Source organism: Paenibacillus sp. WLX2291 (genome assembly GCF_046603665.1).
GTDB lineage: Bacteria > Bacillota > Bacilli > Paenibacillales > Paenibacillaceae > Saccharibacillus.
Map to the genome: position 1 here is coordinate 5,113,529 of NZ_CP176755.1, position 57,671 is coordinate 5,171,199.

General features: G+C 48.3%; 50 protein-coding genes (2 of these 50 running past the window's edge). 15 read left to right on the top strand and 35 right to left on the bottom strand.

All coding sequences use genetic code 11. The features are described 5' to 3' along the window. The 3 genes from ACDE64_RS21870 to ACDE64_RS21880 all read right to left on the bottom strand — a co-directional run. Positions 1–124: the 5' portion of an MATE family efflux transporter gene (locus ACDE64_RS21870; protein WP_411348292.1), read on the bottom strand. 1,292 nt of this gene lie to the left of the window's left edge; only the first 124 of its 1,416 coding nucleotides appear in the window; the start codon lies at positions 122–124; its stop codon lies beyond the left edge, outside the window. Between the two features lie 606 nt (positions 125–730). After that, the gene (locus ACDE64_RS21875; RefSeq protein ID WP_411344177.1) at positions 731–1,603 is read right to left on the bottom strand and encodes a hypothetical protein; all 873 of its coding nucleotides are present in this window, start codon (positions 1,601–1,603) and stop codon (positions 731–733) included. Between the two features lie 286 nt (positions 1,604–1,889). Further along, positions 1,890–2,135 carry a hypothetical protein gene (locus ACDE64_RS21880; RefSeq protein WP_411344178.1) on the bottom strand — a complete coding sequence of 82 codons (246 nt, stop codon included), beginning with the start codon at positions 2,133–2,135 and terminating at the stop codon, positions 1,890–1,892. Positions 2,136–2,529: 394 nt separating this feature from the next. Here ACDE64_RS21880 and ACDE64_RS21885 point away from each other — a divergent pair, with 394 nt between their 5' ends. Further along, positions 2,530–4,347, top strand: a complete 1,818-nt coding sequence (locus tag ACDE64_RS21885; protein WP_411344179.1) for an APC family permease — start codon at positions 2,530–2,532, stop codon at positions 4,345–4,347. A gap of 149 nt (positions 4,348–4,496) precedes the next feature. Beyond that, the gene (locus tag ACDE64_RS21890; RefSeq protein WP_411348293.1) at positions 4,497–5,093 is read left to right on the top strand and encodes a hypothetical protein; all 597 of its coding nucleotides are present in this window, start codon (positions 4,497–4,499) and stop codon (positions 5,091–5,093) included. A gap of 574 nt (positions 5,094–5,667) precedes the next feature. Here the strand turns inward: ACDE64_RS21890 and ACDE64_RS21895 are convergent. Then, positions 5,668–6,669 carry a DMT family transporter gene (locus ACDE64_RS21895; protein ID WP_411348294.1) on the bottom strand — a complete coding sequence of 334 codons (1,002 nt, stop codon included), beginning with the start codon at positions 6,667–6,669 and terminating at the stop codon, positions 5,668–5,670. Between the two features lie 248 nt (positions 6,670–6,917). On the opposite strand from ACDE64_RS21895, the gene ACDE64_RS21900 reads away from it, so the two are divergent. After that, complete coding sequence (locus ACDE64_RS21900) at positions 6,918–8,369, top strand: PLP-dependent aminotransferase family protein (RefSeq protein ID WP_411348295.1); 1,452 nt, start codon at positions 6,918–6,920, stop codon at positions 8,367–8,369. A 266-nt stretch (positions 8,370–8,635) separates the two neighbouring features. On the opposite strand, the gene ACDE64_RS21905 is transcribed toward ACDE64_RS21900, so the two are convergent. Continuing rightward, positions 8,636–9,439: a hypothetical protein gene (locus ACDE64_RS21905; protein WP_411348296.1), complete on the bottom strand. Its 804-nt coding sequence runs from the start codon at positions 9,437–9,439 to the stop codon at positions 8,636–8,638. A gap of 322 nt (positions 9,440–9,761) precedes the next feature. Here ACDE64_RS21905 and ACDE64_RS21910 point away from each other — a divergent pair, with 322 nt between their 5' ends. Beyond that, positions 9,762–10,196: a GNAT family N-acetyltransferase gene (locus ACDE64_RS21910; RefSeq protein WP_411348297.1), complete on the top strand. Its 435-nt coding sequence runs from the start codon at positions 9,762–9,764 to the stop codon at positions 10,194–10,196. A 96-nt stretch (positions 10,197–10,292) separates the two neighbouring features. On the opposite strand, the gene ACDE64_RS21915 is transcribed toward ACDE64_RS21910, so the two are convergent. Further along, complete coding sequence (locus ACDE64_RS21915) at positions 10,293–10,862, bottom strand: hypothetical protein (RefSeq protein WP_411348298.1); 570 nt, start codon at positions 10,860–10,862, stop codon at positions 10,293–10,295. A gap of 297 nt (positions 10,863–11,159) precedes the next feature. On the opposite strand from ACDE64_RS21915, the gene ACDE64_RS21920 reads away from it, so the two are divergent. Beyond that, positions 11,160–12,527, top strand: coding sequence for a DUF2252 domain-containing protein (locus ACDE64_RS21920; RefSeq protein ID WP_411348299.1), 1,368 nt, complete (start codon positions 11,160–11,162; stop codon positions 12,525–12,527). A 307-nt stretch (positions 12,528–12,834) separates the two neighbouring features. On the opposite strand, the gene ACDE64_RS21925 is transcribed toward ACDE64_RS21920, so the two are convergent. From ACDE64_RS21925 to ACDE64_RS21940, 4 genes are all read right to left on the bottom strand, one after another. Continuing rightward, positions 12,835–14,211, bottom strand: a complete 1,377-nt coding sequence (locus ACDE64_RS21925; RefSeq protein ID WP_411348300.1) for an amidohydrolase family protein — start codon at positions 14,209–14,211, stop codon at positions 12,835–12,837. A gap of 317 nt (positions 14,212–14,528) precedes the next feature. After that, positions 14,529–15,356: a carbohydrate ABC transporter permease gene (locus tag ACDE64_RS21930; protein ID WP_411344189.1), complete on the bottom strand. Its 828-nt coding sequence runs from the start codon at positions 15,354–15,356 to the stop codon at positions 14,529–14,531. Then, positions 15,356–16,222 carry a carbohydrate ABC transporter permease gene (locus tag ACDE64_RS21935; protein WP_411348301.1) on the bottom strand — a complete coding sequence of 289 codons (867 nt, stop codon included), beginning with the start codon at positions 16,220–16,222 and terminating at the stop codon, positions 15,356–15,358. Before ACDE64_RS21935 ends, ACDE64_RS21930 begins: the two co-directional genes overlap by 1 nt. 492 nt (positions 16,223–16,714) lie before the next feature. Beyond that, positions 16,715–17,950, bottom strand: a complete 1,236-nt coding sequence (locus tag ACDE64_RS21940) for an ABC transporter substrate-binding protein (RefSeq protein WP_411348302.1) — start codon at positions 17,948–17,950, stop codon at positions 16,715–16,717. 419 nt (positions 17,951–18,369) lie between these two features. Here ACDE64_RS21940 and ACDE64_RS21945 point away from each other — a divergent pair, with 419 nt between their 5' ends. After that, the gene (locus ACDE64_RS21945; protein WP_411348303.1) at positions 18,370–18,672 is read left to right on the top strand and encodes a hypothetical protein; all 303 of its coding nucleotides are present in this window, start codon (positions 18,370–18,372) and stop codon (positions 18,670–18,672) included. Between the two features lie 179 nt (positions 18,673–18,851). Next, positions 18,852–19,124, top strand: a complete 273-nt coding sequence (locus ACDE64_RS21950) for a YesK family protein (protein ID WP_411348304.1) — start codon at positions 18,852–18,854, stop codon at positions 19,122–19,124. A gap of 264 nt (positions 19,125–19,388) precedes the next feature. Here the strand turns inward: ACDE64_RS21950 and ACDE64_RS21955 are convergent, their stop codons facing one another. Continuing rightward, the gene (locus ACDE64_RS21955) at positions 19,389–21,041 is read right to left on the bottom strand and encodes a diguanylate cyclase domain-containing protein (RefSeq protein WP_411348305.1); all 1,653 of its coding nucleotides are present in this window, start codon (positions 21,039–21,041) and stop codon (positions 19,389–19,391) included. 225 nt (positions 21,042–21,266) lie between these two features. On the opposite strand from ACDE64_RS21955, the gene ACDE64_RS21960 reads away from it, so the two are divergent. After that, positions 21,267–21,515 (top strand): hypothetical protein, encoded by a 249-nt coding sequence (locus tag ACDE64_RS21960; RefSeq protein ID WP_411348306.1) that lies wholly within the window; start codon positions 21,267–21,269, stop codon positions 21,513–21,515. After that, the gene (locus tag ACDE64_RS21965) at positions 21,512–22,009 is read left to right on the top strand and encodes a PIN domain-containing protein (protein WP_411348307.1); all 498 of its coding nucleotides are present in this window, start codon (positions 21,512–21,514) and stop codon (positions 22,007–22,009) included. Before ACDE64_RS21960 ends, ACDE64_RS21965 begins: the two co-directional genes overlap by 4 nt. A 70-nt stretch (positions 22,010–22,079) precedes the next feature. Here ACDE64_RS21965 and ACDE64_RS21970 read toward each other — a convergent pair whose 3' ends face one another. From ACDE64_RS21970 to ACDE64_RS22010, 9 genes are all read right to left on the bottom strand, one after another. After that, positions 22,080–23,048 (bottom strand): nucleoside hydrolase, encoded by a 969-nt coding sequence (locus ACDE64_RS21970; RefSeq protein WP_411348308.1) that lies wholly within the window; start codon positions 23,046–23,048, stop codon positions 22,080–22,082. Between the two features lie 202 nt (positions 23,049–23,250). Beyond that, complete coding sequence (locus tag ACDE64_RS21975) at positions 23,251–23,706, bottom strand: metallophosphoesterase family protein (protein WP_411348309.1); 456 nt, start codon at positions 23,704–23,706, stop codon at positions 23,251–23,253. Between the two features lie 18 nt (positions 23,707–23,724). After that, positions 23,725–24,084 (bottom strand): metallophosphoesterase family protein, encoded by a 360-nt coding sequence (locus tag ACDE64_RS21980; RefSeq protein ID WP_411348310.1) that lies wholly within the window; start codon positions 24,082–24,084, stop codon positions 23,725–23,727. Between the two features lie 10 nt (positions 24,085–24,094). Continuing rightward, the gene (locus ACDE64_RS21985; RefSeq protein ID WP_411348311.1) at positions 24,095–25,093 is read right to left on the bottom strand and encodes a glycosyltransferase; all 999 of its coding nucleotides are present in this window, start codon (positions 25,091–25,093) and stop codon (positions 24,095–24,097) included. 211 nt (positions 25,094–25,304) lie between these two features. Further along, positions 25,305–25,841, bottom strand: coding sequence for a GNAT family N-acetyltransferase (locus ACDE64_RS21990; protein WP_411348312.1), 537 nt, complete (start codon positions 25,839–25,841; stop codon positions 25,305–25,307). Between the two features lie 237 nt (positions 25,842–26,078). Continuing rightward, a complete protein-coding gene (locus ACDE64_RS21995; RefSeq protein ID WP_411348313.1) occupies positions 26,079–28,073 on the bottom strand; it encodes an ABC transporter substrate-binding protein in 1,995 nt (664 codons plus the stop codon). A 23-nt stretch (positions 28,074–28,096) separates the two neighbouring features. Beyond that, positions 28,097–29,293: a phosphotransferase family protein gene (locus ACDE64_RS22000; RefSeq protein ID WP_411348314.1), complete on the bottom strand. Its 1,197-nt coding sequence runs from the start codon at positions 29,291–29,293 to the stop codon at positions 28,097–28,099. 489 nt (positions 29,294–29,782) lie between these two features. Further along, complete coding sequence (locus ACDE64_RS22005) at positions 29,783–30,631, bottom strand: aldo/keto reductase (protein ID WP_411344203.1); 849 nt, start codon at positions 30,629–30,631, stop codon at positions 29,783–29,785. Between the two features lie 226 nt (positions 30,632–30,857). Continuing rightward, positions 30,858–31,373 (bottom strand): DUF2179 domain-containing protein, encoded by a 516-nt coding sequence (locus tag ACDE64_RS22010; RefSeq protein WP_367063596.1) that lies wholly within the window; start codon positions 31,371–31,373, stop codon positions 30,858–30,860. A 223-nt stretch (positions 31,374–31,596) separates the two neighbouring features. Between ACDE64_RS22010 and ACDE64_RS22015 the strand changes: the two genes are divergently transcribed. Both ACDE64_RS22015 and ACDE64_RS22020 read left to right on the top strand, forming a co-directional pair. Next, the gene (locus tag ACDE64_RS22015) at positions 31,597–31,938 is read left to right on the top strand and encodes a sigma-70 family RNA polymerase sigma factor (protein ID WP_411348315.1); all 342 of its coding nucleotides are present in this window, start codon (positions 31,597–31,599) and stop codon (positions 31,936–31,938) included. Then, complete coding sequence (locus tag ACDE64_RS22020; RefSeq protein WP_411344205.1) at positions 31,935–32,117, top strand: hypothetical protein; 183 nt, start codon at positions 31,935–31,937, stop codon at positions 32,115–32,117. The genes ACDE64_RS22015 and ACDE64_RS22020 overlap by 4 nt, the downstream gene beginning before the upstream one ends. A gap of 189 nt (positions 32,118–32,306) precedes the next feature. Here the strand turns inward: ACDE64_RS22020 and ACDE64_RS22025 are convergent, their stop codons facing one another. The 7 genes from ACDE64_RS22025 to ACDE64_RS22055 all read right to left on the bottom strand — a co-directional run bounded on the left by ACDE64_RS22025 (position 32,307) and on the right by ACDE64_RS22055 (position 42,182). Continuing rightward, complete coding sequence (locus tag ACDE64_RS22025) at positions 32,307–32,732, bottom strand: MaoC family dehydratase (RefSeq protein WP_411348316.1); 426 nt, start codon at positions 32,730–32,732, stop codon at positions 32,307–32,309. 213 nt (positions 32,733–32,945) lie between these two features. Then, positions 32,946–34,619, bottom strand: a complete 1,674-nt coding sequence (locus tag ACDE64_RS22030) for an FAD-dependent oxidoreductase (RefSeq protein WP_411348317.1) — start codon at positions 34,617–34,619, stop codon at positions 32,946–32,948. Positions 34,620–34,679: 60 nt separating this feature from the next. Next, a complete protein-coding gene (locus tag ACDE64_RS22035; RefSeq protein WP_411348318.1) occupies positions 34,680–36,437 on the bottom strand; it encodes a DUF4127 family protein in 1,758 nt (585 codons plus the stop codon). 233 nt (positions 36,438–36,670) lie between these two features. Then, positions 36,671–38,656: a hypothetical protein gene (locus ACDE64_RS22040; RefSeq protein ID WP_411348319.1), complete on the bottom strand. Its 1,986-nt coding sequence runs from the start codon at positions 38,654–38,656 to the stop codon at positions 36,671–36,673. Between the two features lie 326 nt (positions 38,657–38,982). Beyond that, on the bottom strand, positions 38,983–39,801 hold the full coding sequence (locus ACDE64_RS22045; protein ID WP_411350368.1) for a carbohydrate ABC transporter permease: 819 nt from the start codon (positions 39,799–39,801) through the stop codon (positions 38,983–38,985). Between the two features lie 59 nt (positions 39,802–39,860). After that, positions 39,861–40,745, bottom strand: coding sequence for a carbohydrate ABC transporter permease (locus tag ACDE64_RS22050; protein ID WP_411348320.1), 885 nt, complete (start codon positions 40,743–40,745; stop codon positions 39,861–39,863). A 156-nt stretch (positions 40,746–40,901) separates the two neighbouring features. Then, entirely contained in the window at positions 40,902–42,182 is a 1,281-nt protein-coding gene (locus ACDE64_RS22055) for an ABC transporter substrate-binding protein (protein ID WP_411350369.1), read from the bottom strand. A gap of 207 nt (positions 42,183–42,389) precedes the next feature. On the opposite strand from ACDE64_RS22055, the gene ACDE64_RS22060 reads away from it, so the two are divergent. The 3 genes from ACDE64_RS22060 to ACDE64_RS22070 all read left to right on the top strand — a co-directional run bounded on the left by ACDE64_RS22060 (position 42,390) and on the right by ACDE64_RS22070 (position 44,213). Beyond that, complete coding sequence (locus tag ACDE64_RS22060; RefSeq protein WP_411348321.1) at positions 42,390–42,878, top strand: hypothetical protein; 489 nt, start codon at positions 42,390–42,392, stop codon at positions 42,876–42,878. Between the two features lie 58 nt (positions 42,879–42,936). Then, positions 42,937–43,794: an HNH endonuclease gene (locus ACDE64_RS22065; protein ID WP_411348322.1), complete on the top strand. Its 858-nt coding sequence runs from the start codon at positions 42,937–42,939 to the stop codon at positions 43,792–43,794. Between the two features lie 188 nt (positions 43,795–43,982). Continuing rightward, positions 43,983–44,213: a hypothetical protein gene (locus ACDE64_RS22070; RefSeq protein ID WP_411348323.1), complete on the top strand. Its 231-nt coding sequence runs from the start codon at positions 43,983–43,985 to the stop codon at positions 44,211–44,213. Positions 44,214–44,462: 249 nt separating this feature from the next. Here the strand turns inward: ACDE64_RS22070 and ACDE64_RS22075 are convergent, their stop codons facing one another. Then, on the bottom strand, positions 44,463–46,376 hold the full coding sequence (locus ACDE64_RS22075) for a TPM domain-containing protein (RefSeq protein ID WP_411348324.1): 1,914 nt from the start codon (positions 46,374–46,376) through the stop codon (positions 44,463–44,465). Positions 46,377–46,632: 256 nt separating this feature from the next. Between ACDE64_RS22075 and ACDE64_RS22080 the strand changes: the two genes are divergently transcribed. Further along, positions 46,633–47,301 (top strand): MOSC domain-containing protein, encoded by a 669-nt coding sequence (locus tag ACDE64_RS22080; protein ID WP_411348325.1) that lies wholly within the window; start codon positions 46,633–46,635, stop codon positions 47,299–47,301. A gap of 363 nt (positions 47,302–47,664) precedes the next feature. Here the strand turns inward: ACDE64_RS22080 and ACDE64_RS22085 are convergent, their stop codons facing one another. From ACDE64_RS22085 to ACDE64_RS22115, 7 genes are all read right to left on the bottom strand, one after another. Then, on the bottom strand, positions 47,665–49,458 hold the full coding sequence (locus ACDE64_RS22085; RefSeq protein ID WP_411348326.1) for a hypothetical protein: 1,794 nt from the start codon (positions 49,456–49,458) through the stop codon (positions 47,665–47,667). Between the two features lie 3 nt (positions 49,459–49,461). After that, complete coding sequence (locus ACDE64_RS22090; RefSeq protein ID WP_411348327.1) at positions 49,462–50,433, bottom strand: sugar phosphate isomerase/epimerase family protein; 972 nt, start codon at positions 50,431–50,433, stop codon at positions 49,462–49,464. Between the two features lie 98 nt (positions 50,434–50,531). Beyond that, a complete protein-coding gene (locus ACDE64_RS22095) occupies positions 50,532–51,452 on the bottom strand; it encodes a carbohydrate ABC transporter permease (protein ID WP_411344217.1) in 921 nt (306 codons plus the stop codon). Next, positions 51,452–52,303, bottom strand: coding sequence for an ABC transporter permease (locus ACDE64_RS22100; RefSeq protein ID WP_411346884.1), 852 nt, complete (start codon positions 52,301–52,303; stop codon positions 51,452–51,454). Before ACDE64_RS22100 ends, ACDE64_RS22095 begins: the two co-directional genes overlap by 1 nt. Before the next feature lie 284 nt (positions 52,304–52,587). Further along, positions 52,588–54,204: an extracellular solute-binding protein gene (locus ACDE64_RS22105; RefSeq protein ID WP_411348328.1), complete on the bottom strand. Its 1,617-nt coding sequence runs from the start codon at positions 54,202–54,204 to the stop codon at positions 52,588–52,590. Between the two features lie 423 nt (positions 54,205–54,627). Then, positions 54,628–56,205 carry an extracellular solute-binding protein gene (locus ACDE64_RS22110; protein ID WP_411350370.1) on the bottom strand — a complete coding sequence of 526 codons (1,578 nt, stop codon included), beginning with the start codon at positions 56,203–56,205 and terminating at the stop codon, positions 54,628–54,630. A 507-nt stretch (positions 56,206–56,712) separates the two neighbouring features. Beyond that, positions 56,713–57,671 carry the final stretch of a helix-turn-helix domain-containing protein gene (locus tag ACDE64_RS22115; RefSeq protein ID WP_411348329.1) on the bottom strand. It continues 1,327 nt past the right edge of the window, so the window shows 959 of its 2,286 coding nt (coding positions 1,328–2,286); the start codon falls outside the window, past its right edge; the stop codon is at positions 56,713–56,715.

A 57,671-nucleotide genomic window follows, 5' to 3' on the forward strand; every position in this document is an offset into this window, starting at 1 on the left:
TGTCGACAATCCCCATTAACATAAATAAGAATACTTCGAGGAAAATCGGCCATGTCAGTTTGAACAGATTGAATTGTTTGTCTGCGATGGGAGCTGCGTTTTGTGTAGGGTTCATAGCGCTCATGATGTCACCTTCCTTTTGCTTGTTTCTTGTAATTTGGATATTTCGTATGGCAGTCTACGCTGCAAAAAACCTTCATGTCAAAATTACCGTTTTGCGTGAAGGTTGATAGGCTTTTCCGACGGGCATCTCGTAAAACTCAATGTATCTTAGCACATCCATTTTCACATTGCACTACTAAAATTGAAATTTTCTGAAAAATTTACAGGCTTTTTGATTCATGCTTTTTGTGTAAGGGTATATAGATGGTTTATGTGAAAAAATACGCATGATATCGACGATTTTCAGCGTTTTCATAAGTGATTCAGATAGCAAAAAAGACATCGTATATTCTCCTGCTAGCACAGGGAATACGATGCCTTTTGTATTGGATAAAGCCTGATATGCACGTATTTGTTAACATAATTTCGTGAAAATGGTGTGGGAACATGTCATTTCTCTTCTTTTATGAAACAAAATGATCGTCGCTCTCCATCGTTTCTTCTATAAGATGGATTTTATGATTATTCCAGTTGTCGAAATGCGTTCGAATTTTTCATGATTGAAAATGATTCATGGTTTACATAATGGCATTACAACTCATTCAGCGACGGTATCTCTTCGTCATTGTTATTGCTCGGCAAGTGTTACAGAGACGCTGTTGTATCCAGGACGCAGCGACATCGGGTTGCCCTGAATCGATACGCCAAATTCGTCGCTAACTGTGCCGACGATGCTAATGCCGGAGGTGTCGATCTGTACCGCGCCAAAATTCATATTGTAACTGGTAAAGTAACTCACGTACGCGTTGCCGACCGTTTGCAGATCTGCCTGTGTGCTATATACGAGCAGCAATTGCTTTTTGCCGCCTACTGCTTGTTGAACAAGTTTGATTTTGGTCGCATCGGATGGGAAAGGGAAATCGGTGGACAGGTAGGGGCTTTGGATCGTGCCTGTTGTCATGCCAATATTGTAGGTAACTGGAGCGGGGTTGTCATTCAGACTGTCAATTGGACCGGGTGGCACATTGACTGGCGCACTGACGCCAACAGACAGAGTGTCATCATTGTTGGTGCTAGTCGATGGGCTGGAACTGCTCGTTCCGGCGGACGCTGTACTAGGTGTCGTGGATGAATTGCTCGATGCGGACGGTGAGGTGGTCGTCTTGGATGAGACGGCTTTCTGTTCGGTATACGTATCCGAATCGGCAGTTGCGGAACCGATCAGAACTTTATTATTTACAGCATCATATAATACGGATGTGTTCAACGATTCGCCAATGGAACGAATCGGCAGATAGGTAGTGCCTTCAAATGTAATGGGCGCTAATGTTTTTCCGTTGGTATCGACTGGTGTATACGCTTTGCCTTTGACGAATACCTGAATACCGTGATTTTTAAACGCCTGAATGCTCTCCAGTTTCGCACCGGCATATACGCCGACCGAGCCAGACAGCAATATACCTGCCAGCGTCATAGGAACCAGCCATTTTGCTTTTTTCATAAGTTGTCCTCCTGTTGGCTTCATGATTCGCCGTCAACGGTAGGGATAGAGTGCGTCTCTGTCGGCAATTCAAATAGATTCATAGTGATATTAATATCGGCTATGTGCACCCAAAGAATTATATGTTATCAATGGATTATATTGGCATAATAAAAAAGAATAAAAGTCGATTCAGTCACGGAATCACCGTGCTGCCGACTTTTATTTGAGCGGGGTTCATCTAACAGGCATCCAAACCTGTTTGATTTACGTTTTATTAGATAAGGGCATCATCATCTGCTGCTATTCAATCGTCTTCTCTATTGTGCCGATACCGCTCTGCCTGATCATGAATATGCCGATCATATCCATTTCGGTGCATCCAAACCCCATTATTAATGCTTGCCAGCTGACCAAGCCCAAACGCAATTGCCAGAATCAAAAAGATCAGCCCATAAGCATACATGAAATATCCAAAATAAAAGCAAGCTACAATGCCTGCCAGAACGATCAGCAATACACCTAACAAGATGCGGATCATGATTTTTCTCATCGTTGTTCTCCTCTGCTTGATCCTACTTTATTCGTTACCAAAAAGCGGTGCATATCCAGATACGAGTCTGCTTCTGAATCGCTGTTCACTGCGTCGCAAGCACCTGTTTTTATTTTAACAAAATTGCGCAAAATTTAGCATGACTTTTTGCGTGCGAGGAGTATAATGATATACGCTCGTGAACTGCGTTGATTTTGCCAAATGGGTGTATATAAAAGTTAACGTATGCCATCGTCATTCGCATCCTATAAAATACGGTGCTTTACCGTGGCATTTCTGCAATATTTTTGCCGCTTTTTTATACGTTCATATTGACGCACACTTGTATTATCAGTATGTTGTTAATGGCATCCAAAATCGTATTTAAATTTACACAATGAAGGGGTACACAACGATGTTAGGCAAGTTAAAGCGTATCTTAATCGGAAGACCTATGAAATCTGCAGAACTTGAAGCTGAAAAACTGGGCAAGCTGAAAGCACTCGCAATCCTGTCTTCCGATGCGCTATCTTCGGTCGCATACGGAACCGAACAGATTTTGCTCGTATTGATGGTAGCGGGTGTAACCGCACTCTGGTATTCAGTTCCCATCTCCATCGCAGTCTTGGGATTGCTCGTCATTCTCGTCATCTCCTATCGCCAGACCATCTTCGCCTATCCAACCGGCGGTGGTGCGTATATCGTCGCCAAGGATAATCTCGGACAAGTGCCTAGTCTGATCGCGGGCGGTTCACTGCTCGTCGACTATGTACTGACCGTAGCGGTAAGTTCGTCCGCAGGTACGGATGCAATCACGTCCGCATTTCCTGCGCTGCATGATCATCGGGTGTTGATAGCGTTGATCATGATCGTATTCTTAACCCTGATGAACCTGCGTGGGGTGACCGAATCGGCATCCGTGCTGGCGATTCCGATCTACCTGTTCGTTATCTCGATCTTCTTCCTGATTATTAGCGGTATCTTCAAATATATGACCGGGGGCATCGTAGCTGCCACACCGGAATTGACGACAACCGTATCCAATGTCAGTCTATTCCTTTTATTGAAGGCATTCAGTTCCGGTTGTTCGGCGCTGACAGGGGTTGAAGCGGTATCCAATGCGATTCCGAACTTCCGCCAGCCTGCGGAACGTAATGCTGCTGCTACGCTCGTTATGATGGGCGTCATTCTCGGTAGTATGTTTATCGGGATCAGCTTACTTGCCTACTGGTACGGCATTAGCCCGCGTGCCACTGAAACGGTCATCTCGCAAATTGCGCGTATGACGTTCGGCAGTGGTGTCATCTACTTTATTATTCAGGGGGTTACTGCCCTCATCCTGTTCCTCGCAGCGAATACAGCTTACTCAGCATTTCCGCTGCTGGCATTTATGCTTGCCAAGGATAAATACATGCCGCATATGTTCATGGTGCGCGGCGACCGTCTCGGCTTCTCGAACGGTATTATTTTCCTGAGTTTGGCTTCGGCAGTACTCGTTGTCGTCTTCCGCGGGGAAACAGACAGTCTGATTCCACTGTATGCGGTCGGCGTATTCATTCCGTTTACCTTGTCCCAGCTCGGGATGATGATTCGCTGGATCAAGCACAAACCGGCACACTGGGTACTGAAGCTGATCATCAATACGATTGGTATGCTGACCACGTTGTCGATCACGTTGATCTTCATTTTCACCAAGTTCGCGCAAGTATGGATTATCTTCATCTTCTTGCCAATCGTCGTCTATCTGTTCTACAAAATCTATGTCCATTATCGCAATACAGCAGAACAGCTGCGGATCGATCTGGATAACGATAAACCACAAGCAAAAGGCAATACGATCATCATTCCAGTCGCAGGCATTACGCAGGTCGTAAAAAATACGATCAGCTATGCGCAGACCCTGTCCCCGAATGTGGTCGCGGTGTATGTCGGCTTTGACGAAGAAGCGATTGAGAAGATGGAACGCAAATGGGAGCAATGGAATCCAGGCGTGCGTCTGATCGTGCTTCGTTCCCGCTATCGCAGTATTCTCGGTCCATTGCGCCGATTCATCGACACGGTAGAATGGAAACAAGGTGAAAAGGATCATATTACGATCCTCATTCCGCAATTCGTCACCAAGCACTGGTGGGAAAGTATTCTGCATAACCAGACCAGTCTGCTGATGCGTGCGTATCTGATCAACTACAAAGACGTTGTCGTTGCGACCGTACCATTCCATCTGAAAAACTAGCTACCAAACGATTCAAGCCGCATTCCGATGATTCCAACGGAGTGCGGCTTTTTCATATGGCATCTTTTTACAAATTTTGTAGGATGATTGATCACATTAATGTTAAAATGGGTACAGATATTACGAACGATGTTCCAACTGGAGGGGTAATGATGAATAAGAAACGAACGACCGCACTCTCTGCTGTAGCTGCACTCGGTATCATCATGTCGGTTCCGGCATATGCTTCGGCTTCATCCGATCTTACAGTCCCGGCGGTGGGCGAAGCGACCGTAGCTACACCAACTGCACCCAAAGCGCCAACGACGCCGACTACACCATCCGTTTCATCCGGTTCCAGCACATCCAGTTCCGGGTCAAGCAACAGTTCGAGTTCGTCTAGCAGCAGCCAGACGCTAAGCCAGCGCTTGGTCAATGTTGCTGGCTTCAGCACAGCCAAACAGTTCACTGGTTATTACATCAACCTGCAACGCGCGGTAGCGAACGGTAATCGCGATGCCGTCGCCAAGCGTGTATCGTTTCCACTGACTGTGAATACAAGTAACGGAGCTCGCCGCAGCATTTTGAACGAAAAGCAATTTCTGAATGAATATACATCCATTATGACGACCAGCGTCCGTCAGACACTCGCGAAGCAAAATGTAAATGATGTGCTAGTGAATGCAAGAGGCGTAAGCATCGGCAACGGCACATTGTGGATTAGCCCGATCAATGACCGTCCCGGCATTTATGCAGTTAATCAGTAAGATGGACGAAGATCTAATGAATCTGATCAAAGAAAGAGCAGACCGCGAGATGGTCTGCTCTTTCTTTGATCTATTCACTTTTTCTTTTTACGCATATTGCCATCTATGACGGTGTAGACACACAAACAATCCTGCTATGATCCTTATCATTTTGCAACATCACCTGCTGCTCATCGTTGACCGTAAATGTCGCCATACGCTACCTCCTGTTTGCCAAATATATTCATTTCTGTATCGTCCACTGCATGATTATAAAATGTTACTGTCATTGTAAAGATCATATAGCGGTAAAACAAACCCCTGTACTGTAATGAACCATAGCGAACTATAATGATTGATAGTCATTCTTTAAAAGAGTAATCCTTTGAGATAGTAGTCCTCTGAGATACTACTTTCTCTAATCAACCATTTCTGCTTCCATACAAGCAATACAATATAAAAGGGACACTCTACAACCTAGTATGGTTGCAAAGCATCCCTTTACATATACTCTCTATACAAAACCGTTCTACATATTTCTACGAAGTTCTACATCTTAAATTCTATCTACTGTATGCATTCTATCTACTGACAATCAATCCGCTGTTCGACCGCCTACACTCAACTTCTGATGTCGTGTCTGCATTGCTGCTTGTTGATCTGGCGCTTGCGATTGTAGTGGCTCCTGCTTCAATTGCTTTTGCCGGAATAAAGATTGCAATGACTCGAAGTTAGTCAGAATCACTCCGAACAATACGACTACCGCTCCTGCTGCAACGAGCCAGCTCAGTGGTTCTCCATAGAACAGCCAGCCGAAGATCAACGCCAGCACGGGCGAGATGTACAACCATGTTGATGGGAATACGGGATTGGTGCGGGACACGAGCCAATAAAACAAAGTATGACCACCCATTGAACCGACAATGATCAGATAGATCAGCGAACCGATGGCAGATGGCGACAACATCGCTTGCAGATGAATATCGTTGTGCTCGGTAATCAGTGATAACACCAGCAGCATCCAGCCACCGTGCATGAGCTGGGCAGCATTTTGTGAAATAGGTGAGATGTGCTTCATATCCGAACTAGCCTTTTTGGAATACACGGCGCCGCTGGCGTACCCAATTTCACCAACAATGACAACCGCACAGGCGATCATCCACAGCATATGTACACTGCCAGACAATCCGGGCAACATCAGCAGACCGACACCTGCCAATCCGATCACTGCGCCGACAAAAGCTAGCGCTGGTACTTTCACTTTCAATACAACCGCACGAATCAACAGCACCATCGCCGGACCTGTTGCCGACAATAGCGCACCTACACCGGACGTAACATACTGTTCTGCCCAGTACAGCGCCGCAAACGTCACAAAGGTCATACTACCACCAATCAGCAGCGTCTCCTTACGCCAAAATACCGAAAAGCTGGCTTTGCCGCGCAGCCGCATAATGATCATCAGAATCAATCCCGCCAAGAAAAAGCGTACCCCTGCGCTCCAAAATGGTGGCAAGCCTGCGTCCACTCCCACCTTGATCGCCAGAAACGTTGTGCTGAAGATCAAGCACATAATCGCATAACCGAGCATAATCATCTGTCATTCCTCCTCTTTGTTCTGTTATTGTAAAGGAGACACAATAGAACAGATGGAAGAAGACAGAACAGATTTTGTTCTGCGCAATCGTAATACGTATTATGATGGATGGAACCGTAACCTAGGGTAATTCTAACTATTTTATATCGTAACCTTTGGCTTGATACCGTAACCTTTGGCAAGGAGTAGTTCACTCGCACAACGATTTGTAATTGTCACAAGATCCACCGGAAAGGAAGTCGAAAAGCATGAAATCTTCGCAAACACATTCCCAATCAGGCAGCAATGCTGGCAACCTATCCCTTTCATCCGATACGCGTCACTCGTTTCGTCAGATTAGTGCATACATTGAAGCACGAATCGGACGCGGCGATTGGCAGGCGCATGAACGACTACCATCTGTACGCCAATTATCACAGGACAGCGGAATGCACCGATTGACTGTGTTCAAAGCCTACCAGCAGTTAAAAGATCAGGGCACGATCTATGCACGCAACAAATCCGGTTATTATGTCGCCCCACCTGCCGTCCAGAATATGACCAATGAAAATGAACTGGAACCGGCGCTATTTGAAGGCAATATGGGCGAATTGCATCGACTTCCAGCACGATACCAGTTTTCGCAAGCATTGATCGATCCCAATCTGCTGCCGAATCATTATTTTGCTGAATATACGAAAAAGGTGTTCGATCTATATCCGAAGCTGCTCGGCATGTATGCTCATGTGCAGGGCGATCTGGAGCTGCGACAGTTGCTGGCACGTTATTTTAGCCGCAATTCGCGCTTTCATATCGATCCATCCGAGCTACTCATTACGAGCGGCGCACAGCAGGCAATTCATCTGATCGCTGAAGCATGGATTCGTCCTGGGGACTATGTGCTCATTGAGTCACCGACATATGCAACAGCACTGGATGTGTTTCGGCAAAAGGGCGCACGACTGCTGACGATTGATATTGACCATAATGGCTACCAGATGGAGCAGATTGAACAGATGATGCAGCGCTACAAACCGCGCCTCTTTTATGTGAATCCGACCTTTCATAACCCGACTGGCTTGTGCATTCCTGCCGAACAGCGCAAGCAGGTTGTCGATCTGGCAGCGCAGCATCAATGCCTGCTAATCGAAGACGATACATGTAGCGATATTTATTTTGACCAGCAGCCACCGCCACCGATGTTTGCTTACGATACAGAAGGCTATACGATCCATATTCGCAGCTTTAGCAAATACATCTCGCCTGGTCTGCGCATTGCCTGTATTGCGGCACGGCAGCCTTGGTTTAAGACATTGCTTTCTGCCAAATCGCTCGTTGACGGTGGCACACCGCTGCTGAATCAGAAAGTGTTTCTGCATTATTTTATGTCCGACCGATTGCATCGTCATCTCGATACGCTGCGGGTTGCTCTCCATATTCGCAAAGAGATCATGCAGCAGGAATTGCAGCAGACGGGTTGGGAATATAACGAGCCACAAGGCGGACTGAGCCTGTGGGTCAAATTGCCAGATCATCTATCTGTACCACGTCTGCTTATCCGCTGTCTGGAGCGCCAGATCACCTTTGTACCGGGTGCTCTATTCGAACATAATGACGAGCGTTCACAGCAGCATATTCGGCTTAGTTTCTCCTTTGCCAGCGAGCAGCATATCCGTGATGGCATCCGCGAATTGGTAGAAATCGCCCGTGAATTAACTTAACAGATATATCGTATTTGTCTATAAAACGGTACAGCAAAAAAGCAGATGACTGTTCATTTTTTCGAAAAACAGGTCTCTGCGCTGTACTTTTTTAGTTTTAACATTCCACAAAATACGTTCTGATTCTCATCCAAAGTACAACGATTTTCATCTTGAAAACACGTATGGTTCCCGATTCTTTACCCGGTGCATATTGTTATTGCCCGGGTAATATTGCGTTCATAATTACTTCCTCTCTGCCGTTTCTTGTTGTGAGTTCGAGATCATTATTGTTGTTCCAGTTTAAGGCTGGCTGGTGCCAGTTGGAGCGTTCCGTTCTCGTATTGGTAATTGGCGTGTAACTCGCCAATATAAGTCATCATGCCAACCTGTAGCGAGTAAATTGCAGACAGAGTATTGCCGTTCACTTCATATTGCTGTACCGCACCACCTGTCACGGGTGGTGTATTCTGCTGCGTATCCGGTTGTTCTGCCAACTGGCTGAGCGGAATGGAGCTGGTTTTGCCGTTTAACGTAAGCGTCAGATTGCTGCCTTGCACTGCCGAATGAAATTGATTGCCAATCGCTTCATTCAACGATTGAACCGGAATGCTGTCACCATTCTGGCGGAATACTTGCACGCTGTTCAACTCGACTCCGGTGCCATAGCCGGAAGTCAGATAAATGATAAATTCCTTCTGTCCATCTCCGTCCAGATCAGCAGTCGTGATCTGTGGAGCATACGTTGGATTCTGCACCTGTGTGCCAGACAGGCTGCATTGAAAGACTGGTGTACGCAGGGTCAATTGTCCATACGATCCCTGCTCGTCAGCGACACCGTCAATCTGTACACCGAGATCGCTGTTTGAGACGACGATTTCACGATTGCCGCTCTCTTCATCTCCGACCAGCTCGTCACGGTTACTTGCAGATTCACTAACAGACACCACATTGGTTACAACCGCTTGATTCGCTGTACTGGCTTGGTTCTGACACGATTGCAGGCGAGCTGCCGATACCGTTTCAATACATACTGCACTCAAAATCAAAGCCAAAAACAGCCATTTTTTCATATTCTTTTTTATATTCAAAGGATTGCCTCCTGAAGGATTACACTGATAATATTAAAAGTTAAGGCTCCGCTTCGGAAAATCAGACAGTGCGGAGCAGCCTGTCTGACTGGATTATTCGGTTTCTACTTCTATGCTAAGGCTTATTAACCATAATTACCAGAAAAAATTGAAATTTTCCGAACAACAATTCAAATTTGGATTTCAATATAACAATATCGAACAAATGATCCCGATTTTGAGTGCTTCCTCCATCCTTTTCGTCTGTTATACGATGCGGATAGACACAATGTAGCTTGGGCAACATACATACGACAGTAGTGTATAGAAAGGGGACGATCTAATGATCACCATTCGTGAAATGAACATTACCGATTACGAAGCTATGATTCAGCTCTGGAATCACACCGAAGGTATGGCGCTGAGTGAAGCCGATTCTCGTGACAGTATTCAGCGCTATCTGGAACGTAATTCTGGTTGCTGTTACATAGCTGTCCATACCGATTCAGATGGGACAAAATCTGAACTGGTTGGCACCCTGCTTGCCGGGCATGATGGCAGACGAGCCTATCTGTATCATATGGCGGTAAATCCGACTTACCGCGGTCAGGGCATTGCTCGCCGAATGCTGGATGCCAGTACAACAGCACTTGCTGCGCAAGGCATCGACAAAGCGCATCTATTCGTAATGGACAGCAACAGCAGCGGGCAGCAATTCTGGCGTGCTAGCGGCTGGGAGAAGCGCGGGACGTTCGGTGTATTTTCCAAGGATCTATAAATAACGATAAAAAGTGAACTTAAAAAGCCTTCTCGGCAGCATGACCGAAAAGGCTTTGACTTGTATATACTTGCTTCCACATTATGTCTAAGCAAATCAAGCAGGTTCATTGAAATGCTTCAAAATGTGCTTACCAAAACCTAATATTACAGCAGTAAATAATACCCAATACAGTATACCAGCGATAATCAAGTATTCGTAGAAAACAGTTAGACTTATATTTACGCCATCAGTTATTCCAAACATAATTAGCCATAGGATCAACAGTACAGGTAAAACCATGATAGTGAGAAACATTTCCCAACCTTTACGAAAATACGTTTTGAATGAACCCAAGCTATAAATCAAACCATATAGCAATACAATAATAGTAATCATTACAAGTTCTGATCCCCAATGTCCCATTCCAATTCCGCCTATAGCAAAAGTGACAAGAAATAACACATAATATGTAGCAATACACACTACGTTTTGCTTCACTGACTGATCATCTTGATAACCAATCCAATGAATACCACGAACTACCAAGCTAGCATATAATACACACAAAAGCGGCAACGAGAATAACGTTCCTGCTCCTACGGGTAATCCATCATACACTCCTGCCAGTAGCAACCCCAGCACTACTACACTTGCACTAATCTTCCATGAAGGTTTCCAGTTCATCGTTATGCCTCCCGTTCCTTTTGTTCTTGCTGTTTATGTACTGCTGATCTGCCCTTTTACCTTCTTACATCACAATCTACTTCTCTAGACTTCTTACCAACAGTCCCGTGTAGCAATAGGATTTATTATATCCACATTATACCTTTTATCCCTGTCAGCGCCAAATTCGCAGACGCTAACAACGTATTGTATAATCACCGTCAACATGTGATCAGGCGGAAAATTGCACTTTTCCCGGTATATCATTTACGCTATCATTAATGCTAACTGAAGGGTTGCGGAAGGGAGCGGTTCAGGATGAACAATCGCATGACGGAAAATGTAATCGTTACGCGTAACAAACTGCGCCGGGATACGCTGATCTCGGTGCTAGACGAATTTGATGGCAAGATGATGCAGCTGGATGCTGACAAACGGGCGGAAAAGTATCGCAAAATGTCGCAATCGGCATTTTCGTTTTTTCGCGGTAGCGCGTATTTGTTCTATTTTGACGCGACCCGGCATTATTTTCCGTATCATACACCAGTAGATCGACCGACGTGGATTCAGGGGGATTTGCATTTTGAGAATTTTGGTGCGTTTCGCAATGAGTCCGGCGATATCGTGTATGATGTGAATGATTTTGACGAAGGGTATGTAGGCTCGTATCTGTACGATGTGCTGCGCATGTCGGTCAGCATTGCGCTTGTTGCCCGTCAGCTCGGATATGATCAGGCGCAGCAGCTAGACGTGCTGGAGCATTATGCCCGCTGTTATTATAAGCAGATTCATCGTTTTGCACACAAAAAGGATGATCCCGGCAAATTCGTTATGGATGAGAAACATGCTAGCGGACCAGTGCGCAAACTATTACGCAAGCTGGAAAAGCGCCGTCAGGGTCATTTTCTGGAAAAGGTGACAGCGGTCATGCAAAGCGACCGTGTCTTTTTGGAAAATAGTGAGCTGGTCGTACCATCTGCTCACGAACAACAGCTATTGGAGCAGGCATGGAGTGGGTACCAGCAGACGCTGTTATGCTGTGAGGACGATGTGAATCATTACAATATCAAGGATATCGCTATCAAGCATGGCTCTGGCACCGCATCCATTGGGTTGGATCGCTATTATGTGCTGATCGAGGGCGGCACAGCGCAGCAAGGCAACGATGATCTGGTGTTGGAAGTGAAGGAAGTACGCGCCCCGGTTCCAGCGTATTTTCTACCATATAGTGAATCGTTCTGGCAGACATTTGTCCAGCAGGGCAAGCGTGTGACAACGACACAACAAGCGATGCATCATCATGCGGATGCGTATCTTGGCTATATGACACTGGATGGGCGCGACTTCTACGTGCGTGAACGTTCTCCTTACAAAAAGCGACTCAAGCTGGAGCATATTACCGATACCGACTGCATGAACAAAATCCTGTCCGTCATGGGTAGCCTGACCGCCAAAATGCACGCCCGTGCCGATTCCGATCTCAGCAGCGGCATTCTGGATTACCATAGCGAGCGCGAAATTGCCAAAGCGATGGGCAACAAGCCGGACGGCTTTGTGCAGCATATCTCGCGCTGGGCATACGGCTATGCCGATCAGGTAGAAAAGGATTATGCACTATTCTGCGACTGGTCATCTTCGTTTCAAGCATCGACCGCAGCTTCTGATTCCGCACCGATTGAGCAGTAATCCGGCGGAACGTTCAAGCTCTGCATAGTCAATGATGTAGGGTCAGCTGTATAGGTACCAACTGCATTCGTGTGACCCACTACGTTCGTGTATACCAACGAACTTCGTAATCTACCAAACAACGCAAGCCCCGACTGTTCACACAGTTCTATTCAAAGGGCTTGCGTTGTTTGGTATTGATGCGTGGACTGAACTGTTGATGGCAAATGGTACGCGCTGTATAGGTTGCGTTCTACTGTGTACAGAAATGCTTACTATGTTATATACAGAGAGCGAGGCACAGCTACCCACATCTTACTTTCCTATATTATGAATACAGCACCCGATCTGCATCGCTTAATGTATACTGGGATGCCAAATAATCGCGACTTTCCTGTGCCAGACGGCGAATGCGCTCCATATCTACACCGACTAGCTTGCCGTGGCGTTTGACCGGACGACCTGCTACGAATACGGTATCTACATTGGACGCATTGGCGAATTGTACTACCGCGCCAACTGGATCAATGACCGGGAACAGATTCAGCTCATCTGTACGCAGCATGATCAGATCGGCGGCATGTCCCGGCTTCAAACGTCCGATGCGGTCATCCAGTCGTAGTGCGCGTGCACCAGCTGTTGTGGCAAATTCCAATGCCTGTCCAGCAAGCACATTCAGCTCGCCCGGCATTTGCCCCTCTGCTAGAATCTGTTCATTCACTCGTGCCCGTTCCGCCTGCAACGCAAATTTCATCTGGGCGAACAGATCGCCTGCGGTCGATGTCACGACATCTACACCAAGTGATGGAATCCCACCCTGCTCCAAGAAAAATCCTGTCGCCGGATAGCCATGTCCCATCATCATCTCCACTTCTGGTGTAACAGATAGCGAAGCACCAGCATCGGCGAGCATTTTGTATTCGTCGGTCGCCATTTTGTTGCCATGTACCATATTCAGATCGCTTCCTAGCAACCCGGCTTCATACAAGCGTGTCACCGAACGATCCTGTGCTCCCCAGTTCCCAAAGCCAATATGCATCGAACAAATGGCATTCAGCTCGCGCGCGATGCCGATCTCCTTCACCGTTGTATCCCAATGGCTGAATTCTGGACCACGAATCGCCAGTCCCATCGTCAGCAGCTGATCATCCGAAGCAAAATACTGCTTTTTCACCCGATATACATCATCCGAGATGACTAGCTTGCTGTCGCGGTTCCAATATTCTGTCTCACCATTCACTCCCACCGCAAATACTGCCCGAATACCGGACTCCTGTAAGCCGCGGATCAAAGCATCGGTATGTTCCGGTGAATAGGGCATACTCCAATCCAGCAATGTCGTCACCCCTGAGTGAAGCGCTTCCAATGAACCGAGCAGATTGGCAATGTAACTGTCCTGCGGACGCAGCTTACTACCCAATCCGCCATAGTACAGATTTTGCAAATATACTGGCAGTGACCAGTTCGTTCCTGCTGTGCGCACTAGCGACTCCCACACATGCCGATGCGTATCAACCAAACCCGGCAAAATAATCATGCCGGAAGCGTCAATGATTTCGTACCCGCCCGCATGCAGCTGAATATCCGGCGCAATCTGCTCAATGCGATTGCCACGAATCACGACATCTGCCCGCTTCAGCGAACCAAGTGAAGATTCCAGCGTCAACACGGTACCATTTTTCAACATATAACCTTCATTGTGCATGGAAAAGACCTCCTTGATCAATTGGATAATATAGATAATATGGATAAATAAGGTATACACTCTTATCATATCTTATACTAATTATAGTTACAATATAAAAGTTAGTATTATAACTTGCGAATTTGCGGATTGACTGGATTACTTCCACTTTGAAGTCCATATTTCATCATAAAAAAACCTGCTATCGCAACAGCGGCGATAGCAGGTTTACATATATACTGACATTCACATTGTGGTTATACATTCACACGATAATCGAAGAATCGCATTCGTTTGATCAACGTACGATACGATTGATGGTACCAACGCGTTTATTTTTATTTTACCGAACCGCGTGTGACGCCGCTAATGATCCATTTCTGAGCAAACAGGTAGATGATGATCATTGGCAACATCGCCAGCAGATAAGAAGCGAATGCCAGATTGTAGTCTGTGTTAAACTGCCCCTGGAAAATGTATTGTACGAGCGGTAGCGTATACATATTCTGGTCGCTAATGATGATGAGCGGTAGCAGAAAGTCATTGTACGTAGACAGACAAACCAGGATCCCTACCGTTGCATTGATCGGCGCCATCAATGGGAAAATGATCCGCCAAAATGTGCCCCACGTACTCGCACCATCCACTGTCGCCGCTTCTTCCAGTGCAACCGGAATCGAGCGTATATAGCCGACATACACAAACACGTTAAAGGCGAGCGCATACACGGTATGCAAAATCGTCAGCCCAACCAGATTGGTCATATGCAGCGCCGCAGTCAATTTGACAATCGGCAGCATAATGATTGGAAACGGAATAAACATTGCGCTGACAAAGTAGAAATACAATCCTTTGAAAAACTTGCTGCGCTCCATATTCCGTCCAATCGCATATGCGACCATGGAGTTCGTTAGCAGCGTCAGCAGTACAGTTGCCGTAGTGACCATCACACTGTTGCGGAACGCTTGAAAGAAATTCGTGACCTTGATCGCACTGGCAAAGTTGTCAAACCGCCATTGTGTCGGCAAACCGAACAGCGACTGTGCCATCTGCTGCGGGTCTTTTAACGCAATGGTCACCGCCATATACAGCGGAAACAGGATGATCAGCGTACCGAGTGCGACCAGAATATTGATCGGCCAATTCGTTTTGGAGTGTTCTCTCATTACATATCCATCTCCCTTCTTTGCAGGAAGCGAATTTGCAGAATTGAGATGATTGCGATCACGATAAAGTAGATCACCGAGTTCGCCGACTGGTATGCAAACTCTCCACCTTCAAACCCGCCGGTATAGATCAGAAACGAGATCGATTGCGTTGCGCGTCCGGGTCCACCGTTCGTCAGTGCGACGATCTGGTCGAACACCATCAGTGCATTTTTCATTGCAAGTACCATGTTGATCGTAAAAAATGGGGCGATCAGCGGAAACGTAATGCTCCAGAATTCGCGCCATTTCCCCGCTCCATCCAGACTCGACGCTTCGTACACATCGCTCGGAATCGTCTGCAAACCAGCGAGGTACAGAATCGTATTGAGCGCGATGCCCTGCCAGACAGCAACGATGACAACACCAAGCCAGGCGAGACTTTCGTTACCGAGAATGTTGGTGGATAGGGCGTTAATGCCCAGCGATTGTCCCCAGACGGTGAATACGTTTGAGAACAGATAGTTGAATATGTAGCCGACGATCAACACGCTGAGAATATTCGGCAAAAAGTAAATCCCCCGGAAAAAGTTGCGGAAGCGAATACTCGCATTCAGTCCCAGCGCGATCATCAGACTGAAAATGTTCACCAGTATGGTGACAACGACAGCGAATTTGATCGTAAACCAGTAAGCGTCACCGACTACATTGTCGGTAAACAGGTTGATGTAGTTACGTAGTCCGATAAAGTCGTACGTCTGACCGAAGCCGTTGTAATTGGTGAACGAGTAATACACGCCTTGGATTGCCGGTAAGGTCAGGAAAAGAAAGAACAGCAGTACGGCGGGAATCGTCATCCAATAGTAAGTGTACATGCGTTTGGACATAAATAACTCCTTTCTGCCTGGCTATGTGGAACAGATTTGGCTGGGATGCAGGGTGCGCTTCGGGAAGAGATAAGGGGACGGGACTCCGGTGGAGCCGCGGGAATCTTTTGGAGTGGGAAGGAATGAAGATTCCCGCAGCTCCAAGGTCGCCCTTACCCCTTATTCCCTTCCCTCCGCTCCGTGCATCTTGCCTCATGTTCCTGTAGCCTTGCTCGCCCTGCGGGCGTCGCGGGTGGTAGGTTGAGAGATTTAAAGATTAGAAATTAGAGATTTAGAGATTTAAAAACATTGGTTACTGGTGGGATTTGGAGATGTTCATTGGTCGTTTGGTGCTGGTCGATTGGTTTGGAACAGTTCGGATTCCAATTGGATAGGATTGATTATTCTTTAGATTGTTGTGTGCGATGAACTTTGGTCGTTTAGAGTATTGTTGTTGATCGTAGGTATGAGATAGGTACGACCACGATGCAATATACAATGGATTGAGTTTGACTAGCTGGCTCGGCGGGCGGCTACTTTATCCCATTCTTTGTCCAAGGTGCTCAGGAAGCCGTTGATGTCTTTGTTTTGTAGGAAGGCTTGGACGGTTGGGTTGAGTTGGACGGCGCTTGGGATGTAGTGGTCGACGAAATCGACGATTTTGCCTTGTTCAAAGTAGGGCAGCAGACCGGAGACGCTTTCGTCTTTTTGCTGCACACCGTCTACGGCGGAGAACAGGTTTTGTTGGTCGATGTATTGTTGACTGTTGGCTGGTTCCAGCAGGAAGGCGATGAATTGCTTCGCTTCTTCCGGGTGCTTGGTTTGGCTGGAGATGGTCAGCAAGGTGTCGACACCAGCAGTTAGTTTGTTTTGGGACTCGTCATCGCTGGCAGGCAATGGGAAGAAGCCTAGATTGATGTCTGGATTGACTTTGCGAATCTCGGAGATTGCCCAGCTGCCTTGAATGTACATGGCGGCTTCGCCGTTGCCGAATGCACGGTTGCCGTCGGCGTAGTTTTTGCCAAAGTTGTCGTTGTGACCGTAGTTCAGCAGCTCCAGCTGCTTTTTGGCGACTTCCTGATATGCTGCCTGGAAGGTCGTCTGGTTCTCGCGGCGTTCTTTGTAAAAGTCGATGCCGACGAGCGAGCCGCCCATATCGTTAAATGGCAGATTCGTTTGCCAATCATCCTTATAAGTAAAGTAGAAGGGGATCGTGCCGCCTGCTTTTGCTTTTTTAGCGGTGGCGATCAGCTCATCCCATGTTTTCGGTACGGACAGACCGAGCTTTTGGAAAATGTCTTTGTTGTAAATGACACCGCTCGCGTTGAGTGCGAACGGGACGCCAGTCACTTCCTGCATGCCGGTCACATCGTTCAGCATTTGTACGTATTTGGGTTCAACCTTTTGCAGCAAAGGATCGCCGGTCAGATTGAGGAAAATGCCGCTCTGGGCGAGCAGCGAATATGTATCGGTTGCACCCAAGCCGATAATGTCCGGCACATCGTTTTTGACTACGCGGGTTTTGAGTACGGTTTCGGCATCCGGTGGATTGACCTGTGTGACGACGATATTCGGATGCTGTTCATTGAATTTGGCAACCAGTTCGTCAAAGCTGGCTTTGGCTTCCGGTTTATTCTGGAAAAACTCCAGCTGGACTACATCGTTATTAGCGGCGTTACCGCTCGTGCAGGCAGAGAGTGTCAGCATAAGCAGCAGACCTGCCAGACATGCACTTCCCCATTTTCTCATATTCACATCCCCTTCAAGATTGATACATGCAGCGTTGTCGGTTACTACCATACCGTTATTGTAAAGCGCTTACAATATGCTTAAAGTGGCAAATTCTGTAGATACACATGAACTGTTGCGATATTTTGCACATTTTAAGCAATACTGTTTTCCTACACTAAGATAACCTTTTAGCAGTTTTAAGAAACCGTTTACAGTACATTTTTTGTTGTTTTGCCGAAAGGTAGAATTTCCCATTCGGCTGTTGACGAGTTTGCGCAATATGCTGAGATATGAAAGTAAAATTTATCCTTTTTAAGCAATGTAATATGAATCATAATCGTTCGCTAGAAATGGTAATAACCGCAGGCATTTTTTATTGCTGTCAGGAATGGTAAGATGAGAATGAGTCTGTTTTGAATGAGAGGAGTCTGCCAACGATGCAACCTATTCACCCGCTTGTATATGCCGGACTGGGCGCCGGGGTGGTTATTTATGTAATCGGACTGTTGCTGGTGCGACTGGTGCCGCAGCCGCGATTTTTCCGGTTTGTGCCGGGATTGCTCAGCCTGCTAGCGAGTCTGATTATCCTTTATTTAAATTTGAGTGTATACGCCAAATCCGCAGCATGGACAGGGCTGGCGGCATTTACGCTATCATTGATCGGGACATCGCTGATTGGGTTGGTGCTGTTGATGTTTCAGCTCTTTTATCAGCAGTCTAAAGGACGTGTCGGTTCGTAAAGTAGGCGCGTTATCGTGTGTGGATGTATGTTTACTACCTCATGGCTACCACTTGCTAAGACAGGTGCGCCGGGAAACTGCATCTGTTGGAGGTAAGCGAGATCGCTGTGGGGCATCGTTTTGCACTGTTTCATTTGAACATTGCGTTTGAAAGGTTCAAGCGCTTAGGAGATGATCGTATGGAAGCTTGGTTGATCGGTGGCGGGACGGCTGTTGTGTTGCTGCTCGTCAGTATTATTGTGAGTGTGCGGAATCGGAATTCGCGCAATATTCAGTTTATTCCTGGGCTGATCGGCGTGCTGATTGGTGCATTGTTGCTATTGTTCAGTCTGTTCCAGCCGGGTTGGGCGGGCTTTGGGTATTTGATCATGGCGATTCTGATCATTCTTGGTGCGCTGGCAACGCTGTTTATTATGCTCGTTGTAGGCAAACGGATTGCAGGTCAGCGGTAAATTACTGCCAAGATGAACAGTATCTTCATAAATGAGGGATTGGTACTTGTTTTGCTACATCGAAACACGTTGTGTCTAGAATTGCACCTAATAACAAAAGCGCGTTTTGTCCTGTTCAGCAGGTACAAAGCGCGCTTTTGTTATATTCTAGTGAACCGCATTAGCTTTAGAGATTGGCGACGTAATTTACAATGTATTGAATTCATTGGGTCATGGGATGCAGCGGATTTGTTGAACTTGTGGGAACAACGCTGCCATCCACCTTTATCCCCCAACTGCGCCTAGCTGTTCCTCATTGTAAAAGGTCATCCGGTTCTTGCCCGCACGCTTCGATCTGTAAAGCGCCTGATCCGCCATCCGTACAATCTCAATCGGATTGTCGCTGTCCGTTGGATACAATGCGCCGCCGATGCTGCATCCGATCATCACTTTCTGGTATTCCAGCATGAAGGGACGATTCAGCTGCTCGATGATGGCAGCGCCGTATTCCATCCCCTGTTGACGGGATTGCTCGTATGGCGTATGCAATACCACCAGAAACTCATCACCGCCCAAACGCACGGTAATATCGCCTTCGCGGGACAGATCGGTCAGTCGCTGCGCGACCTTTTGCAGCAAATGATCACCTGCTTGGTGTCCAAGTGTGTCGTTGACCTTTTTAAATCCATCCAGATCGATATACAGAAAGCACAACTGGCGTTTCGTATCATCCAGTGTTGCCAGCGCTTGCTCCAAATACTGCTCCAGCGCGTTGCGGTTCGGCAAACCAGTGAGATGGTCGTAATGCGCCATCGTCTGCATCTGCCCCAGCTCCACGTCTTTTTGCGTAATCGAATGAACCATGCGCTTGAGGGAACGCGACAGAATATTGATCTCCTGAAAACCGCCTTTTTCCGGTAGTTCTACATCTTCACCAGCAGCAAGGCGGTTGGCGCGATTGGTCAAACGGCGAATCGGCGCGGCGATCTTGCCTGCCGTAAACCAGCCAATTAGCGCAAACACCACAGCTGCGCCGATCGCTGCCAGCGTTGTAAAGCGGTTCAACTCCGCTACTGAAGCCAGCGCCGTAGATTCTGGCTGACGTACGAGTACGGTCCAGCCGAGACCTTTGTAATCCATATAACCATCACCGTAGGCGTATCCGGTCAGATAGCTTTTGCCGTCCGGCCACTGCTCCAGCCGCCAGCCCGACTGACCCGATTGCGCCAATGTCACACTATCGAGCGGTAATGATGTGCCCACCATATCGTCCGGGCCAAGCAGTACCGTGCGGTCGTTGCGACTAACGATGAACAGATCGACATCCTTCTCGTCATGGCGCAGCGATGTTAGCATGGAGCGCTTGATCTCGCGTGCCCATTCCCAGCTCATATGCGCTGCCAGAACGCCAATCGTACGTCCTGAATTGTCCGTGACTGGCAGACTGATATCGACAAATTGCAGCGGCTCCCCACTCGGATTCGGAAGCAATTTGGCAAGCAATACAGCATCGTGAACGTCACCGATAAACTTTTGCTTGATGCCCTGCTGATAGACGGGACGCTGCGACAGATCTTTTCCAAGCAAAATATTCCCGGTCGATGCCAGTACTTTGCCTGTTGTATCCATATAAGCAATCCATGAGAACGATGGAAAACTAGTTTGCAGCTGATCCAGCATCTCATGAATATCTTCTGTCTTCACATTGTCGATCAGCACGGGCAACCGCGCCAGCATGTCCATTTCCCCGGAACGCGTCCACATAAAATTGTCCAGCTTGTCCGCCGTATCATATGCCGTACTGGACAACGATTCCCCAATTTCATTCTTCACACTATGCGCCGCATACCGATTGAGCACTAGCCCAAGCGTCAACGACAAGACGAGCGACAGCACAATAAATGTAATCATCAAACCCGTACGCAGCTTCACTCCCATACCATTTCCCCCACCTATGTGTATGCTTGCTGTATAACTAATAGTAACTGTATCGGCGGGAGGTATAGTTTAATGAAGATTTGATTGTTGAAACATGTAGATTTTTGGGTTTATATGTCGAAAATTTCATTTAAATCAACACATGTATATATACTAGACAGCATTGTACAAAGCATTTTTTTACGTTACAGTTAATGCCTATAGAACAATATGGGAGGGATTACAATGGATGCAAAACAAGCCGCAAAAATTGCACTGAACTACTTCAAAGAATTGTTTGGGGGCTATGACTATACAGATATTCGGCTTGAAGAGGTAGAAAAAGAGGGGGATTCTTGGAATATTACGCTAGGATTTCTGGATCGCAATCAAGAAGGCTTTTCATTAGGGCTTCGTTCTAGAGCGTATAAATCGTTTAAAGTGGATTCTACGAGTGGAGAAGTTACTTCAGTGAAAATCAGAACAATCCAATGAATCAATATATTAGTCATCTGATCACAAAGCATAGAGCAACTGGCGTCTTGATTGATACTAATTTATTGATTTTACTTTGTACAGGAAGATACGATCCATCATTGATTGGTAGATTCAATCGAACAGATAGCTTTTTACTCGAAGATTATATTCACTTGAATCGTATCATTGAACAATTCAATACCATTCATACTACACCAAATATACTGACTGAAGTTAGTAATCTCGTTAATTTGAAAGGCAAGAAATTAGAGGAGTTCTCAAGATTCTTATCGACATTTATTGAAGAATCTATGGAATGTTATATTCCAAGTATTGATATTGCCAAAGATAATGCTTTTAGCACACTAGGTTTAGCAGATGCCGCAGTAGTTATGTCAGCCCAAAAATACTTAATTATTACAGTCGATCTTCCTCTATATGGATATTTGTCCAATCTCGGATTAGAAGCGATAAATTTCAATCATATTAGAGGTATCGGGTGGTTAAGATAATATATCGTAGTCTCACAACCTCAAATAAAGAAGCTACGTATCATTACGTAGCTTCTTTATTATTGCTCTGCTATTCAATATCTTTCAACACATCCAGCAGCATCTGCTTGAACAGTGGACGATCAATACCTTCGCATACGCGTACATTCGCCTGCTGACCAAGCCGTCCATTAATATCGACTACGCTATAGCCGCGCGTCCATTCGCCTTTCGTTTCCACATCGACAAAGTACTCATGCGACTCCGTCATCACGGCTTCATTCGCCGCCACTGCCATGAGCAGCGTATCGGGATGCGTTGTACCGTTCAGACGATGCACCTGCTTGTTAAATTGCATCACCACTCGATTCACATCGATAAAAAATTGCGAACCGGACGTGCCAAGTGCCTGAATTTCTGCATGATCGTCGTCATCCATCAAGGAATGGCGTGTACACATCTCCCAACCGACCATCGTCGTCGGGATGCCGGAGCGTAGAACGATATGCGCCGCTTCAGGATCGACATAGAAATTGTACTCTGCCGCCGGAGTAATATTGCCGAGTGCATTGTTCGTGCCACCCATTACGTACAAATGAGGGATTTTCGGTACGATGGTTGGGTCTTTTTGGATCGCCATCGCGATATTGGTCAGCGGCGCAATTGCCAGCAGATGGATCTCACCCGGATATTGATGCACCGTTTGAATTAGAAAATCCACGGCATGACCGTCTGCTGGACGCTGGATCGCTGGGGGAAAGTTGGAACCGCCCATACCATCGCTACCATGCACATCCTCCACTGTTCGATGATGCTCTGCATTCCATGTCGTTAGCAGAGGACGCTCACACCCTTTGTAGACTGGAATCTGTCCATGTTCGCCACCTTTGCCAGCAACTTGGATCGTATAGAGTGCATTTTCTACTTCCTGATCGAACTGCACGTTACCACCAGTCATCATAATGCCTTGTACGTCAAAATGATGTAGTGCAATCAAAATAGCGATCGTATCGTCGCCAGCGGTATCGGTATCAATAATAGCTTTGCGTAGAGTAGTCATAAGGTTCTCTCCTGTTCGGGTAAGGATGTAGTACATTTAGAGCTATGATATTGATTGGAATCGTATTGATTGGAGCTATAAGTAAGCTGTATATAGATGAATTGCATGTAGATACATTGCATATAAAGGTGTGACATGACTAGTTGCAGATAGGATGGATACCACCGTCATTCGTACTACGTTGTCTTTTCGCATATACACATTATTCATCTCGCAGTGCCAGACCAGTACGCAGCGCATATGCCCAATCCTGTCTTCCGCGAGATGCTGCCTGCAATGCTGCACGTTTCCAATCGTAAACGATAGAGCGATGCGTCACATTCCAGCGTCCGTCGGTATAATCCAGCACAGCGTACTGTGCATGTGGAACACGCGATTCCATCACATGGTCATACGGCAGATCGTCATGATAGGCGGGCAAGCCGACGCTGCCCGGATTGATGATCATACGTCCGTCAGGCAAATATTTGATGCTCGGCACATGAGTATGAGCACACAGAATCATGGGCTGCTCAATCCCGTTTAGCAGTTGAAGTAGCTCGTCATCGGAACGCCATTGCGTGCCTTGTGGCTCAATCTTTTCCAGTAAAGGCACATCGTCTACTGTCGGCTGAGCATGGCACATGTACAGGTGTTCTGTTGTACGAACCAGTGGCAATTCCAGCAACCATTGAATCTATTCTACACGTAGTTGCTCTATCACATAGTCAAACGTGACATTAGGCGGCGCAATCGGATCGGTACGCTTTTGGAACTGATTCGGTTCGTCAGCGACACTGGTTATGCCATTCTCCAACTCACGATCCTGATTGCCACGAATGGAGAGAATCGTACGATCCATCAGGCGCTGCGCGGTTTCTCGTGGATAGAGCGCTCCATATACACTGTCGCCCAGATTGTAAATGTCCGTAATGCCCTGTGCATCGATATCGTGCAATACGGCATCCAATGCAGCGATATTGCCATGAATGTCTGCAATGATGGCGATCGGTTGCCATATGGTTTCCCTCCATTTCGTGCTGTGCTTGCTGCTCATGAACAGACTATTATTTTAGCCAGTCTGAATAGAAATTCCGGTAGCCTTCTTTCATGATCCGACTCGCAAAGGTGCTGAACGCGTAGTCCCGGTTGTCCTGCGAATATCGGCGCGGCGAGGAAGCCGCCATATTGACCAGCTCAAACCAGTTACGCTCATTACCAGCAAAGGAATGTGTGGAGCTAATATGGTCGTAGCACGGATGCTCTGGCTTGACGACGATCTTGCCCATCGCAAGCGCTTCGGTCAGCGGCATGGCAAATGTATCGAAGCGAGAACAGCTCCAGTATACCTTTGAGCTATTCATCAGCTGAAACACCTCATCCTGAGACAACGCAAATTGTAACTTCACATTGGACGGAATATCGTATTTCTTCATACTTTCGCGGTAACGTTCGCCGCCGAATACCATATATACTTCCTTATCCGGGTTGCGACGCGCGTATTCGATCACCAGATCAGGACGACGATTGTCTTCATCTCTGCCGATCCATAAAATGCGATTCTCTACAACATCGTCAGGATTAAAATGAGCTTCCGCTAGTTGCTCACTAAAGCCGATCGGAATCACATCCACATTCGTCACATTAAATTGCGACGCCATTTGTCGTTTAAGAAACGGAGTCTGTACGACCGCCCGATCCACCATACTGTAAAATGGCTTCATCATCTCATACCCGGTCAGCGCTGGATCGGGGAAGCTGTGCGGAAATAGTACACTCTTGGGCAAAAACATCTTTAAAAATGTAAACCCGGACACCGTATACAGCACATGTTCCATGTTATGACTATGTATCTGATCCAGCACGATATCGTAGTTGACCAGATCGCCCTTCTCATGCTCATAGCCGGGCAGCCAATCGTACCCGCTCACATGGCGCTCTGGCGAAATAAACACCACTTCCACGCCCAATTCCGCACTCAACGCCTTCAGCCGTTCCGCGAACACCCGCGGTCCCTGATTCTCGGTAAACTGGATTTTGCGCATAACCAATCCGATCTTTGTCATAAATCTGTTCTTCCTCCCGTCTGCCTGCAATATTCATTACCACTATATCGAGTTTGCCGCCATCTGCCAACTGTCCGACTGGATCAGAACGCACCAATAGCCCTGTAAGATAAGACGAACATGATCTCACAAGGCTGTTGGTATTTCTATTGGGTCGTTCTGTTGCTCTGTTCCTACTCTTGTCATTGCTCCGTCACTGCCTTGTATCACACTATACTTTAAATCCCTTCAGATCGGGTTGTTGCAGCAATTTATAATACAGATTGGTCGCATCCAAGCCACCAGTTTCCGAGATAGCGAAGTATGGAATCTGCCCTGCCTGAATATAACCAATCGATTGATACAGCAGATTAGACGGATCGCCGTCCCGAGTGTCCAATACGAGCAATATGCGATCTGCTTGCTCCGCAGCCTGCTGTGCCTGCTCCATCAGCAGACGAGCGATGCCACGGCGACGAAACTTGGGATGCACCATCAGCTTGGCAATATCGGCGCGATGAGCCCCGTTCGGTTTGCCACATAGCTGTACCTGTACCGTTCCCGCCAGTTGTCCATCCACCTCAGCGATTAGCAAAATAACACCCGGTGCTAGGACGCCTTCCCAGTATTGCCCCGCTTCCTGCTCCGACAACGGCGGCAAAAATCCAATCGATGCTCCATCATGTACGACCGCAATCAGCATCTCCGTGAATGCTGCCAAGTGGCTGTCCAATTGCTCTAATACGCGAATCTGAACCGATGTTGTCATATGCCCTCTCCCCCATGCAGGACAATGACGAGCATTGTCCTGCTACTGTATCTCATATTTCGTTGCCATCAGCGCCTGTCGGTTCTGTGTAACACGATATCGTTAGTATAAAATCCAGCAACAACGAGAAAAAGGGCAAACCGACGACGATCCTTTTCCGCTTTTGTTATACATTGTCGTTGAAACTCAGGTCGTTCGCTACTGCATGCAACCGTCGCAGCTCATTTCCACAACCAGCTACTCTTCTTGCCGAAACCACAATCTGCCAAAATCTACCCAGCCGCGCTCATTGATCTGCACACCACATAACGAAGGATGGAAGACCATCGCCGCCGTTCGCTCTGTCAGAAATACACAGCTATACGTCTGACGAAGCTCGTCATGTACCGCATCCAGCCAATCACTGGCAGAGAACAAGCAAGTATCATCCAAAACCGTAGCATGTATATTGGCAAGCTGTTGTTGCTGATTATGATAACGATCGCACGTCCCATTGTGAGCATCATGTTCAGACAGCAAACGGTCAGTCCATGTCTGTAACCTGATCAACGAATCCGCAGGCAATAAGCGGCGAATCAAGCTATTGCTAGACTGGATATATTCCAGCTGACGATATAGCCCACCACTCACAACCGCTTCAAATAGTAGCAAATCCGCCTTGGCTAGCACAGATTCACTATTCAGCTCTGACCATGACACAACCTGTACAGACAAGCGAATACCGATTGCAGCATAAGCTTCGCGCAGCCAATACGCTGCCCGCTCATGCCGCTGAAAGGTGTACAAATGTAGCTCGCTACCATCATATGCAGATTGCTGTACCTGTTGTATGGCGTACTGTATATCAGTTTCTATTGGAAAAGGATCGTTAGCAAAAAGGGGCTTTCCACTGTTTGTGTGATCCGATTGCAAAGAAGCAGCACGAAGTGCATGTTTATGCCACTGTTCCGCTTGCATTGGTGGCAAATGATCGGCTGTACCACTCCCATCGTGCACGGTCAAACCAGTTGCTGGCATGCCATACGTATCACCCAGCTCCATCATCATCGCCAGACGATCTACTCCATAACAGAATGCTTGCCGCAACGCCTCATCCTTTGCCAGTATGCCATGTCTGCGGTTCAGCATCAGCATGGATACACCAGTCGGTGTCTCCTGACGTGGTAAATGGTCAAACACGGCGGTATCGAATTCTCCAGTCAACACGGTCAATACGCCCGGACGATAGCCAGAAGACGCCGACATCTCCTGCTCTGGTACGATCAGAATCTCAATCTCGTCCAGCAAAGCCCCTTGCCCGTAATATGAATCAAAACGTTCCAGCACACATCTGCCCGCCGTACGTTCAGTCAGCCGATACGATCCGGTTCCAATCGGCAGCGTAATAGTTTCAACAGCATCTATTCCCGCTGGCATAATAGAGGCACCGCTATGACTGAGCAATAGCGGCAACAGACGGTTCGGCTGAGTCAGTTCAATGATCACCTTGTGCGGATCGACGGCATGAATCTCGTTTACCGTGTGCATGAGCCAGTGATGCGCATAAGCTCCACTCATGAGCCGCTGCAAACTGGCAACCACATCATCCGCCGTCAACAATCGATCATCATGAAACCGCACATGCTTATGCAGATAAAAGCTCCATCTCGTCGCATCCGCATTGCCTTCCCAATGATGCGCGATACCCGGCTGCAATGAATCGGTCGGCACATCGTATTCCACCAACCGACTGTATACTTGGTATATCAATTGTGTATCAAATGCAAACACCGCATCCGCCGGATCGAGACATACAATCGGGCGATAAATCGGCAGACGCAGCGTCTCTTTTAGCAGCACCGATGAATCCTGATTCCTCTGATAACCCTGATATCCAAAATAACTGCCCAACCAGTCCATAAACACAGACTGCACCTCCACCGGAACTCCCGGCTGATGCAGCCAGTCAAACGCGCCCTGTACATCCCCATGCTGTACCCGTTCCTTCGCTTCATCCAGCACGACCTGCGCCAACGGTCGGCAAAAGGTCAATACCGACGTATGACCACGTCCACGACCGGATACAAATACAATCCAGCCCGCTTCCGTCAACCGAGAAGTGATCAGGCGAGCATTGCGCGACGTACAGCAAAGCGCCGTTGCCAGTTCTGCCATCGTGACATGAAACGCTTCATCCTGACCGCGTTGCTGCCAGAATAGTCTCAACCGCACATACTCTTCAGCAAGCCGCATGATCGTGCACCTCCCTATGTATGTTACGCATATCCGCTTTTACGTATCGTTAGCCACCGATGTATACACTGCTCCAAATGCTCTGTAGTCTCCATCTGCTGGGCAAGTAGCTGCGCTCGCGGCCAGATCGGTGGCTCCTGAAGTAGATCCTTTTGAATTAAGAGCAGCATCCAGATGGAGTACACGATGGCGTACACCAGATAATCCTGCTCAAATTTGGCAAAGGAAACATATTCGCTCGTCAGCCCGGCTGCCCCTCGATCTGGTGCAACTGGTCGATCTGATTCATTTAGCGCTAGATCAGTAAACCAGTAATGTTCCAGCAAGGAATGACGCAGCGACGGAGTCATACTACGCGGAAACAACGGATGGGATAGATCGAGCAGATGATACACATCCCAGAACAGTGAACCTATATGGCTATGTTCCCAATCCAGCACCATTAGCTGCCCTTGTGGATTGACGCCGTAATTGCCAGCATGCAGATCGCCATGCAGCAGCACAGCTCGCTGGGATGATAGGCGTTGTACCGTTTCAGCGATATCCTGTTGCAGCCAACGTAACCATATATCCGGTTGCTGACGGATGTCGTCTATCTCGGTTACATCTGTAGCAGAAGCATTCCATGAGGATACTCTACACAGCGCTGGCAATTGCAGCAATATCTCCTCAGCCTGCTGCCAGCGTGATATGACCGATGAGGCAATATCAGGCAACGGCGGTTTTTGCCCGACTTGCGGAAATGGTGTCAATCGACTCACATCCACCCGATGCCAGCACACCATCTGCTCCACGATCTGCAATAGCTGCTTGTCACTATGAACATGATTTAGCACACCGATATCCTCCATCACGATCCAGCGTAACGGATGAACGATAAAGGATGTAGTAAGGGACGCTTCATGTTCAGCGTTGGCTATCCACTGATGGATGCCAGCCTGTTCTTCTGCCGGAGCAGCACAGACGAGCAGTTGCGGATACCGGGGCGGCATGGGCAAGCTTTCCAGCAGTGGCAACACTTGTACATACGCTCGGATTTCGCGAAAGGAATCTTCTCCCTGCGGAAGTGGTTTGTAAATATAGCTGCTGCCATCTTCCAGCCAAAAGCGCTGTACCGAATGCCCATGCAGCCCTGTATAGATAACCTCGCTATGTATTGCCAGCTGCGGATCCAATTGACCGTCATGCTGCACAAGTTGTGTCCAATCAACCGACTTCATATACTTCACCTCCTACTAATTTTCCGTGTGCGTGTGCGTGTGCGTGTGCGTGTGCGTGTGCGTGTGCGTGTGCGTGTGCGTGTGCGTGTGCGTGTGCGTGTGCGTGTGCGTGTGCGTGTGCGTGTGCGTGTGCGTGTGCGTGTGCGTGTGCGTGTGCGTGTGCGTGTGCGTGTGCGTGTGCGTGTGCGTGTGCGTGTGCGTGTGCGTGTGCGTGTGCGTGTGCGTGTGCGTGTGCGTGTGCGTGACAATTGTAGCGTCGTACATACTCGCATGCCAATACGCTATGTTCAAAAAATCCCGTTGCCACTCCAACTTTATGTATTACTATATCACGCCCCAATATCGCTACACCAAACACAACCTGACACCGAACAGATATGCTCTACTCCATCGAAAAGAATTGTACATAGCAAAAAAAGGCATCTTCATTCGGATGCCCTTTTCGTAGATCTATGGATGAATCTCATGCCTGTATACATACTATGCAGATCAAAATTCCTCATACTCCGCCGGATCTTGATCCCATAGACGCTTGTTATCTTTGCTGAACGCGGAGATGGTTTTCAATTGCTCGTCCGTTAGCTCAAAGTCGAAGATATCCAGATTCTCGTGCTGATGCTCACGCGAACCAGCTTTGGGAATCGGAACAGCGCCGAGTTGCGTATGCCAGCGCAAAATGATCTGCGTCGGCGTCTTGCCGTATGAATCAGCGATTTCTTTGATCCCGGCATCCTCCAGTACACTTTCGCCGCGTCCGCGACCGAGCGGGCTCCACGATTCGGTAATAATGCCATGCTTGTCATTGGCAGCACGCTGCTCTGCCTGTTCAAAATACGGATGCAGCTCTACTTGATTCAGTACTGGTGCAACGCCTGTTTCTTTAATAATACGTTCCAGATGCTCCGGCAGGAAGTTGCTGACGCCGATGGAGCGAACATAGCCACGCTTCCGCGCTTCGATGAGCGCCTGCCATGCTTCTACATATTGATCCTGTTTCGGATTCGGCCAGTGAATGATGTACAGATCAAAATAGTCCAATCCTGTGCGCAGTAACGATTCCTCTACGGTTACAAGCGCTTCGTCGTATGCGTGGTGACGACCGGGCAGCTTGGAGCAGACACGCAGCTGATCGCGCGGAACCGAGCTTTCGCGCACAGCACGTCCAACCGCACCTTCATTCTCATAGTTAAACGCCGAGTCGATCAGTCGATAGCCGACGTCGATCCCCTGCTTGATGGATTCTACACCTTGATGACCGTTAAGTGAGTAAGTACCCAGCCCAATCGCTGGAATGTCCAGTCCGTCGTTCAGCTTCTTGGTTGGAACTTGGCTTGGCATATGATAATTCCTCCTTATCCGAATGGATTACTAGAATGTCCTACTCTAGCACTTTAAACATATAGGTATGCAAAAGAAACCCATCTTTTTACAATCAAGATGGGTTTCCGATATGGTTCAATCCGTATATACGTTTAGAACGATTGGCACAAGATGTGAATACAAGCTGATTTTTATTCGTTTAACAACGAAAAAAAACATCCATATTTCTCATATCCTTGCCAATTCAGCGCTTGATCGCCTTCGTCCAGAATCCGCCGTGAAACTCGCGCGGCTCTACCATGATGACAAATGCTTTTGGATCGATCTCCAAAATGTTCTTATACAAATTCTCGCGGTTTTTGCGTTTGGCGAGAATCTCCATCATGATGCGTTCGCCATCGCGACCGTGACCGATCCAGGCGGTGACGCCGTAGCCTTTGTCGCGCAGCACTTCAGCGAGACGATAATTCGGTGCGTCGCTGATTACTTTGACGGTAATGTAGCCGAGGGCAATTTTCTCCTCAATCCACGACCCTAGCAGAATGCCCATGCCGTAACCGACCGCATAGACGACCAGACTGACGATCTGATCCAGATAGCTGAGCACCATATTCAAGCCGAGCACATAAATGACAACCTCCACGGTGCCAATACTGGCTGCCACATACTTCTGACCTTTGAGTGTCAGAATCGTGCGCAGCGTATACGCCGTTACATACACAATCTGAATCGCAAAAATAAACAGCAAAATCGTAAACATGTCACCAAAACACCTTTCCGGGCATTCCCCTCAGCTTCGCGTGCGCAGCATATTCTCTGCGCTTGCACAAACCTTCCGTCAGAACAACACAATTCCACCAAAAATCATCTTATTTTTAGCTGTGGAACCGATAGACCGCCTGCGTCATCGTTCTCTTTTAATAGTAAAATAAGAACATAAGTTCCCTTATATGGAAACAATATCGCAAAAGGAGCTGAACATCATGTCCGTTACGCAACCGTTAAGCGAACAATACAGGCAGCGGCTACGGCAGGCATCCTGGCGGATGCAGTACCGCGCCAAAACCAGATTATATCATGAAAAGGTAAGTTTGAATGAGCAAATCCAGCCATTTCCCGTAAAAACGGATGAAATGGAGTCAATTGTCATGCAGGAATGGATGCATAGCCTGCCTTGGGAAAAAGCAAAGCAGATTATGATCGGTCTGTACATGGACGGTCACAACGAACAGGAGCTGGCAGACCAGCTGCAAATCAGTCAACAGGCGGTGAACCGATGGAAGCGCAAAAGCTTGCAATTCCTCTCTCAGACGAGCAATTTATGACCTTACTGCAACAAGCGCGTCAACCGGATGGACAGCAGGCAATGTTGAAACTGCTGGACTATTACGAGCCGGAAATGCGCCAGCTTAGTCGTTACATGCATATGGCACCCGAAGACGCGATGCAGTCGCTGCGACTGGAGCTAATTGAGCTGCTCAAGGAGCAGCCGCCAGTTGTGTAACATAGTCCGCGATATCCACCCGACAGCAACAGCAACAGCAACAGCAATAGCAATAGCAATAGCAATAGCAATAGCAATAGCAATAGCAATATGTGTCAGTATCGCTATGAATCCGGCAAAAATCAAGTTCATGTCCTCATCATTTGATACAATTTCTTCACGCTTCAATCACTGTATGTTCGTCAAGGCTCAAGCTTGTACTAACGCCGACAATTCGGCGGCGAAGACCTGTTCTTTCCGTTCATTAAAAGTAGATAACAGCACCGTAACGATACCAGTCTCTCTTCGTTTCGGCTGTACATCGAGCACCTTCACTACCGTATGCAACACATCGCCGGGACGTACTGGACGAATGAATTTGACGTTGTTCATAGCAGTTCCAGCGATCACGTCTTCGCCGTAGCTGCCAGTTTCTACCCACAATTTAAACGACACTGCCAGCGTCTGGATACCGGAAGCGATAATGCCGCCGAAACGTCCAGCACTGGCTTTTTCTGCATCCAAGTGCATATATTGCGGATCGTATTCTGTTGCAAACGCATGGATATTGTCATCTGTCATCGTTAATGTACCAGTCTCAAATGTCTGACCGATGTAAAATTCATTCAACTTCATCTCTCGCACCTCTTACGTATAGGATCTGTAGCAGGTCAATCGAACTCGGTTAAGTATGCGCGTCCTCTGTTATTTCCGTCAACTCTCTTGCGCACACCGCTACCAATCTCTGCTTGTACAGCAAAGGCCCCCTGCATGCAGGAGGCTTGTGGGTTTATTTAGGAGCATGTATCAGGGAGCGCATACTTCGATAGTTCCGAGATTATTTTCCGATCACGATTGTGGCGGTTGAAGCACTTCTTTTTCCACTTCTTCCGGCCAGTGCAGCTGTACGCCGCGATGCGTTAGCAGCTCCTGGTAGCGACTGACATGCTCGCTGGAAGCATACACCTCCTGCGGTGTCAATTCATTGGCAATCGCATATGCCGCTAGATACCCCGCCGCTTCACCAATATTCCACTCGACTGGATGTAGACGATAGCAGCCGCCAGCAATTTGGGTCATACTAATATTTTTGCAGGCAGGCAGCAAGTTTTTGACACGTACCGGAATAAGCGAACCTAGCGGAATCTCGAACGGATAATTCGGAATGTAAAAGGTACGGTGCGTCTTCACCGTCGGATGCAGATCGAGCGAATAGCTGCCGATGCCGACGCTATCTTCGTAGCGCTTGATTCCCTGTTCGCCGCGTAGCTCTTTGCTCACATCATGCTCGTTGATGGTGTACATGCCTTTGATCCGGCGCGATTCGCGGATATATGGCGATTTGGCAAGCCCATCTTCCGTACCGAGAATATCGCCGCGCAAACGGATACCCGGATAGCCTTTGCCACCATCTAGACGCGGTGCTTCGGTTTGCAGCCAATAGACGAGTGACAGCGTCAGCTGGCGCGCACTTTCCAGATTCGGTAGGCGTTCTTGTAATGGCACACCTGTCACTGGACCAGCGTAATAATCGTTCATCGCCCAATTGAGCAGACTGACTTCGGCGCTCAGCTGTTCCGTCCAGATCGCTGGATCGACGATGCGGCGGTAATCCCACAATGAAGTAACACCTTGCTCATTCGGGAACAATGTAAACTCCTTGAGCTTACTCGTATCGTTGGCATCTGTCGCATACCAGCTCAGAATCGGATACTCGGAAAAGGAAGGCTTGTATGCTTTCCAGTATTCGTACTGCTCTGGCTTGTCGATGGTAAAGTCGCCACCTTCGATATAATCCACTGCTGCCACATGGGTGATCGACTGCATATCCAGTGGCTCCGCTTCATCCAGCGCATGCGGCTCGTTCGTTTGCGATTTGGATTCAGCGCCGCTCACATACTCTGTACCGCTAAGTTCCAGCAGATCGCCTTCATCTGTACCGTCGAGATAGTAGGTGCCGATCAGTGTGGAATAGCGAGAATCGCAATCCCCGGTATGACGCACGGTTACGGATACAATCTCATCATGCGCCGTCACGGCTTCCACTGGTTCGGTATGGTATAGCACTTCAATGCGTCCAGTGTTGAGGTACACCGCCAGCATATCCTCCAGCACTTGTAGCGCAATCTTCGGCTCATGTGCCAGTCGACTCACCCAGCCATTGCCAGGATTGAGGATCGGATTTTCCAGCGCTTCTTCGGTCAGAGGATAGTTAAGACGATAATATTCACGCACCCGTTCCCGGAATTCGATAAACGTTCCCGGCGCGCCGATGCCTTTTTCAATCCAACGATGTTCATCTGGCGGCACTGCCTGTGAGGTGAGCTGTCCGCCAATCCAGTCTGTTGGCTCGGTCAAAATAACCTTCAAGCCCTGACGGGCAGCCGCCAGTGCGCCCAGCGTACCGCCGAGACTTGCACCGATGACGATAACGTCCGCTTGTAATGTGCGGTAGCCGGTTGGCGGCTGATTCGTCGTTTGCAAAATCGATTGCTGTGTATGGGAATGATGATGTTGACTCATAATTTGGTACTCCTTTCGGCTGATCATGTAGTAGTTATGCTAGAAATGAAAAGACAACGTTCATTGTAGACGGACAGATAATCCAACCTCAAACATACGGTTCCACGGCATATAGCAGTCTCGAATCTCGATCGTATGCCCTTCTTGGGTGAGATAGCGGGCGATAAATTGCTCTAATCCTGTACGCACCATCTCGGAGACAAGTCCGCGCGGTCCATCTAGCCGGAATTTATCCAATCCGAGTTCTTGAATTGGACCATTGCTGAGCGCCTTGCGGACAACCGAATCATATCCGAAGTCCTCCACATACCGCAGCGCCAGAAAATGGTCATGGCGACGACTATCTCCATATTGTGCGTACAGCATCGACTGGGCAATAACGGTGCCGAGCGTATTGGAGCTTGTATTCCAGCCTGCATATCCAGCGAGACGGTACAATATTCCTTTTTGCCGTAACAGATCTAACAATTCCAGATCTCCACCGTTGGCATATGCAATATCCGCGATGGCAACGACAGGACGTTGCGGTGGACGGCGATCTGTCGCAGAAGCAGTATGCTCAGGGAGCGAATGCGATTCGTAAGAAGTCGCATCTGCCGCATCCATTTCATCGCGGGCATGAATCTTCCTTCCATTTGCCAGTTCATCTGTTATGTCGTTAACAACTGAAGCATCGTTCTCCGTATGCGGCGCTTCTTCCGCTGCAAGGTAGGTGGCACGATATGCCGCTTCCTGCTTGCGATCATGCTTGCTTAGCAAATATGCGGCATACTCGACCAGCTCCACCACGGTACGCTCGGTATCATAGTTGGCAGACGGCGCGCCCTGATTGACGGCTTCGCCCATTTTCTCGCCCGGTGTATTCACCAGCAGCACGATATCCGCTTCTGCTGAACTGTCAGCAACGATGCCACCGGCAGCGATAATCTGGTATTTTAACGTTTCGTATAACCGCCGGTCTTCGTACGCTGGAATGATATGTGGCCCTTCTACTGAGCCAAATCGTGGATAGATCAGCGGTACAGCATTGTTAAGCGTATTAACCATGCGTGCGACCAGTGTACATCCGACCTCGTCTGCCCCGGGATACATGTACACTCTTGTCCCTAATTGCCGCTCCCGAATGCCTGCTCGCACAAGCTGCTGATCGCGCGCAGTATACCCATATGGCGCTGAATCGTCCTGCGGGAAAATTAGAAAATCAATCGTGCCGTCCGCCACATATTCCAGCGCCAGTCGATTGGCTTCCCGGTTAATCGCGCGGCGACCGAGATAGTCGTCCAGTACCTCCTGCGGCAGACGGCTATTGATGTCATCCAGCTCCGCCTGCTCCTCTGTCGTCAGCGATTGTACTTCTGACAGATGCTCCAGATACCCTTTGCGGAAAATCTCGCGTCCCCAGTCAGCATAATAATCCGGCTCCTCATCTGACGACGAATATTGCGGACAACGCATGATCAGTTGAAACGCGTAGATGATCAGCTGCGGGTTGTTTTCTTTTAATGTGCGTAGATGCCGCAAGCGTTCGGCAATCTCTTCACTGCTCCATTCGTGCAGTCGGGAAGGAACGATGCCGCCATATAACAGCGTATCGAGCGACAATACCGCTCCGCTGGCTTGTCTCGTTTCCATTTCCGTCCATGTCCATAGCCGGGATGTATCGGCAGGTTGCTTTTTCTGCCCCATCCATTCAATCGGCGGACGCAGCGGCTCGTAATCCGTCGAACGAGCAAGCCGATACGGAAAATGAAAATTGCACGGTCGCTCGTCCAGCGGCATGATAACGATCTGTCCTTTTGTACCAATGGTTGTATTCATGATTATGCAGACTCCTTTGGACGTATGTAGTGTCCGCAGACAGCAGTCGATGATCAATCGGCAGACTATCCGCGAACGAACGTACATGGATGTTAGACGATTGCTACATTCATACAAATTTACCCATAGTTAAAAACATCTGTATTTCCATCCAAACATATTACGACGCAAAAGTAAAATTTCAGTGCTGTTGTATCGTGTGGATTGCTTTACGATTGCCTAACTTCTCATGACTACCAATACGTGTCTTGAGATACGGTTCCCGCTCGTGCATACGTGTCGTCCGTTACATTGGAGGGCTGGATTGCCAACTGCCCATACAGCAGTGAAACGTCGCTTAGATTCAAATTATGGTAGCTTTCGTCAATCCCTTTACCGATGATCATGATGCTTTCATACATTCCCGGCTGGACGGCAATCGGATCTTGTAACAAGCTAACATCATCTTCCGAAAACATATGAATCGCAGTTAACGCTCCACTACCGATCGGAATCCACTGTTTGTTTTGCAATCCATAAATGGTGTATTGATGCTCCTCTTGCGCTTTGACATGAGTTCTCGTTCCACTTGTCAACTGCAAGCCAGTCAATGAGATCGGCTGTGGGAAGGATAAGGTGATGGCTTCGCCCTGCTGCAAATAATAATACGTACTCCGATCACCATCCACAATCTGGTAAGGATCACGGTGTTCACTGCTGCTTACAATGGTGCCTGAAGGAACTGCTTGCCCTTGCACACCAGCGGTAGCTGCACCGATAATCTGATCTGAAGCGTTCAGCATCTGATCACCAATACGGGGAAATACTTGAAATGCATATTTCTGTCCATTGATGAGTCCTTTGACGGCATATCCCTGATAGGCATCTGCACCAACTTCCACACGATGAATATCTTTTTCGTCATACACCGGACTGTATTCAATTACATACTGATCTACATCGTCTACAGCATTCCAGCTTAGTGTGGTCTGTCCATTGCCCGCGACTGCTTGGAGTCCAGTCACGCTATCTTTGTCCGAGTCCCACAAAATCTCATATAACTCATTGGTGTCTGTCGACTGGGCAGTAATATGAATCTCATCGTAAAATCCTACTGTCACCGCAATTGGTTCCAGTCTGACAGGACCTGTTTGCTTGGTAAGATCATACGTTTGTTGCCCGATCATCTTCTTTTGTCCATCTTTGAAACCATATACCGTATAGGAATTCGTGGCGTTACGTGGCACAGCCGCGATGATCTGTACCGAACGTAGATGTAATGGCGTATGGAATTTCATTCCGTAGGTTACTAGCTTCTCCTTATAATAGGCTGCCGAACCCCAAGTATCATCGATTTTGCCGTCGGCTATATTTCCGAGCATCAAATAGCCTCTATAGCTATTTGATGAAAATTCAGTACCTTGCGGAATGATTCGTGCATTAGTTGCTAGTATTGCCTGATCCGACGAGTAATTGCCAACTTGCCCGTTTACAACTGGTGCAATCAAGACGTGCATAATTTGCTCTTTGGGCAGGTTGCGGATCGTCCAGCGGTTGCCAGATTGTATATCCTGCGGTGACAATTCCACCGTATTCGTATAATTACGAATCTCCGAACCGTAACGAACGATGTACTTGTCCGCACCGGGAACTGGTGTCCATGTCAGCACAGCTTGATCACTCAACGGTTCTGCTTGCAGGTCGCTGATATACGGAAGATCCGACAACATATGAATAGTAGCGATTTCCAATGTGCGAGAAGGCAACATTTGTACAGCTTTATACGTTAGCCGGATGGCATCATATCGTCCCGGCGTAACGGCGCGAATCTGCTGCTTTTCGCTTGTCTGCACTTGATCGAGATCAATGTCCTTCCATTTGCCGCCATCCTGACCTTCTACCCGATACGCAGTATTATCGTTATGTTGCTTGTCAAAATAGTATGTCGTTAACGCATTCACATGGATTTTTTGTGGAAACCGTAGCGTGATAATGGCATCCTGCCCCTCATCCTTCCAACCGCCACCGTTAGCAAGTCGCGTCCACTTTTCTCCACTCAATTCGCCTTGTGGCTGGGTAGTAATACGCGTACCGCTCATAATCGGTACTTCGTACGTTTTTACTGTTGCTGGCTGTGTCTCAGATTCGGCTGCTGCATTTCCCGTTGGTACTATACTGAATAGCAGCACCAGAATCATCATCATCGATATACCATACCGCAACCCCTTATTCCTTTTCATTATGTTCCCTCCTCTTCTAGATCCAACACGTTGTTCTTGATTACATGAGCGCTGTATCACATATGCCTATGTACTGCCAGCCACAAGTTGCTCTAACTGAACTGTACATAGTTTATTTGTGTGCGGCAGTATACGACTGAATATGCACATTCTATTGTGTTGCCGTCGCTATCCAGTAGCCTGAATTCTATCTCCTCCTATCTATAAGGAAAATATGGAGCATTTTTACAACCAGTATCCAAAAAAAGATGGCATCCCAGCCATAATCCCACTCCATGAAGGTTATATGTATACAGCAGTACGAAAAAAAGGGACAGGCGAATCGCCTATCCCTTTACCGCTCCTGCCAGACCTTCCATATAATAACGCTGGGTGAACAGGAACACGACGATGATCGGGATGACCGATATGATCGTGCCTGCTGCAATCCAGCCAAAGTTATACGAAAACTGTCCATTCAAATACGTAAGTGCCGCGGCGAGTGGATATTTCTCTGGGTCGTCCAGTACGACGATGGGCCAGAGGAAGTTGTTCCAGAACGCCATTACTTCCAGCAGCATAATAACCGCGATGCCCGGCTTCACTAGCGGCAAGACGAGCTGCCACCAGATGCGCAGTTCAGACGCGCCGTCCATTTTACCGGAATCTCGAATCTCGGACGGAATGCCGAGAAATGTCTGTCTCATGAGGAAAATATTAAATACCGATACCGCCGCAGGCAGCACGACGCCAAGATACGTATTGCCTAGATGCAGCCACTGGATTGTCAAATAATGCACAATCATCGCGGTCGCCGACGGAATGATCATTGTCGCAATCAGAATCGCAAACACGGTATCTCTGCCGCGAAAACGGAACAGCGCCAGCGGATACGCCGTCATACACGATAGCACAATATTGCAGACAACTCCGATCACGGTAATGATTACCGTATTCATAATGTAACGTGGGAAATTCATATAATTCCATACCTGCGCATAGTTGGCGAAGTCAATAAATGTCGGCAAGATCGCTGGCGGATTCGCAAACACATTGCGCCCCGGCATCAGCGATACGCTGAGTAGCCATAGAAACGGGCCAGTCATAAACAGCGCCAAGATCAGTAGCAGTAGATAGGTAAGCGTATAATTCAGCATCTTTTTCATCCGGCGCGCCGTCACACCAGATGATACGGCACGGTTACGGGAATGCTCCATCGCATTGTTCATGAGTACGTTTGTACACCGCCTTTCCGGTTCAGACGGAACACAAACAGGCTCAGTGCGCCAACGATCACGCTGACGATCAGACCGAGCGCGGACGCATAACCAAAGTTGAACTGCTCCAGACCCTTCTGGTAAATGTACAGGCTGGACGTTAGTGTCGCATTGCCCGGTCCGCCATTCGTCAGTACGAACATCTCGTCAAATACCCGAATGGCACCCATTAGCGAGATTAGCGTACAAAATAAAATATGCGGACGCAGCAACGGAATCGTAATCCGCAAAATTCGTTGCCAGCGCCCCGCTCCGTCGATCATCGCCGCTTCGTACAGCTCTGACGGAATCCCTTGCAACCCGGCAAGGTACAGCACCATATAATAGCCAAGCCCTTTCCACATCGTGATGAACATGAGCGCATACAGTGCGGTACTGCTTGTGGATAGCCAGCCGATTTGCTCCTGAATCAGACCGAGCTGCATCAGGATATAGTTGATCACCCCGTTGCTGCTGAACAGCCAGCTCCACATGAGCGCGACCGCCACCATTGAGGTAACGACCGGAATGTAGTAGGCGGCGCGAAATGCCTTGATCAGCGGCAGGCGAGTATTGACCAATATCGCCATCAGGATAGACAGGATCTGGATGCACGGTACGATCAGTACATATACGAGCGAATTCCAGAGTGAAGTCAAAAAGCTTTTGTCATGTACGGCAGTAACATAATTGTCCACGCCGACATAGTGGGTTTCTCCAATGACCGAATAATCGGTCAGGGACAGCGGAATACCGTATACAATCGGCCATAGCACGAATACGGCTACAATCAGCAGACCGGAAGCCATGAAGGCCCACGCGGCAAACGTCTCGGTTCTCATCCATCTCATCATGCTCGTTCACCGCCTTTGAAGGGTCAGGTACGTTCTCATTTATAGAGGTGACTGTTGACTGGGTATCGTCGCGACAAGGTGTACGCCACTAGATGACGTCCGATTTGAGATGCGCCCGATGCGAATCCTACACGTTCACAATCGGGCGCACTGGAATTATTGCTTCAGAATTTGGTTTACTTCCTGTTCGGCGGTAGTCAGTCCCTGCTGCGGGTCTTTGCCGTTCAGGAAAATCTCCTGCAATTGCACAGCAATCGCAGAGTTGATATCACTGGCATTCGGTACGCCGACCATATAATCGACCGCCTTGTCCAGACTTTCGGCGGAAGCGACCTTCGCCTGCGATTCTAATGTATTGTCGTTCTGCGTAAAGTACGCGTCCTTGATCGATTCCTTCGTGCTTGGCAGCGTATTTGCCGCTTTGGAGAAGGAGGTCTGGTTTGACGCGTCGGTCAGGAATTTGGCAAATTCTGCTGCCTGCTGCGGTGCGCCCGATTTGGCAGGTACGACCAGATTCATCGTATTGGACAGACGCACATCGGCTTTGCCTGTCGGCAGTGGCACGGCGATGGTGTTTTTGTACACATCCGGCGCAGCCGTTTTAATAAAGTTGATAAAGGTCGGTCCGGCGATCTCGAACGCCGTCTGCTCGCTGGAGAAGTACTGAATTTGCTTGTCAAAATTAGAATCCTCGCCGACCAGTACGCCTTCTTGAATCAACTGCTGCATATTGCGGATCATATCGAGCGCAGCAGGTGTATTGAAGGCGGCAGCCGTTTTGTCGTCATTCAGAATGGAGATGCCTTCCACCGGGAACAGACGCGCGGCAAAGGTCAGCGCATACCCGCTAGCACCCGTTTTGGCTTTAATCTGACGCGACCATTCGTTCAGCTCATCCCGCGTCTTGGGCGGATTGGCAGGATCAAGTCCCGCCTGCTTCACCAGCCGCGTATTCATATACAGCACTTCCGTACCGGTATACCACGGCAGCGCATACGGCTTGTTGTCCAGCACCGTGGAATTGAAGATGCCGTCAAAATACGAAGACCGTTCGGTATCGCTCAAATACGGCGTCAGATCCGCCAGTGCGCCCTTAGACGCCATCTGATTGGCAAATTCGGTATTCAGATTCACCACATCCGGTACGTTGCCACTCGCAATTCCGGTTAATAACTTATTAGAGATGGCATCGTATGGATAATCACTCCATTCGACCGTGACGCCGGGGTGGTTTTTTTGGTATTCTGATATCAGGTTATTAAAATAATCGTTGAATGTCGGTTGCAGGGCAATCGTCCAGAATTTAATCGTTATCCGTCCATCTTCTTCTTTATTACTCCCGGCATCCGATCCGCACGAACTGAGCACAGAAGACAATAATGCAGCCAGCAGACACAGCACCGCTAATCGTCTGACTTTTTTATTCACAGGCTTCATTCCTTTCTTGGTATCATCCGGCTTCTTCTGCTCCACCGTTTCCGTACTCTACATCCTATGTAGCATGAAGTGAGAATTTTTTCGCCTTCGTCTCGCATTATATCAAATTAGAATGTAACAAAAAAGGGATGAGCAGGAATTAAAAGGGAATCCTATGCACCAATAAACAGCAACTCTGATTAATTATCAGCAAAGAAGGTGAGTTAGATGCAAACCGCATGGATTTTGTTGGCAGTCGGAATGATTGCCGTTTTGTTCGTACTGGTCTGGATTGCGCTTATGCTTGCTTCCGGTCAGCGCAGACTGCCGAATAACAATACACCGCGTCCGCGTGTGGATCACGATTCCAATACCGACCCACATCACGACGCACCGAATGTCGTACATCTCGCCTCCTTCCGCCAGCGCCGCAACGGAAAAGGCAAAGAAATAAAGCGCAACAATTCCCAGCCAGAACCGATTTTGAAAAAAGAAAATGTAGCAGAGCTGCACAAAAAAGCAGTACCTGCCACCGTTCGACCGCTGCCGTTGTCCAAATCTGGCGATGTTCCGGTCAAACCAAGACTGCAAAAATGCTCCTACTGCAAAAAAGAAGTGCATCGGCTGACTTTTTATGCGACCGATGAGGGCGGGCTGGTTGGTGTCTGCAAGGACTGCGAGCCGATTGCCAAACGTCAGAATCTGCTGCCGCTATAATGTGCGATGGCATGCATAATCATTCGCAAGGCATTTTAAAATGAAACAGGTGAGAACGATGCAGCATATACACCAGGAATCATCGACAGCGGCTCAGGGCGAGCCGCCAGTAACGGAAGCGCATTCCACCGCTGTCGTACAGCAAACGGCGGACAGTAAAACCTGTTCCCGTTGTGGCGGCATGTATCCGCTCTCGCACTATTTGAAACGAACCGGACGCAAATCGGGACGTTCCAGTCGGCGCGGAACGTGCCGCGACTGCCGTAAACAATTGAAAGCCGCCGCTCAGGATGGATTGATGGTAGAATCAGGGTCTGTCAAGCAAGAGCAGAAGCTACCGCTGCCTGCACCGCATCATCCTGCACCTGAAATGACGCTGACGAATACAGTTCATTCGCCGCAACATGCGCAAGAGAATCATGTTACGATTCCAGCCGTCTCTATCGTGACCGCTCGTCCGGTACGCAGTCTGCCATCCATTGAGCATAAAGACATTCGCGGACACGGGCTGGATCTTGCTGTGCTTCGTCCGACCCGGCGCGGCATTGTGCATATGCGTGGACGCACAGACAAAGGTCGCCGCTGGCATCAGGAAACCGATCTGGAGACAGCAGCAACGCTAGTACGCGAATATGCTGCTGTTGTAGTCAATCGACATACGATTCGTCGTCTGTACAGCAACCGTTCGTTTCGTAAATATATTTTGGAACGAGATCAGTATACATGCTACTTCTGCGGCGGTTCTGGCGATACGATTGACCATCTGTTGCCACGCGCACGCGGTGGACATACGACACCGCTAAACTGCGTATGCGCCTGTAATCTGTGCAATCAGACGAAGGCAGATCATGATCTGCATCATTTTATCCAACCAGTCGATTCGCCTGACGGCGTGCACGAAGGTAGTTCATCCTGAGCGTTACGAACAACATTATTCCCAATATCACAACGGTAGCGCTGATCTGATAATGTGCATATAGCACAGATGTATGACCGGATGACATCCAGCTTATGGAAATTCACGGGCGAATTCCGGTTTTTTCTATTGAAGCCGCTTTCTTCATGCTATATGATAAAAGCATCCTATGCAGTGCGTTGGAGGTCATGATGAACAAATATCAATTTATCTGGTGTGAAGGCGTGCTCGGTTATGGTGGGCTAACTTCACTAGGGGTAATGGCGATGCATTATATGGATCATACCTTTGTTTTGACGCTGCACGGAATCTGGAATGAAGTGTCCCGAACCGTGCCTTTGTTTTTGCTGTGCGGATATTTGCTGGGCGAAATGATCTGGCGCTGGAAATCTGCCCGTTCGGAAGCTGAGAAGCCTTAACAGAGCTGCATGCTATGGCGATTGCACATATCATTGCACATGTAGGTGTAGTGCCTATCATGTACTGACAATATAAATCTATGTATCTTCAACCATACAGTCACACCAAACATTCACACCAAAATGCAGCCTGTCCGCCGTTGATCCGGCAAGACAGGCTGCTTTGTTATGCGTCATTATGATGCGTGCGTCATCCATCTTGTATCTATACTGAAACAGACCTTCTTCGCTGGTACGGATATTCTTCACTTATTCGCGTCCACGATTGCGCGGCAACATCGGTTCGCCTGTGGATTCCGGCTCATGATGACGCAGCAGATCCAATTGCCGCAAAAATTCATTCAGTCGCTCCTCCGCCTCATCCAGCGCATGCTCGACAGCGGACAAATCCAGCGGTGTCTCCATCAGGTAGCGACGTGCTTCTTCCTGCGCTTCAAAACTACCCTCCTGCGCGGAAACAGCCAATCGGATATCGCTCTCTGTCTGCATATCTGTTAACTGGCGAGCTGCATCGCGATGTTGTCCGCTGATTGCCTCCCAGCGCTCCATATCCAGCTTTTTGCGCAAATCCAATTCATCCAAATATCCAGTCAGCTCCAGACGCAAAGTATGTACGCGATCAAACAATTCCCGTATGCGCAGACTGTATTCGTACGCCTGCCGATAGGAAGGGAGATCATGATTCAAAGCAGAGGTAATCTGTGGCAACAACGAAGCCGCCTGTTCCAGCAATTGCTGCATCTGCTCATAGCGCTGCTGCTGTCTCGTCATATGCACCTCGGCATACACTCCACTCAACTGCTGCAACTCGCGTTCATACCATTCCGGCAACAGCTCATATTCCTCCAAAATCCGGGTCGTTTCATCAGCAGTATGCACCGCTTCATCCCGAAAACGGATCAATTCGCTCACCAGCTGGCGGCTATCCTTCATTAACTGATCCACATGTTGCCTTAGAGCCAGCGCACGGGTCTGATCGCCGCGTGCTTGCAACTCGCGCCATTGTCGCTCTTCCATTCGTGCTTGCTCCAGCAGTAAAAAGGGATTCTCGGCACGAACATTCAATTTCTCGCGCTCGACCAGCTCATGCAATTCAGCGGTTACATGATCGATGGAGTGCAGCGAATGCGATTCCGCTAACGTGGCGGTCGTCGATGACAGCAACGGACGCGTAACTCCGGCAATCATCTCAAAGCGCTGCTGAAGCTGCTCCGGTTCGGTTGCCCAAGAGGAGAGTTCATTTTCCAATCGATTCAGCTCGCGTCCGGTACCTGTTAACGACCAGATGGACATAGAGAGCGATTGCAATACTTGGCGCCATTGCTGGACGTGTTGTAGCTGCTGCTCACCGTCGCGCTGAATTTGCTCTAGCAATAGCGACTGATCCCGGCTGACTCGTTCTCGTTCCAGCAAGGTAAACAGCTCGGAATCCAGCAGTTCGTGCAGCACGGTATCCAGTTTATTCAACCGCTGCCGCAGCAGGGAGCGGCGTTTGCGCAGCTTGCGCGTCCGTAGCGTAAACAAAAACAGCACAATGGCCGCTGACAATAACAGCACGGTAGCAATACCCAGCATCAATTGACGCAGCGTACTAGCGTTGAAGCGAGATTCCGCCTGATCATTGGCTGTGGCAGTGCCATCATTTCCAGCACCATTCTCGCCACTCGACGTATCCCGCAATCCGTTCAAATACTGACTGACCGCAATGACACCACCAGCGATATCACCGTTTTTGGCATACGGAACAAACTGGGTATCGGTGACCCCTTCCACCGTCCGTGCATTGCTGGCAGCGATGCGTTCCGCCAGTTCTTCATTTTGAAAAACGAGATGGACATAGTTCGGATTGCGGGTAATCAGCAGCAGCAACTGGTCGCCGCCCATCCCTTCTTCGTCGTATACTTCATTGGCAAAACGACTGCCCTCGGTCTGGGTGTAACCGTTCACAGTCATAACCTGCAATGTATAATGATGACCGGTCAAAGCTTGATTGATCCGTGCCGTATCTTTTTCCGTAAACATGCCAGTGTAATCGGTAACATGACCGTTACGATAACCGCCACTTTCGGAAGCATAGGTCATCATTGGCAGCAAACTGTTGCTCAGCATCAGCAGCCCTATGATCAATAACCATTGCCACCGCCATATGAATATCGTTTTCATCCTGTTCCCCTTTATTCCAAGGTGCGGAGCTATAATCCTTTACAGTATGCCGTAATATCATCATCTGTACAACGTATTATGATACAATTATAGGCAGAAAAGAAAGCAGAAATTAACAATAACAGGCAGTAATTTGAAGAATATTGTGCAAAATCGACCGGAAATGCTAATTTGGGGGTTCTGCTGTTGTGAAATGAGAGATGAACGCGCGACGTTCCACTGTCTCCCTGATCTTTTACAGAAACGAGGTATAACGATGAATACATCCACACATACAACGGAAGCAAGATTGCTATCGCTGAATACCGGTATGCCGGTACATATCGAATGGAATGGCAAATCTGTCTACACCGGTTATGTCAAAACGCCGGTTCATAAGCCTCTATTTATGAGTGAGAACGGTATTGAAACAGACGGACAAGGAGATTTGAAAAATCATGGCGGACCGGATAAAGCTGCCTGCGTTTACTCTGCTCAGCATTACCCATGGTGGAGTCAGGAAATGAATCGTCCTTTTGAAGTGGGCGCATTTGGTGAGAATTTTACGGTGAGCGGATTGCTGGAACAAGATGTATGCATCGGTGACGTATATACGATTGGTACGGCGATCGTACAGGTGAGTCAGCCGCGCCAGCCATGTTTCAAGCTGTCCGCACATCTGGAACGTCAGCAGATGATCGTTCGTGTACGGGAAACGGGATATTCCGGCTTTTATTTCCGAGTGTTACAATCTGGCGAGGTGACAGCTGGAGATACGTTCCAATGGAATCGGCGCGAGGGTCATGGGACAACGATTGCGGAGTGTAACCGCCTGCTGTATCACGAGAAGGGCGATACGCCTGCATTACGTAGCGTACTGGAAGAACCAGCGCTCGCGTCTTCCTTGCGCAAACATCTGAGCAAACGCCTAGTAGACAAGGTGTAAGATCATTATGCAAGCGGTGGATCGTAAAGATGGACTCGTATGGTCGTAGAACTTCGAACGGCTAGTCAGCGGTGCTTATATGATCGCAGAATTGCGAGGAAAGGCGATATGATGGGGAGATCGATAGAAGCTTCACGTCAATGACTATACTTGTACATTTGCAAGAATTGACTATCGTCCATAGCAATAACGTTTTTGCGATAAAATGTATGTATATCGGTTTCATTCCCTGTCGGATTCGATTATTCTACTCATAAAGAAAGCCTGCGGTGCTGGATACACCACAGGCTGGAAATGATAAGATCGGCGGACATACACGGCGATCGCTTACAATCAATATTCAAGGAAATCGATTGTACAAATTTATTCTCCGAACTGCTGTAACATCTGCTGCTCTCGCTCTGCCTGCGCACAAGGAGACAAGCGCAGACTAATCTTATGCTCAAATGGCGTCATCAGATTCACTAGCAATGTGCGGCAATTCGACGGATAGCTCGCTTCGCGCACCGCTGTTGCCCAATGCTCATACGCTCCGCCTGTTAGCTCCACCCAGTCGTCGCCATGCTGTATCCGCACCATGCCAGTTTGCCACAATTCTACGCCTTCCGACACCTCACGTAACTGTCCATCCTCCGCAATCATCTGCGATTCATTGCCAAAAATAAACGACAGCTGGGTCATCACTTCTGCTGGATCGCTGCACCGAATATACAGATCCAACCCATTCACCTGCTCTACCGTTTCCACCTCCACACGATACGCTTGCGTATGCGTGCTTTCGCGCTGCGCATGAGGCAATATATACCATGGTCTGCTTTCCCCATGTATCCCTGTATGCTCTGGCAAATATGGCGCCGGGATCGGTGAGCGGTAGCCTTTATGATAGAGTGCCGTCATCCTGTATCCACTTTCCGTTTCAACCAGCGTCTGCATCGGTACAAACCCCGGGTTAAAATACGATGCTAGCTGCACGCCTAACAATCGTACATCCCCATGCCGCAGCGCTAGCAATGACGACGTTTCGGTCATCATCGTCAGACTTGTATTGCCGTGTCGCATCCGTAGCACTGGCGCGCCAAAGTCGAGATGCGGACGGCTATACTGAATCGCCCGATATTCGTGCGCATCCGCCTGATCCAGATATGCCTGTCGGTCAAATGTTCCGTTGATCATCCGCCGATAATGACGTGGCAGCTCACCCGGTTGTACCGACTGTCCATTCACCGGATACAGCAGCATCCCGATCAATGGATTGTTTGCACAGCTGGACGGTTCGTGAAATGCCGCTGCCGCCAATTGCGCCATCGCGGCGAACTGCGCATTGTGATCCATCTCTGCAATCATCACATACGACAGCAAATAACTGTCCATCGTAAATGTCTGCCCAAAATCCTGCCGTCCCGAATAATCGGTCACAACTTCGCCGGACGGATGAATAAGATACATCATCATTTCCAGATTACGACGCACCGGCTCCAATAACTCTGGCATATGCAGCAGCCGCGACGCATGAATCAGCATCACATCACTCACCGCGTTATAAATGCCATTGCTGCGCTCTGTCCACTCACCATCCGGTGTCGCATCCAATCCTTCCGCCACCCACATTTGCGCCCGCTTCCGCAAGCGTTCATCCCCGAAGATTTCATGCAAAAATCCAAGCGCCGCACTGATCACCCAGCGATGATTCGGCGTATGACAGCCGCCGGTCAGCATCACTGGCATACTACGCTCCAAAAACTGATTCATTTTAACAAGTGTCGGCTCGGCAGCTGCCCAATTTTCGCGCGATAACAGCAAATATAACTGTGCATATCCGACGATGACAAACGCGGTATCTGGTGGCGAATGAAAATTCGTCCACCCCGGCGAGATTGAACCGTCCTCATGCTGCACACGCAGCATATATGCCGCTGCCAGCTCCAGCCGCTCCAGCACCAGCATATTGCGATAATATACCGACTCTGGCTGCACTAGCGCCGCCGTCCAGACCGACATCCAGACCGGCGTACCGGCATGATGATTGGGCCAAGCGATACCATTCGCAGGGTCAATCACACCGCCATAGTACCGGCTCTGCTCGTCCATCACCTGACCTTGCAATCCACGCTCCACCCAAGCTTCGTTTACATGGATCAGCTTTTGCAAGATATCCATGCATTAGACTCCCTTCGCCAGACTTGCTTGCCGCTGCTGAATTTTGTCGGTTAGCAAGCGGTGGCTAGTATGAATCTCGTCCGGCTGACAGGCGGCTTTCAGCTCGTATACTTTGATCGGTGCCTGCTGAATAATATCCAGAAAGCGGTCAAAATACTCCATATCCTTGCTATGCACATAGGGACACCAGTGATCGGACAGACCGAGCGTTTCGTGGATATGTACCCCGATAATATCGTCCTTCATCGCGTTTGCTTCTTCGGCGTTATGATACAGCCCCATCCGATCCATCATCATGCCATGACCGATATCGTACCAGAGATAGACGGGCGCGCCTTTCATACGTTCGCGGACTTTCTTCGCCTCGGTCAATGTTGGCATCTGGTAACAACGTGACCGCGTTTCGATACCGAAGGCAATATCGTAGCCGCGTGACATCGTAATCTCGCACACTTCTTCCAGACTATGCTGAATACGCTGCAAATAATGCTCAGACAGACGCTCGCGCCGCTCCAGCATCTCGTTCCACAGCTTCTGATACGCTGGTGAGTCCTTGCCCTGCTCGTGATAGATGCCTTTCAGTTCCTCGTCGATATTGTAGGAAAACGGCACCTCGCCCGGATGCACCACGACTGCTTTTGCCCCATAGCGATGCGCGTATTCCGCTGAACCGACCAGCAGCTTCACTGCACGCTTACGCTTGTCCTCATCGTCAAATCCGAGCAGCACTGAATCTGTGCCATAGTCCGGGTCAGGTGTATGTGGGAACGTATTATGTACGCTCGATACGCCCATCTCTCCTTTTTCAATCAGCGGTTCAATCGTCTTCAGCATCTCTGTCGTCACGTTATAATTCAGCTCTACATACTGGAAGCCTAGCTCGCTAATCTCGCGGATCATGCCTGCTCCGTCATGGGGATAACGCTTGATGTTCCAGCAGGTGGAAAAGGAATATTCGCCTTTGGATGAATGCATGCGTCACGCCTTCTTTCTCTCTGTAGTTTGAATTCGGATTCACTAATAAAAGCAGCAGATGCGGCCTCCGCAGGGAAAGCCGCACCGTTTGCTCCTCGTTATCCTTTGACCGCGCCCAGCATAACGCCGCTCACGAAGAAGCGTTGCAGCCACGGATACACGATTAGAATCGGCACCGTTGCAAAGATCACGCTTGCCGCTTTGAGACTTTCCGGCATCATCTGCGCGGCACCTACGACCTCATTGCGCATCAGTTCGGTCGCCATATTGTTCTGAATGAGCTGATACAACTTCAATTGCAGCGGATACAGCTCAGGGCTATTAATATACATCAGCGTATCCATGAAGCCATTCCAGCGACCGACCGCATAGAACAGACTCAGTGTTGCCAGCACCGGCAGCGACAGTGGCAAAATGATACGCACCAGCGTCAGGAAATGACTGCTGCCATCAATCTCTGCCGCTTCTTCCAGACTGTCAGGAATCCCTTTGAAAAAGGAGATCATAATGATCAGATAAAACGGGCTAATGAGTCCCGGCAAAATAAGTGCCCACATCGTATCCAGCAGATGCAGATTGCGCACCAGAATGTATTCTGGAATAATCCCGCCGCTGAAAAACATCGTAATGATGATCACGACCATAAAGAAGCCGCGACCTTTCAGATTCGATTTAGCGAGTGGAAAAGCGGCTGCAATCGTCATTGCCATACACATGAGCGTGAACACAACGGTCAGCAGCACCGTAAAGCCGAGCGAGCGAATCATCGACGGATCACCGAATACTTTGGTATAGGCTTCAATCGTAAACTCTTTGGGAAATAGTGTAACTTCACCGGACATGATCGGACGCGCCGAGCTGAACGAGATTGCCAGAACGTGAATAAACGGGAAAATACAGATCAGTACCGAGATTGCCAGCAACGTCACATTCACAATATCAAATATGCGATCACTGCGACTGATCGTTGGTTTGATCTTGATGCGATCCGTTTCGTTAACGCGAGCTGCTTCTGCCATTATAAAATCCCCTCCCCGGTCGTTTTCTTGGCTGCGAGGTTCGCACCTAGTACGAAGATCAGTCCGACCACTGCTTGGAACAGACCAACTACCGTTGCCAGCGTGTACTGACCGGATTCCAAACCGATCCGGTATACGAACGTACTGAGTACATCCGAATATTCCTGTACCGCCACATTACCGATGACAAATGGACGTTCAAATCCGATCGTCACCATATTGCCCAGATTGATAATCAACAGCGTGATGATCGTCGGACGCAGACCCGGCAGCGTAATATGCCAGATGCGCTTCATTCGTCCTGCGCCATCTACCTCGGCGGCTTCGTACAATTCCTTGTTAATGCCAGTCAATGCTGCCAGATACAGAATGGTTCCCCAGCCTGCACTTTGCCATACGCCAGTCAGCAAGTACGTAATGAGCCAGTAATGCGGATCGGTCAAAAACGGAACTGGTTGAAATCCGAACGATACCCATAGATTGTTAATAAAGCCGGATTGCGTACCAAACACTTGATACACGATTCCCCCGATAATAACCCAAGAGATAAAATGCGGAATATAGAGAATGGTCTGCGACAGTTTCTTGAACCACACCGCCTTCACTTCATACAGCATAATCGCCAGAATGAGCGGTGCCGGGAACGAAACGATCAGGTCCAGAATGTTCAACATCAATGTATTGCGAAGGGTACGGTAAAAGTCCTGATTTTGAAACACTTCACGGAAGGCATCCCAGCCAATCCATTCACTGCCGTTAATCCCTTGAAAGAAGTTAAAATCCTTAAATGCAATCTGTACGCCATACATCGGTCCATATTTGAAGACGGCAAAGTAGGCAAGCGGCAGCATGAGCAGGAAATACAGCTGCCAGTATCTGCGGAGGTAAGTGGACGTTTTCACTGTCGTACTCCCCTTTCGGTGGATAGAATCGCATATCGGTATTGCTCGGTGTGACTTACGCCAGACAGAGTGATTGCAGACATGTATCGGAATACAGCTGATGCTGCCGACTTCATACTGGACAAGCCCTTAGACAATCCTAGATAAGCAAGCTTGGGATACCAAGGCTATGTCTCGAAGTCGGCAGTACAGCTGCCAATACAAGGTCATCCATGTGAAGCTTTAGCGCCAGTTTACTTCGTTGCGCCGCCTTCCTGGAATACTTTGGTACGTTCGTCCAGAATCGCTTGACCGCCGCTGCTCATATAATCTTTGACGAGTGAATCGTAGGTCGTGTCAAACTGAGCTTCCGGCGCCATTGTCGCTTTGACGATCAACTGTGCATATTTGTCTTGCAGGGCGCTGCCGTATTTGGCTTCCGCTTCAATTGGTTTGTTGAAGTTCACCGGTGCAATCGTATCGGTGTTAGAGATTTCGACCGATTTGCGCATATCGGCTTGATATTCTTCCGGCACCTGCATAATGTAGGCATCGTTATTCTGTTCTTCGGTGCCGACGATTTTGCCGTTCGCGATAATTGCCATATCGCCGTAGTTGTACAGGCGGTTCAGTGCTTCTTCGGACGCATCTTCCTTCGCTACCGGGATGCCGTCCTTGAGCGTGTAGTTTTCGCCTTCCACGCCATTTTGCATATCGAACAGGTTTTTGTCGGATGCCATCCAGTCGAGATATTTGATCGCTTCCACCGCTTTGCTGCTCGATTTCGGGATCATAATATACAGACCGTTGGATGCGTATTCCGGTTTGGCATGCTTGCCTTCATTGTTCGTAAACACGTCCGTTGGTGTCAGCGTGGCGTCTTTGACGTTCGTTTGCAGGTTTTTGTAAGTGCCGTTATAGCTAAAATACAACTCGCCCGCATCCTCAGTGTAGAAGCCAACTTTGCCGTTTTGCACATCTTGCCACAGTTGCTTTTTGTCCTCATCCAGACCGAAGTCCTTGCTGATCAGCCCTTCGTTGTACAGCTTGTTCATATACTTCAAGCCGTCCTTGAAGCCGGGCAGCAGCGTTGGATAATCACTGGAGCCGAGCTTTTGAGTCAGGGTATATTTTTGCTCATCGGTGAGTGGTTGTTGAATAAACGACCAGAGCAGCGGCTCATATTGTGCCGGAGCAATCGTCATGCCGAATGGAATCAGACTGGTGCCGACTTTGCCGGGGTCTTGATCTTTGAATGCTTTCAGTGTGGTGTACAGCTCGTCTGTCGTTTGCGGAACTGGTAGCTTCAGTGCATCCAGCCAGTCCTGACGAATATAAGAAGCGTATTTGCCAAGCACGGAACGCTTGCCCGGAATGGCATATTGTTTGCCTTCAATTTGCCCGTAGGAGAGCGTATCGTCGCCTAGGAATGTTTTCAGATTGGGACCGTATTGATTCAGCAAATCGGTCAGGTCGGTCAGACCACCCTGTTCAGCGTATCGGTTAAATGTCCCTTGATCATACGTAAATACGATATCTGGTACATCGCCGCCGCTTGCCATCAGGACATTCAGCTTTTGCAATTCTTCGGAACGTGGGACAGGGACGTATTGAACTTCGATGTTATTCTTACCGCCGAAGCGTTCGTTAACAAGCTTGGTCAGATAGTTATTACTAATCGTAGAGCCTGCTGGCGAGTTGCCGCGGTCGAACACTTCCACTTTCAGTACGGATTTGCCATCTGCGGTCGTTGCTCCCGCTTCGCTACTTGAGCTAGAACAGCCTGCTAATATCGCTGTACCTGCCAATACCGTCGCCATCATCGTACCGGATACTGCTTTAACCCAACCTTTGCGTGAATACCATTTCATCTCCCCAACCCCTTTGTTCACTTTTCTCCCTAACGTATTAGTGTCAGCAGGTTCTTTTATTTTTGTTAACTTTCCTGCCATTTATCATTTTCGGGATGCCCCAATTATGGCATCAGATCATGAAATCACTCAATAAACTTGTTTCAGGAGATAAACAGAGGCGGTTAAATCCTTATACATCAAGGGTTTTTAGTAATGAAAATATAATAACTTAACATGTTATATTCAAGTAATATTTTCATTATGAACTCTGTTACAAGCTCTGTTTTGATGTAGAACGGTTTTGAACGGACCACATGGAGTTGAAGAAATGAATGGTATTGATCATCAGGTGAAGCCAATCGTGTTTTCCTATTATATTGAGGAAGTGGTTACACGATGGCTTCTACCTATTCCTAACTGGCAGTTGCATGATCTGTTCTGTTATTTAGCGATGTTGCCTTCTTGATACACTTTGGTGCGCTCATCCAGAATTGCTTGACCGCCGCTGCTCATATAATCTTTTAACAGTGATTCATAGGTGGCGTCGAATTGATCTGGCGATACCATTGTTGTTTTGACGATCAATTGATCGAATTTGTCCTGCAGAGCGCTTCCATATTTAGCTTCCGCTTCAATCGGTACACTGAAATTGACCGGTGGGAACGTATCGGTATTAGAGATTTCAACCGATTTCGCCATATCCTTCTGATATTTTTCTGGCATTTGTTTAATATAGGCTTCGTTATTTTGTTCTTCGGTGCCGACGATTTTGCCATTGGCGATGATTGCCATGTCTCCATAGTTGTACAGACGGTTCAGCGCTTCATCCGTCGCATCAGGTTTGACAACTGGAATACCGTCTTGCAGTGTATAATTCTCGCCCTCTACACCATTTTGCATATCGAACAAGTTTTTGTCAGATGCCATCCAGTTTAGGTATTTGATTGCTTCGACCGATTTGGTACTGGATTTCGGGATCATAATATACAGACCGTTGGACGCGTATTCCGGTTTGATATGCTTGCCTTCGTTGTTGGTAAACACATCTGTTGGTGTGAGGACGGCATTTTTCTCATTGGTTTGCAAATTCTCATACATGCCGCCTGCATAGTAAGGGTTACCTGCGTCTTCAGTAAAGAAGCCCACTTTCCCATTTTGCACATCCTGCCCAAGCTGCTTTTTGTCCTCGTCCAGACTAAAATCCTTACTAATCAGCCCTTCGTTGTACAGCTTGTTCATGTATTGCAAGCCTTCTTTGAAGCCAGGTAGCAGTACCGGATAATCACGAGAGCCAAGCTTTTGTAGCAGGGTATATTTTTGCTCGTCTGTCAGTGGCTGTTGAATGAAAGACCAGAGCAGCGGCTCATACTGTGCGGGAGCAATCGTCATACCGAATGGAATCACACTTGCGCCAACACCACCGGGGTCTTTGTCCTTGAACGCCTTCAGCGTCGTATACAGTTCATCTGTCGTCTGCGGAGTTGGCAGATTCAACTTATCCAACCAGTCCTGACGAATATAAGAAGCATATTTTCCAAGTACGGAGCGTTTCCCTGGAATCGCGAACTGTTTACCTTCCAGTTGTCCATAAGCGAGTGTATCGTCACCGAGGAATTTCTTGAGATCAGGACCATACTGATTGAGCAGATCGGTTACATCGGTCAGTCCGCCTTGTTCAGCGTACCGATTGAATGTACCCTGATCATAGGTGAATACGATATCTGGCACGTCGCCGCCGCTCGCCATCAGTACGTTCAGCTTTTGCAATTCTTCAGAGCGGGGAATCGGTACATACTGCACTTCAATATTGTTGCTGGCGCCGAAGCGTTCATTGACAAGCTTGGTCAAATAGTTGCTATTAATCGTAGCCCCGGCGGGCGAATTGCCGCGGTCAAACACTTCCACCTTCAAGACGGATTTGCCGTCTGCCGTTGTAGCCCCTGCATCGCTGCCAGAGCTGGAACAGCCTGCTAGCAGCGTTATACCTGCAAGTGCTGTTGCCATCATCAAACCGGACATACGCTTGAACAACTTTCTTTTTGAATACGCTTTCAATTTACTCAACCCCTTTGTCAGCTTGTGTCCCCTGTGCCGTGTATGTACCGCATTCGATGCTTGCGGGTAAGAATGATTCAATTTAGGGATGTCCCAATTATGGCATTCTGCTTTTGAAATGCTCAATAAACTTGATTCCATCCATAAACTTTTAAGTAAACGCTTACATTGGAAGGTGATCGACATGTCATCTGCCTTCTTGCACTGAATTCGCCGTATAAACGATTTTCCGATTCCTTGAGATCCCTTGCTGCTACTGGCTTAACGAATGATCCCGTCCCTCTTTCTGGCAAAAAGAGAAAAAGCAGCCCGACCTCGGACTGCCCATTTTCATCATGAAAATCAGTGTTTATCTTCGCTTTGTAAGAACATTTCTCTGCATCTCATACACCTGTTCAACAAGTGTCGACATTGCAGAAGTATCTTCCGCACATTAGATTTCACTCGCTAGACTTACGATATGATCCGTACCTACTTCCGCTGTTCGCTCGGCGGCAGCAACGAACTGCCGGGCTTCATTTTCAGCTTGCGATAATCGCCCGGCGTCACGCCGATAATACGCTTGAACACCCTGCCGAATGTAATCGAGTTCGCATAACCCACCTGAATCGCGATATTCTGAATCGTATCGTCCGTTGAGGATAATAATTCTTCCGCGCGTTGTAACCGCAGCTGCACGAGCAGATCGATGAATTTGACATCCAGCTCTGCCTTGAACAGATGACTCACATACTTGGGCGTGACATGGAAGCGTTCGCTCAGATGATTGAGTGACAAATCTGGATTGGCAAAGTTCTCCTCCATATACGCCTTCATCTCACCAATCAGGGCGCGATGATTCGTAGAATCGCCTGCCTGCTCATACATCTGCGCCACCTGCTCCAAATATTGCAGCAGCGATGCATGAATCTCCTCCACCGTCTCCGCTTCTGCGATTGCTTCCATTACCCAATCTGCCTGCTCGCCGGACAATAGGCGATCTAGCGGTTCGGACATGCCTTCTAGCTCACGACCGAGTATTTGTAATAGCGATAATACCAAGGAACGAATGCTGTCATCTTTTAAAATATCCTCTTCAAACCGATCAAGCAGCTGCTTGAGCCGTTCCCGCCACTCTGGTTGACGCAGCCGATACTCCTTGATCCAATCCGAGATTGCCTGCAAGTACCGATAGCTGTCCGGTTCTCCACCTTCCGGCAGATCACTGTACATCACCACCCCATCACGTCCGAGCGTCATCGAATATTTCATCGATTCTACCGCCGTTTCGTAAGCGAGATGCAGGTCAGCAGATTGACGCACCGTAATGCCAGTGCCAAAGCTCATCGTCAAATGCAGATTATGCTCCACCCACTCGCGACTACCGGCCGATAGCGAGAACAGCAGTCGCATCCAGCGACGTTCATCACCTGTATCAGCGATAATAATAC

Coding starts and splice junctions, on each gene's coding strand:
- ACDE64_RS22005 (WP_411344203.1), bottom strand. CDS start 30,631: ATGCCAAGCCAAGTTCCAACCAAGAAGCTGAACGACGGACTGGACATT.
- ACDE64_RS21960 (WP_411348306.1), top strand. CDS start 21,267: ATGGATGCAAAACAAGCCGCAAAAATTGCACTGAACTACTTCAAAGAA.
- ACDE64_RS22010 (WP_367063596.1), bottom strand. CDS start 31,373: ATGTTTACGATTTTGCTGTTTATTTTTGCGATTCAGATTGTGTATGTA.
- ACDE64_RS21885 (WP_411344179.1), top strand. CDS start 2,530: ATGTTAGGCAAGTTAAAGCGTATCTTAATCGGAAGACCTATGAAATCT.
- ACDE64_RS21980 (WP_411348310.1), bottom strand. CDS start 24,084: ATGAGCAGCAAGCACAGCACGAAATGGAGGGAAACCATATGGCAACCG.
- ACDE64_RS22105 (WP_411348328.1), bottom strand. CDS start 54,204: ATGAAATGGTATTCACGCAAAGGTTGGGTTAAAGCAGTATCCGGTACG.
- ACDE64_RS22015 (WP_411348315.1), top strand. CDS start 31,597: ATGTCCGTTACGCAACCGTTAAGCGAACAATACAGGCAGCGGCTACGG.
- ACDE64_RS22050 (WP_411348320.1), bottom strand. CDS start 40,745: ATGATGAGATGGATGAGAACCGAGACGTTTGCCGCGTGGGCCTTCATG.
- ACDE64_RS21895 (WP_411348294.1), bottom strand. CDS start 6,669: ATGATTATGCTCGGTTATGCGATTATGTGCTTGATCTTCAGCACAACG.
- ACDE64_RS21935 (WP_411348301.1), bottom strand. CDS start 16,222: ATGTCCAAACGCATGTACACTTACTATTGGATGACGATTCCCGCCGTA.
- ACDE64_RS21910 (WP_411348297.1), top strand. CDS start 9,762: ATGATCACCATTCGTGAAATGAACATTACCGATTACGAAGCTATGATT.
- ACDE64_RS22080 (WP_411348325.1), top strand. CDS start 46,633: ATGAATACATCCACACATACAACGGAAGCAAGATTGCTATCGCTGAAT.
- ACDE64_RS22035 (WP_411348318.1), bottom strand. CDS start 36,437: ATGAATACAACCATTGGTACAAAAGGACAGATCGTTATCATGCCGCTG.
- ACDE64_RS21915 (WP_411348298.1), bottom strand. CDS start 10,862: ATGAACTGGAAACCTTCATGGAAGATTAGTGCAAGTGTAGTAGTGCTG.
- ACDE64_RS22100 (WP_411346884.1), bottom strand. CDS start 52,303: ATGCTGCCGCTTGCCTACTTTGCCGTCTTCAAATATGGACCGATGTAT.
- ACDE64_RS21985 (WP_411348311.1), bottom strand. CDS start 25,093: ATGACAAAGATCGGATTGGTTATGCGCAAAATCCAGTTTACCGAGAAT.
- ACDE64_RS22065 (WP_411348322.1), top strand. CDS start 42,937: ATGCAGCATATACACCAGGAATCATCGACAGCGGCTCAGGGCGAGCCG.
- ACDE64_RS21995 (WP_411348313.1), bottom strand. CDS start 28,073: ATGCGGCTTGCTGAAGAGTATGTGCGGTTGAGACTATTCTGGCAGCAA.
- ACDE64_RS21930 (WP_411344189.1), bottom strand. CDS start 15,356: ATGAGAGAACACTCCAAAACGAATTGGCCGATCAATATTCTGGTCGCA.
- ACDE64_RS21950 (WP_411348304.1), top strand. CDS start 18,852: ATGGAAGCTTGGTTGATCGGTGGCGGGACGGCTGTTGTGTTGCTGCTC.
- ACDE64_RS22030 (WP_411348317.1), bottom strand. CDS start 34,619: ATGAGTCAACATCATCATTCCCATACACAGCAATCGATTTTGCAAACG.
- ACDE64_RS21955 (WP_411348305.1), bottom strand. CDS start 21,041: ATGGGAGTGAAGCTGCGTACGGGTTTGATGATTACATTTATTGTGCTG.
- ACDE64_RS21945 (WP_411348303.1), top strand. CDS start 18,370: ATGCAACCTATTCACCCGCTTGTATATGCCGGACTGGGCGCCGGGGTG.
- ACDE64_RS22055 (WP_411350369.1), bottom strand. CDS start 42,182: ATGAAGCCTGTGAATAAAAAAGTCAGACGATTAGCGGTGCTGTGTCTG.
- ACDE64_RS21990 (WP_411348312.1), bottom strand. CDS start 25,841: ATGACAACATCGGTTCAGATTCGCGTATTAGAGCAATTGGACAGCCAC.
- ACDE64_RS22060 (WP_411348321.1), top strand. CDS start 42,390: ATGCAAACCGCATGGATTTTGTTGGCAGTCGGAATGATTGCCGTTTTG.
- ACDE64_RS22095 (WP_411344217.1), bottom strand. CDS start 51,452: ATGGCAGAAGCAGCTCGCGTTAACGAAACGGATCGCATCAAGATCAAA.
- ACDE64_RS22085 (WP_411348326.1), bottom strand. CDS start 49,458: ATGGATATCTTGCAAAAGCTGATCCATGTAAACGAAGCTTGGGTGGAG.
- ACDE64_RS21875 (WP_411344177.1), bottom strand. CDS start 1,603: ATGAAAAAAGCAAAATGGCTGGTTCCTATGACGCTGGCAGGTATATTG.
- ACDE64_RS21940 (WP_411348302.1), bottom strand. CDS start 17,950: ATGAGAAAATGGGGAAGTGCATGTCTGGCAGGTCTGCTGCTTATGCTG.
- ACDE64_RS21965 (WP_411348307.1), top strand. CDS start 21,512: ATGAATCAATATATTAGTCATCTGATCACAAAGCATAGAGCAACTGGC.
- ACDE64_RS21970 (WP_411348308.1), bottom strand. CDS start 23,048: ATGACTACTCTACGCAAAGCTATTATTGATACCGATACCGCTGGCGAC.
- ACDE64_RS21920 (WP_411348299.1), top strand. CDS start 11,160: ATGAACAATCGCATGACGGAAAATGTAATCGTTACGCGTAACAAACTG.
- ACDE64_RS22075 (WP_411348324.1), bottom strand. CDS start 46,376: ATGAAAACGATATTCATATGGCGGTGGCAATGGTTATTGATCATAGGG.
- ACDE64_RS22110 (WP_411350370.1), bottom strand. CDS start 56,205: ATGTCCGGTTTGATGATGGCAACAGCACTTGCAGGTATAACGCTGCTA.
- ACDE64_RS21925 (WP_411348300.1), bottom strand. CDS start 14,211: ATGCACAATGAAGGTTATATGTTGAAAAATGGTACCGTGTTGACGCTG.
- ACDE64_RS22040 (WP_411348319.1), bottom strand. CDS start 38,656: ATGAAAAGGAATAAGGGGTTGCGGTATGGTATATCGATGATGATGATT.
- ACDE64_RS21880 (WP_411344178.1), bottom strand. CDS start 2,135: ATGAGAAAAATCATGATCCGCATCTTGTTAGGTGTATTGCTGATCGTT.
- ACDE64_RS22045 (WP_411350368.1), bottom strand. CDS start 39,801: ATGAAAAAGATGCTGAATTATACGCTTACCTATCTACTGCTACTGATC.
- ACDE64_RS22020 (WP_411344205.1), top strand. CDS start 31,935: ATGACCTTACTGCAACAAGCGCGTCAACCGGATGGACAGCAGGCAATG.
- ACDE64_RS22070 (WP_411348323.1), top strand. CDS start 43,983: ATGATGAACAAATATCAATTTATCTGGTGTGAAGGCGTGCTCGGTTAT.
- ACDE64_RS22000 (WP_411348314.1), bottom strand. CDS start 29,293: ATGAAGTCGGTTGATTGGACACAACTTGTGCAGCATGACGGTCAATTG.
- ACDE64_RS22090 (WP_411348327.1), bottom strand. CDS start 50,433: ATGCATTCATCCAAAGGCGAATATTCCTTTTCCACCTGCTGGAACATC.
- ACDE64_RS21890 (WP_411348293.1), top strand. CDS start 4,497: ATGATGAATAAGAAACGAACGACCGCACTCTCTGCTGTAGCTGCACTC.
- ACDE64_RS21900 (WP_411348295.1), top strand. CDS start 6,918: ATGAAATCTTCGCAAACACATTCCCAATCAGGCAGCAATGCTGGCAAC.
- ACDE64_RS22025 (WP_411348316.1), bottom strand. CDS start 32,732: ATGAAGTTGAATGAATTTTACATCGGTCAGACATTTGAGACTGGTACA.